The sequence below is a fragment of the Bradyrhizobium lablabi genome, from assembly GCF_001440475.1.
In the GTDB taxonomy this organism is placed as follows: Bacteria; Pseudomonadota; Alphaproteobacteria; order Rhizobiales; family Xanthobacteraceae; genus Bradyrhizobium; species Bradyrhizobium lablabi.
In genome coordinates this window covers 209318-265472 of sequence record NZ_LLYB01000057.1, presented here as the reverse complement: position 1 = coordinate 265472, position 56155 = coordinate 209318, and the positions used below count along the sequence as shown (strand labels likewise).

Annotated in this window: 52 protein-coding genes and 4 pseudogenes (1 of these 56 only partly in view); 26 read left to right on the top strand and 30 right to left on the bottom strand. The window is 62.4% G+C overall.

Going from position 1 to position 56155, the window contains the following annotated elements:
• From CQ14_RS12025 to CQ14_RS11990, 6 genes and pseudogenes are all read right to left on the bottom strand, one after another.
• On the bottom strand, positions 1-228 hold the 5' portion of the coding sequence (locus tag CQ14_RS12025; protein WP_245320307.1) for a hypothetical protein. Its footprint begins 111 nt before the window's first position; 228 of the gene's 339 nt are visible here — the first part of the coding sequence; the start codon lies at positions 226-228; its stop codon lies beyond the left edge, outside the window.
• Positions 229-241: 13 nt separating this feature from the next.
• Positions 242-757, bottom strand: a complete 516-nt coding sequence (locus CQ14_RS12020; RefSeq protein WP_057858074.1) for a DUF4262 domain-containing protein — start codon at positions 755-757, stop codon at positions 242-244.
• A 2039-nt stretch (positions 758-2796) separates the two neighbouring features.
• Positions 2797-3069 (bottom strand): annotated as a pseudogene (locus CQ14_RS45255) (hypothetical protein); the annotation flags it as partial.
• Between the two features lie 331 nt (positions 3070-3400).
• A complete protein-coding gene (locus CQ14_RS12000) occupies positions 3401-4384 on the bottom strand; it encodes a transporter (protein ID WP_057858071.1) in 984 nt (327 codons plus the stop codon).
• Positions 4385-4528: 144 nt separating this feature from the next.
• Positions 4529-5218 carry a cyclase family protein gene (locus CQ14_RS11995; protein WP_057838693.1) on the bottom strand — a complete coding sequence of 230 codons (690 nt, stop codon included), beginning with the start codon at positions 5216-5218 and terminating at the stop codon, positions 4529-4531.
• A gap of 297 nt (positions 5219-5515) precedes the next feature.
• Positions 5516-9007: an indolepyruvate ferredoxin oxidoreductase family protein gene (locus CQ14_RS11990; protein ID WP_057858070.1), complete on the bottom strand. Its 3492-nt coding sequence runs from the start codon at positions 9005-9007 to the stop codon at positions 5516-5518.
• Positions 9008-9297: 290 nt separating this feature from the next.
• Here CQ14_RS11990 and CQ14_RS11985 point away from each other — a divergent pair, with 290 nt between their 5' ends.
• Positions 9298-10518 carry a cytochrome c gene (locus CQ14_RS11985; protein WP_057858069.1) on the top strand — a complete coding sequence of 407 codons (1221 nt, stop codon included), beginning with the start codon at positions 9298-9300 and terminating at the stop codon, positions 10516-10518.
• Between the two features lie 120 nt (positions 10519-10638).
• Here CQ14_RS11985 and CQ14_RS11980 read toward each other — a convergent pair whose 3' ends face one another.
• On the bottom strand, positions 10639-11277 hold the full coding sequence (locus CQ14_RS11980; RefSeq protein ID WP_057858068.1) for a trimeric intracellular cation channel family protein: 639 nt from the start codon (positions 11275-11277) through the stop codon (positions 10639-10641).
• A 130-nt stretch (positions 11278-11407) separates the two neighbouring features.
• On the opposite strand from CQ14_RS11980, the gene CQ14_RS11975 reads away from it, so the two are divergent.
• Complete coding sequence (locus tag CQ14_RS11975) at positions 11408-11836, top strand: superantigen-like protein SSL4 (RefSeq protein WP_063800347.1); 429 nt, start codon at positions 11408-11410, stop codon at positions 11834-11836.
• Positions 11837-11951: 115 nt separating this feature from the next.
• On the opposite strand, the gene CQ14_RS11970 is transcribed toward CQ14_RS11975, so the two are convergent.
• Both CQ14_RS11970 and CQ14_RS46110 read right to left on the bottom strand, forming a co-directional pair.
• A complete protein-coding gene (locus tag CQ14_RS11970) occupies positions 11952-12818 on the bottom strand; it encodes an alpha/beta fold hydrolase (RefSeq protein WP_199805508.1) in 867 nt (288 codons plus the stop codon).
• A 67-nt stretch (positions 12819-12885) separates the two neighbouring features.
• Positions 12886-13074 (bottom strand): annotated as a pseudogene (locus CQ14_RS46110) (IS5/IS1182 family transposase); the annotation flags it as partial.
• A gap of 818 nt (positions 13075-13892) precedes the next feature.
• On the opposite strand from CQ14_RS46110, the gene CQ14_RS11965 reads away from it, so the two are divergent.
• From CQ14_RS11965 to CQ14_RS11950, 4 genes are all read left to right on the top strand, one after another.
• Positions 13893-15209 carry an ABC transporter substrate-binding protein gene (locus CQ14_RS11965; protein WP_057858066.1) on the top strand — a complete coding sequence of 439 codons (1317 nt, stop codon included), beginning with the start codon at positions 13893-13895 and terminating at the stop codon, positions 15207-15209.
• 68 nt (positions 15210-15277) lie between these two features.
• Positions 15278-16213 (top strand): carbohydrate ABC transporter permease, encoded by a 936-nt coding sequence (locus CQ14_RS11960; RefSeq protein WP_057858065.1) that lies wholly within the window; start codon positions 15278-15280, stop codon positions 16211-16213.
• A 3-nt stretch (positions 16214-16216) separates the two neighbouring features.
• Entirely contained in the window at positions 16217-17068 is an 852-nt protein-coding gene (locus CQ14_RS11955) for a carbohydrate ABC transporter permease (protein ID WP_057858064.1), read from the top strand.
• Between the two features lie 76 nt (positions 17069-17144).
• A complete protein-coding gene (locus CQ14_RS11950; RefSeq protein ID WP_057858063.1) occupies positions 17145-18236 on the top strand; it encodes an ABC transporter ATP-binding protein in 1092 nt (363 codons plus the stop codon).
• Between the two features lie 283 nt (positions 18237-18519).
• Here the strand turns inward: CQ14_RS11950 and CQ14_RS11945 are convergent, their stop codons facing one another.
• Together CQ14_RS11945 and CQ14_RS11940 are read right to left on the bottom strand one after the other, a co-directional pair.
• On the bottom strand, positions 18520-19335 hold the full coding sequence (locus CQ14_RS11945) for an isocitrate lyase/PEP mutase family protein (protein ID WP_057858062.1): 816 nt from the start codon (positions 19333-19335) through the stop codon (positions 18520-18522).
• Between the two features lie 67 nt (positions 19336-19402).
• On the bottom strand, positions 19403-19711 hold the full coding sequence (locus CQ14_RS11940) for an NIPSNAP family protein (RefSeq protein ID WP_057858061.1): 309 nt from the start codon (positions 19709-19711) through the stop codon (positions 19403-19405).
• Between the two features lie 199 nt (positions 19712-19910).
• Between CQ14_RS11940 and CQ14_RS11935 the strand changes: the two genes are divergently transcribed.
• From CQ14_RS11935 to CQ14_RS11925, 3 genes are all read left to right on the top strand, one after another.
• Positions 19911-20609: an ArsR/SmtB family transcription factor gene (locus CQ14_RS11935; protein WP_057858060.1), complete on the top strand. Its 699-nt coding sequence runs from the start codon at positions 19911-19913 to the stop codon at positions 20607-20609.
• Positions 20610-20678: 69 nt separating this feature from the next.
• Positions 20679-21188: a hypothetical protein gene (locus CQ14_RS11930; protein ID WP_156434899.1), complete on the top strand. Its 510-nt coding sequence runs from the start codon at positions 20679-20681 to the stop codon at positions 21186-21188.
• A 77-nt stretch (positions 21189-21265) separates the two neighbouring features.
• The gene (locus tag CQ14_RS11925; RefSeq protein ID WP_057858058.1) at positions 21266-22501 is read left to right on the top strand and encodes a class I SAM-dependent methyltransferase; all 1236 of its coding nucleotides are present in this window, start codon (positions 21266-21268) and stop codon (positions 22499-22501) included.
• Between the two features lie 8 nt (positions 22502-22509).
• On the opposite strand, the gene CQ14_RS11920 is transcribed toward CQ14_RS11925, so the two are convergent.
• Positions 22510-22908, bottom strand: coding sequence for a RidA family protein (locus CQ14_RS11920; RefSeq protein WP_057858057.1), 399 nt, complete (start codon positions 22906-22908; stop codon positions 22510-22512).
• Between the two features lie 147 nt (positions 22909-23055).
• Here CQ14_RS11920 and CQ14_RS45250 point away from each other — a divergent pair, with 147 nt between their 5' ends.
• From CQ14_RS45250 to CQ14_RS42155, 3 genes are all read left to right on the top strand, one after another.
• Entirely contained in the window at positions 23056-23430 is a 375-nt protein-coding gene (locus CQ14_RS45250) for a hypothetical protein (RefSeq protein WP_245320306.1), read from the top strand.
• Between the two features lie 146 nt (positions 23431-23576).
• On the top strand, positions 23577-24590 hold the full coding sequence (locus CQ14_RS11910; protein ID WP_057858124.1) for an alpha/beta fold hydrolase: 1014 nt from the start codon (positions 23577-23579) through the stop codon (positions 24588-24590).
• A gap of 83 nt (positions 24591-24673) precedes the next feature.
• Positions 24674-24922 (top strand): GCG_CRPN prefix-to-repeats domain-containing protein, encoded by a 249-nt coding sequence (locus CQ14_RS42155; protein ID WP_082649821.1) that lies wholly within the window; start codon positions 24674-24676, stop codon positions 24920-24922.
• Positions 24923-25105: 183 nt separating this feature from the next.
• On the opposite strand, the gene CQ14_RS11905 is transcribed toward CQ14_RS42155, so the two are convergent.
• Together CQ14_RS11905 and CQ14_RS11900 are read right to left on the bottom strand one after the other, a co-directional pair.
• Positions 25106-25480, bottom strand: coding sequence for a twin-arginine translocation signal domain-containing protein (locus CQ14_RS11905; protein WP_057858055.1), 375 nt, complete (start codon positions 25478-25480; stop codon positions 25106-25108).
• A 218-nt stretch (positions 25481-25698) separates the two neighbouring features.
• Positions 25699-26013, bottom strand: a complete 315-nt coding sequence (locus tag CQ14_RS11900; RefSeq protein ID WP_057858054.1) for an EthD domain-containing protein — start codon at positions 26011-26013, stop codon at positions 25699-25701.
• 176 nt (positions 26014-26189) lie between these two features.
• Here CQ14_RS11900 and CQ14_RS11895 point away from each other — a divergent pair, with 176 nt between their 5' ends.
• Positions 26190-27437 (top strand): glycerophosphodiester phosphodiesterase family protein, encoded by a 1248-nt coding sequence (locus CQ14_RS11895; RefSeq protein WP_082649825.1) that lies wholly within the window; start codon positions 26190-26192, stop codon positions 27435-27437.
• Between the two features lie 124 nt (positions 27438-27561).
• Here the strand turns inward: CQ14_RS11895 and CQ14_RS11890 are convergent, their stop codons facing one another.
• From CQ14_RS11890 to CQ14_RS11865, 6 genes are all read right to left on the bottom strand, one after another.
• A complete protein-coding gene (locus CQ14_RS11890) occupies positions 27562-28281 on the bottom strand; it encodes a DUF899 family protein (protein ID WP_057858052.1) in 720 nt (239 codons plus the stop codon).
• 120 nt (positions 28282-28401) lie between these two features.
• Positions 28402-30000 (bottom strand): FAD-binding oxidoreductase, encoded by a 1599-nt coding sequence (locus tag CQ14_RS11885; protein WP_057858051.1) that lies wholly within the window; start codon positions 29998-30000, stop codon positions 28402-28404.
• A gap of 44 nt (positions 30001-30044) precedes the next feature.
• A complete protein-coding gene (locus tag CQ14_RS11880) occupies positions 30045-30860 on the bottom strand; it encodes a protein-L-isoaspartate(D-aspartate) O-methyltransferase (RefSeq protein WP_245320304.1) in 816 nt (271 codons plus the stop codon).
• 40 nt (positions 30861-30900) lie between these two features.
• On the bottom strand, positions 30901-31713 hold the full coding sequence (locus CQ14_RS11875; RefSeq protein WP_057858049.1) for a hypothetical protein: 813 nt from the start codon (positions 31711-31713) through the stop codon (positions 30901-30903).
• Positions 31714-31916: 203 nt separating this feature from the next.
• On the bottom strand, positions 31917-33155 hold the full coding sequence (gene ftsZ, locus CQ14_RS11870) for a cell division protein FtsZ (RefSeq protein ID WP_057858048.1): 1239 nt from the start codon (positions 33153-33155) through the stop codon (positions 31917-31919).
• Between the two features lie 51 nt (positions 33156-33206).
• Positions 33207-33713 (bottom strand): hypothetical protein, encoded by a 507-nt coding sequence (locus CQ14_RS11865; RefSeq protein WP_057858047.1) that lies wholly within the window; start codon positions 33711-33713, stop codon positions 33207-33209.
• Positions 33714-33967: 254 nt separating this feature from the next.
• Here CQ14_RS11865 and CQ14_RS11860 point away from each other — a divergent pair, with 254 nt between their 5' ends.
• From CQ14_RS11860 to CQ14_RS11845, 4 genes are all read left to right on the top strand, one after another.
• Positions 33968-34177, top strand: coding sequence for a hypothetical protein (locus CQ14_RS11860; RefSeq protein ID WP_057858046.1), 210 nt, complete (start codon positions 33968-33970; stop codon positions 34175-34177).
• Positions 34178-34293: 116 nt separating this feature from the next.
• On the top strand, positions 34294-34644 hold the full coding sequence (locus CQ14_RS11855) for a cupin domain-containing protein (RefSeq protein ID WP_057858045.1): 351 nt from the start codon (positions 34294-34296) through the stop codon (positions 34642-34644).
• A 136-nt stretch (positions 34645-34780) separates the two neighbouring features.
• Positions 34781-36739: an alpha/beta hydrolase domain-containing protein gene (locus CQ14_RS11850; protein WP_057858044.1), complete on the top strand. Its 1959-nt coding sequence runs from the start codon at positions 34781-34783 to the stop codon at positions 36737-36739.
• 306 nt (positions 36740-37045) lie between these two features.
• A complete protein-coding gene (locus CQ14_RS11845; RefSeq protein WP_057858043.1) occupies positions 37046-37507 on the top strand; it encodes a VOC family protein in 462 nt (153 codons plus the stop codon).
• Positions 37508-37630: 123 nt separating this feature from the next.
• On the opposite strand, the gene CQ14_RS11840 is transcribed toward CQ14_RS11845, so the two are convergent.
• The gene (locus CQ14_RS11840; protein ID WP_057858042.1) at positions 37631-39163 is read right to left on the bottom strand and encodes an acyl-CoA carboxylase subunit beta; all 1533 of its coding nucleotides are present in this window, start codon (positions 39161-39163) and stop codon (positions 37631-37633) included.
• Positions 39164-39301: 138 nt separating this feature from the next.
• Here CQ14_RS11840 and CQ14_RS11835 point away from each other — a divergent pair, with 138 nt between their 5' ends.
• Positions 39302-39715, top strand: a complete 414-nt coding sequence (locus tag CQ14_RS11835; protein WP_057858123.1) for a DUF4260 domain-containing protein — start codon at positions 39302-39304, stop codon at positions 39713-39715.
• A gap of 50 nt (positions 39716-39765) precedes the next feature.
• Here CQ14_RS11835 and CQ14_RS11830 read toward each other — a convergent pair whose 3' ends face one another.
• A complete protein-coding gene (locus CQ14_RS11830) occupies positions 39766-40404 on the bottom strand; it encodes a DUF4919 domain-containing protein (protein ID WP_245320303.1) in 639 nt (212 codons plus the stop codon).
• Positions 40405-40552: 148 nt separating this feature from the next.
• Here CQ14_RS11830 and CQ14_RS11825 point away from each other — a divergent pair, with 148 nt between their 5' ends.
• Both CQ14_RS11825 and CQ14_RS11820 read left to right on the top strand, forming a co-directional pair.
• The gene (locus tag CQ14_RS11825) at positions 40553-41554 is read left to right on the top strand and encodes a dienelactone hydrolase family protein (RefSeq protein WP_057858040.1); all 1002 of its coding nucleotides are present in this window, start codon (positions 40553-40555) and stop codon (positions 41552-41554) included.
• 97 nt (positions 41555-41651) lie between these two features.
• A complete protein-coding gene (locus tag CQ14_RS11820) occupies positions 41652-42140 on the top strand; it encodes a hypothetical protein (RefSeq protein WP_057858122.1) in 489 nt (162 codons plus the stop codon).
• Between the two features lie 128 nt (positions 42141-42268).
• Here the strand turns inward: CQ14_RS11820 and blaOXA are convergent, their stop codons facing one another.
• The 7 genes from blaOXA to CQ14_RS11785 form a co-directional block, all read right to left on the bottom strand.
• Positions 42269-43081, bottom strand: a complete 813-nt coding sequence (blaOXA, locus tag CQ14_RS11815; RefSeq protein WP_057858039.1) for a class D beta-lactamase — start codon at positions 43079-43081, stop codon at positions 42269-42271.
• Positions 43082-43317: 236 nt separating this feature from the next.
• On the bottom strand, positions 43318-43941 hold the full coding sequence (locus tag CQ14_RS44595; RefSeq protein WP_063800342.1) for a hypothetical protein: 624 nt from the start codon (positions 43939-43941) through the stop codon (positions 43318-43320).
• Positions 43942-44203: 262 nt separating this feature from the next.
• Entirely contained in the window at positions 44204-44470 is a 267-nt protein-coding gene (locus CQ14_RS11805; protein WP_057858038.1) for an EscU/YscU/HrcU family type III secretion system export apparatus switch protein, read from the bottom strand.
• Positions 44467-46068 (bottom strand): flagellar hook-length control protein FliK, encoded by a 1602-nt coding sequence (gene fliK, locus CQ14_RS11800; RefSeq protein WP_057858037.1) that lies wholly within the window; start codon positions 46066-46068, stop codon positions 44467-44469. Before fliK ends, CQ14_RS11805 begins: the two co-directional genes overlap by 4 nt.
• Before the next feature lie 70 nt (positions 46069-46138).
• A complete protein-coding gene (locus CQ14_RS11795) occupies positions 46139-46912 on the bottom strand; it encodes an ATP12 family chaperone protein (protein ID WP_057858036.1) in 774 nt (257 codons plus the stop codon).
• A gap of 202 nt (positions 46913-47114) precedes the next feature.
• Positions 47115-48341: an amidohydrolase family protein gene (locus tag CQ14_RS11790; protein ID WP_057858035.1), complete on the bottom strand. Its 1227-nt coding sequence runs from the start codon at positions 48339-48341 to the stop codon at positions 47115-47117.
• Positions 48342-48462: 121 nt separating this feature from the next.
• Positions 48463-49680 carry an RluA family pseudouridine synthase gene (locus CQ14_RS11785; protein ID WP_057858121.1) on the bottom strand — a complete coding sequence of 406 codons (1218 nt, stop codon included), beginning with the start codon at positions 49678-49680 and terminating at the stop codon, positions 48463-48465.
• Positions 49681-49883: 203 nt separating this feature from the next.
• Between CQ14_RS11785 and CQ14_RS11780 the strand changes: the two genes are divergently transcribed.
• Both CQ14_RS11780 and CQ14_RS11775 read left to right on the top strand, forming a co-directional pair.
• Positions 49884-50753: an alpha/beta hydrolase gene (locus CQ14_RS11780; protein WP_245320302.1), complete on the top strand. Its 870-nt coding sequence runs from the start codon at positions 49884-49886 to the stop codon at positions 50751-50753.
• Between the two features lie 214 nt (positions 50754-50967).
• Positions 50968-51768, top strand: a complete 801-nt coding sequence (locus tag CQ14_RS11775) for an LON peptidase substrate-binding domain-containing protein (protein WP_057858033.1) — start codon at positions 50968-50970, stop codon at positions 51766-51768.
• A gap of 345 nt (positions 51769-52113) precedes the next feature.
• On the opposite strand, the gene CQ14_RS43515 is transcribed toward CQ14_RS11775, so the two are convergent.
• On the bottom strand, positions 52114-52353 hold the full coding sequence (locus CQ14_RS43515) for a hypothetical protein (RefSeq protein ID WP_156434897.1): 240 nt from the start codon (positions 52351-52353) through the stop codon (positions 52114-52116).
• Here CQ14_RS43515 and CQ14_RS11770 point away from each other — a divergent pair.
• The 4 genes and pseudogenes from CQ14_RS11770 to CQ14_RS45245 form a co-directional block, all read left to right on the top strand.
• Positions 52352-54043, top strand: coding sequence for an arylsulfatase (locus CQ14_RS11770; protein ID WP_057858120.1), 1692 nt, complete (start codon positions 52352-52354; stop codon positions 54041-54043). The two genes, CQ14_RS43515 and CQ14_RS11770, sit on opposite strands and share 2 nt — an antisense overlap.
• A 340-nt stretch (positions 54044-54383) precedes the next feature.
• Positions 54384-54617: pseudogene (locus CQ14_RS47590) on the top strand (sulfatase-like hydrolase/transferase); the annotation flags it as partial.
• Between the two features lie 113 nt (positions 54618-54730).
• The gene (locus CQ14_RS11765; protein WP_283807220.1) at positions 54731-55894 is read left to right on the top strand and encodes a sulfatase-like hydrolase/transferase; all 1164 of its coding nucleotides are present in this window, start codon (positions 54731-54733) and stop codon (positions 55892-55894) included.
• A 41-nt stretch (positions 55895-55935) separates the two neighbouring features.
• A pseudogene (locus CQ14_RS45245) lies at positions 55936-56155 on the top strand (haloacid dehalogenase-like hydrolase); the annotation flags it as partial.

Genomic DNA, 56155 nt, shown 5'->3' with positions numbered 1-56155 from the left:
TGGAGCTACCAGCCGACACTTCACTTCGGCCTTCCAGAAGGCGAAGCGATCGCCCTCCTCTATCCACCGCAGCGGCTGCCCTGTCTCGGCAACCACGAAACTCGAACCATCCCGCAGAAGCCGCTCTATATCGGTCTCTCCCAGATTCCCAGCGCGACGTGCGTCCAACGGGCCATGTGCGTTCCAGAGCTCTGTGAGTGGCATCTGTGTGACGATCTTCTCGGCCATATCCATGCTTTACTTACTCTGTGCAGGATTGATCGCGCAGGCCTGACCAATTGCCGGGGGTTAGATCAGGTTGAGCAGCTCGGAAATCCGCTGACGATCCCGGCATCCACGGAAACTCCCCGCCTCGATCCGGAAACACAAGCTGGAGACACTCGAAACTGTCATTTCCATAAAACCATCTGCTCCACCCAAGGTGGGCTTCATACTGCTCAAGCGCCACCGGCAGAAGTACGGCCGCTACATTCTCAAATATCTCGCCGGTTGGCTCGCCGACGGGAGGGCGTCGTCCAGCTAGGAGTTCGCGATAGATGTGCCAGAATGTATCGTGAGCTGTCTCTCGCGACATCGAGAACAGTATCACCTCCGGAAACCTGAACTTCAGCCAGAAGCCGGTTGTATAGGAGAAGCTAGGTCCTTCGTCGTCTGCCATGACATGCGTCGCGAACCAGCCATGCTCGCGGATTCGCTGAACGAAGTTTTGTTCGTGCTGATCCAGTCGCTCGGGGGCGGCATCAAGGGCAGTGAACATGAATGCACATCACGTCGCGACGAGCAGGCGGGCGTAACCCAACATGCCACGGAGCCAGCTTGAAAGCGAGAGGTTACGCCTCAATTCCCGGCAAGTGTCTTGTACGCCGTAATGGCACGCTTGAGGTCGTCGTACTCCTCGCAGGGGATCAGGCACAGGTTCTCCAGCGCTGCCAGCAGTTGCTGTGCCCTGTCCGGCTCACCCAGCACCAGATAGGCCTCGCCGAGATGCTCATGCGCGCTGCGGTGGCGGGAATTCAGCATCAGCGCCTTCTGATAATGGCCAATCGCCGGCCCCATCTGGCGCAGCCGCCGATAGGCGTAGCCGATATAGTTCTGGATATCGGCATTGGTCGGGTCGCGCAGCGCCGCGAGTTCGAACGCCGCGATGGCGCCCTTCCAGTTCGCTGCGCCAAGTGCCTTCTTGCCGGCCTTGAAATCGGGATCGAGCTGCGCCCAGTCGGCATCCGACTCAATGGATGCCATGGTGCTGCAGATCGGCCAGGGTTCGGCCGAGGCGGCTGTCTCGNGGCCTTACGGCCGCGCCGAGTGGCGGCGCAGGCGCGGCCCGCCAGCCCGGCGAGCTCATGACATAAGCGGCCGCGCCGCTCACGAGCACGCCGAGCATGACTGCCAATGCGATCGCGCGCATCATCGCTGCCTTCCTGGCCTGGTGGCTGCCAGCCCGCTGGGCCGGGCAGCGAGGGGGCTATTTGCGTACAGCACCTATCGTATCGCCCTGATTCACGTATGCCTGGGCAATACGGATCTCCTGCCGCTCCGTATCGGCGTTACTGGCCAGGTTCGCCAGCTTGCCAAAGTAATCGGAGGCCTTCTGGCGATCACCTGCGCCGTCGGCCGCGCGGGCCGCTCCCCAGAACGCGCGGAAGCGGTTGGGCGTCTGCTTGAGCGCGGTCTCGAACTCGATCAGGGCCGCGGCGGGCTGCCCTGTCTCCAGAAGCAATTCGCCCAGCAATTCGCGGAATGGATAAAGACGATTCTCCATCGCCACATGCTTGACGCTGCCGTCTTCGCCATCGGCCGCGGCTCGCATGAACCTCAGCGCCTGATCGGTCGCACCTTCCTTCAGCGCGATCCAGGCCGAAATGGCAAGCATCTGCTCCTCGGTCCTATCAGCCCAGTAGGTTTGGTCGGCGCGCTGCAGTGTCGTTCGCAACGCCTTCATCGCCTCGATCTCTTCCTTGGCCCCGGCGAGATCGCCGGTGCGCGCCATCCCCAGACCGCGCGTGAAGCGGATCAACGAATCCGCCATCGGATACTGAGTGGCCTTCATCGGCAGCTCGGCAGCGCCGGCCCAATCCGCCCGTTCCAGGACGTAGCGCGCCGGCATCGCCGCCTTGGCGGTGAAGTTGACGAAGGTGATCGGACGATCGCCACGGTCGGCGGTGGCGAGCGACTTCTTGATCATCGCCTCGGCTTTGGCGTCCTGCGCGAGCTGCAGGTGTGCGTAGACGGTAAAATCAGACGCGTGATAGTAGTCCGGCTGGATCTCGAGCGACGACGCGTTGGAGGCGATGGATTCTTCCCAAAGTCCCACCATCGAGTAGATATGCGACGGCATGTGCCGTGCGTGCGGGACGGCGGGCGCAATGCCGGCATAACGTCGCGCCGACGCTATACCCTTCTCGGCAAGCGGTGCGAAGTCGTAGGCGTGAATGAGGTAGTGCGTCACGCCGGGGTGCTGCGGGTTCTGCTCGAAAAGCTTCTCCAATAACGCGGCGGACTTGATCTGATTGGCATAAGTCAGGTCGCTTTTCGGCGCTGCGGCTTGAAGCGCCAGTGCGTAGAAGGCCTGGACCTCGTAGTCGTCAGGATAGCTTTGCGCCATCCTCTCCATCGCGGCTTTGTAGGCTGCCAGCCGGGCATTCACGTCGACCTTGTCGTGGTCGCGGAAGTAGACGCCAAGGGCCTCGATCCAGTCGCGCTCGCGCTGCGTCTTCGGCCCGGCAGCCAGTGCTTTTTCAANTTGCTTCCAAACCCGCCTGCGCCTCGGCTCGCGTCGGTGTAACGGCAAGGGTNGTTGCCGAGGCGATCCATCGCCACGCCCCAATACGCCATGGCGCAATCAGGATCCTGCTGCAGGATCTCTTCGAATTTTCGACGGGCGATCAGGAACCAGTACGAGTGCAGCATGGCGACGCCACGGTCGAACTCGACCTGCACCTTGGGGTCGCAGGAGGTAGCGAAGGTTACCTTGCCGAGCTTGTCGTCTTGCTGGCCGATTGCGCCGCTTGTGAGCGCCGCGCTGATCAGGCCGGCGGCAAATAAGGTTCGTCCCGATTTCGCGTCCATCGTGAGTCTCCTCTAAGCCTTGCAGTGATCGTCCGTGAACCTGAGTAATAGGTTACCGTCCTGTCCTCTCCTCATCCTGCAGTTCGATTTGTTGCACTCTCCCCGTGCAGGCATAGCACCGGCTCCTGCGCGAAACTGCGCCTGCGACCAGTCTTGAATGGATATGCGATGCTTGCTGTCGAAGGCACTGACGTCGCCCTCAATCACGGGATTTCGGCACGTCTATGTGGCACTGAACGAATGAAGCTTAATCCTCTTTCCGTGCTCCCGAAAGAGCCGTCGCAAATGTGCACAAAGGCGAGCTTCCATAGGTTCCGCGACGAGTGATCGGCTACAGCGCCTTGGTCCGCCTGAGCAGCCACCAGGTCAGCGCTCCCGCGGCGATCACCAGCAGGAGCGCGTACCAGGTGCCGCCGTCGCCGCTCTGGAACGGCATGTCCTTGGTGTTCATGCCGAAGAAGCCGGTGACCAGCGTCGAGGGCAGCATGCACGCGGTCAGGACCGACAGGGTGAACAGGCGGCGGTTGGTGATCGCCGTCATGCGGCCGGCGATCTCGTCCTGCAGCAGCCGCGCGCGCTCGTAGATTGCGCTGAACTCGTAGTCGAGCGCGTCGAACTTCTGCGCCAGCTTGCGCATCGCCGACAGCAGGTGTTCGGATTCGACGTCCTCGCGCGCCTCCAGGCGATGAAACAGCGCCCGGATCTGCGACAGCTGCCGCCGCGTGCGGATCGCCTGCAAGCGCACGCGGCCGAGCCGCAACCGCTCATCGTCGATCTCATCGTGCAGGACATGATTCTCGACGATGTCGAGTTCATCCCCGAGGCCCGCCGAATAGCGCCCGATCACGTCGGCGAACTGGTCGACGATCGCATCGAACAGCGACACCGGGGTAGGAAACTTGCGGCCGCTATCGAGCGCGCGCCGTGTCAGCTCGATCGCGCGCAGCGGCTTGCGCCGGGCGGTGATCATCAGCCTTGACGAGATCGCAAAGTGCACCCGCAGGAGATCGTCGCCCTCCTGCATGAACTCCTGATGCAGATCGGGCAACACGCCGGCGATCTCCTCGTCGAAAATATCGAGGCGGATATGCTCGTCGGCATCGAGCAGGGTCTCGCGCGCGACATCGGACAGACGCGCATTCCCGGCAAGCCAGTCGTGGCAGCGACGGTTGGCCAGATTGAAATGCAACCACAGCCAGCCGTGCGGATTGGCGAGTTCCGCATCGAGGTTGGTGACGTCGAGCTTCGTTGCGGAACCGTCGCTCGCGAAACGATAGGCGGAGATGATGCCGATGTCGGCGAGAGGCTGGTCCATCTGCTAACCCGTTGCTGGTGCGAAGCAGGCAATGCGTCAACGCAGTGGCAAGCTGATGGCGACTACACCCCATCGAAGAGCTCGACACAAGCTTTTGATTCAATTGGATAGTTTCACCACAAGCAGGTGTGGTGCCAGGCGGACTCACTCGAAGATCGCGACCGCGCGAATGGGGCTTGCGGTGCCACCGCGGATCTTGAGTGGAAAGCCGATGAAGCGGAATCGACCGCGCCCCACAAGCTTGTCGAGATTGGCAAGGCCTTCCATGTGTGTGATTCCCCGCTCGGCACATGCGAGATGGGCCTGGAAGTTGGGTTCGCCTTCCGGAGCCGGACTCACCGCCTCGACACCAAACATGCCGATGCCCCGGTCCGCCAGCCAATGCACGCTTTCCACCGCGAGGCCGGGGAAATCGTGCTGGTAGCCCGGCTTGCCAAGCAGGCGATCGTTGGTGGCCATGTGCAGTAGCACGGTGTCGCCAGCGCGGATTTCCTGCTCCGAAGCCGCCAGCGCCGCTTCCATTTCCGGGACCGTCACGGCATGGCGCAGCGGTGCATGGGACAGATCGAGACAGATGCCGGGCGTATAGAATTTCTCCAGCGGCATCTGGTCGATTGATAGCGCCCCGGGACGGGGATCGAAGTGCACCGGTGCATCCACGTGTGTTCCCGCATGATCGCTAAAGGCGATGGACAACGCCTTGGAGGAAAACTCTGTGTTTCCCGCACGCTTCTTCTCGGCGTGGTCGTACCACACGGAGATGATCACAGGAGGATGACTAGGATGCGTTTGCGTGCGGTGGAACAGGTCACGACTCAGATCGATCATTTCCATGGAATCCCCCTTTGCTGCTCCTGGTGGAGCTGCGGAGATGGTGCGAAGGAAATCCGCATTTCTACGGCCTTTCGCAAGGTGGAAACGATTTCTGAACTTTCAATCCTGCTGAAAGGCCCCGCGCGATAAGGCTCTCCGACCGATTCCACAATATTCCGATTTGCTATTTCGTACAAAGCGCGAGAAGGAAACCAATCGACATCAGATCTCCGCGTGCCCACCGTCAAGCGGCGCATACGTCGGCAGACGGTGGGCACGTCGCTTGCGCTCCTTTGCCCACCCTACGGCTCCGCAGATTTACTCCGCCGCCAATTGTCTCGGCGCGGGCGGCGGGTTGGCGAGGTCGGCGGTGAGTTGGGCGTGGCGGGCTTTGGCGTCCACGACTGCCTTCTCCTTGACCGGGCCGTAGCCTCTGACACGGTCGGGCAGGTTCAGGAGTTCGACGGCGGTGTCGTGCGTCACCTGTGACAACAGGCCGAGCGCGGTGTCGACGTCCTTCTCGTAATTCCCGATCAGCTCGCGCTCGAGCTTGCGGTCCGCCGAGTAGCCGAACACGTCCAGCGGCGTGCCGCGCAGGAAGCGCACCTTTGCCATCGTCCGGAACACGGGCAACATCCATGCGCCGAAGGCGCGCTTCTTCGGCCGTCCCAGCGCATCCTTAGCCCCGCCGAGGATCGGGGGCGCGAGATTGAAGTTGAACTTGAAGTCGCCTTCGAACTGGTCGCGGAGCTGTTGTTCGAACTTGCCATCCGTGAACAGCCGCGCCACCTCGTACTCGTCCTTGTAGGCGAGCAGCTTTGCGTAGTTGATTGCCACCGCGCGCGGCAGCGCGTCGCCATAGCCGCCCCTGGTCGCGGCATCGCGCACCCGATCGACCAGCTTGCGGTAACGCTTGGCGAGCCGCGCGCTCTGGTAATCGGTCAGCATGCCCATGCGATGGGTGATGATCTCGTCGAGCGTCATCTCATCCAGCGTCTTTGCCGGAGCGACCGCATCATGATCCTTCATCATCTCCTTGAACCGCGCCGGGTCAGCCGCGGCGAGCCGGCCAAGCTGGAAGGCCTGCGTGTTCATCTTGATGGAGACGCCGTTGACCTCGATCGCCTGCTCGATCGCTTTCGCCGAAAGTGGCAGCAAGCCGCGCTGATAGGCGTAGCCGAGCATCATGACGTTGGTGGCGATGGAGTCGCCGAGCAGCGCTTCTGCCGGCGTGGTGAAATCGAAGAACGAAGAGTCCTTGCGAAGCTCCGTCTCCAGCACTGAATTGAGCTTGCGGCTCTGGAAGTTGAAGTCGCGGTTGAGGATGAAGTCCGCGGTCGGAATGACGTGGCTGTTGATGACGCCGACGGTGCGAGTGGATTCGCACAGCGTAACCATGTCCTTCGACACCGCTACCACCTCGTCGGCGGCCATTACGAGATCGGCGGTGCCGGTGACGATGCGCGAACAGGTGACGTCGGCGGTGTGTTCCGACAGCCGGACGTGGCTGAGCACCGCGCCGCCCTTTTGCGCCAGGCCCGACATGTCGAGGATCATGCTGGCCTTGCCTTCGATATGGGCGGCCATGCCGAGCAGCGCGCCGATCGTAAGTACGCCGGTGCCGCCGACGCCGCCGACGGCGATGTTGTAGGGCCGCTCCAGCGACGGGAACGAGGCCGGCTCCGGCAGATCGCCGATGTCACCGAGGCTGGCCGGCGCGCGGCGGCGCGGCTTGCCGCCGTCGATGGTGACGAAGGACGGGCAAAAGCCCTTGAGGCAGGAATAGTCCTTGTTGCAGGTCGACTGGTTGATGGTGCGCTTGCGGCCCAGCTCGGTTTCCAGGGGCTCGACCGAGATGCAGTTCGACTGCACCGAGCAATCGCCGCAGCCTTCGCAGACGGCCGGATTGATCATGATACGGCGCGCCGGGTCTTCCATCAGGCCGCGCTTGCGGCGGCGGCGCTTTTCGGCGGCGCAGGTCTGCACGAAGACAATCGCCGAGGTGCCTTTCAGCGTGCGGCAGGTCTTCTGGACCGCGTCGAGTTCGTCGCGATGCGCGACCTTGACGCCGGGCGCGATGTCGGAGGCCGGATAGGCGCCGGGATTTTCCGAAACGAGATAGATGTTGCGGATGCCTTCGGCGTGAAGCTGGAAGGTGATCTGCTGCGGCGACAATTCGCCGTCGACATGCTGGCCGCCGGTCATGGCGGTCGCATCGTTGTAGAGCAGTTTGTAGGTGATGTTGGCGCCCGAGGCGATTGCCTGCCGGATCGCGAGGCTGCCGGAGTGGAAGTAGGTGCCGTCGCCGAGATTGGCGAACACGTGCTCTTCCTTGGTGAAGGGGGCGACGCCGACCCACGGCACGCCCTCGCCTCCCATGTGGGTATAGGTCTCGGTGTTGCGGTCCATCCACAGCGCCATGAAGTGGCAGCCGATGCCGGCAAAGGCGCGGCTGCCCTCGGGCACCTTGGTCGACGAGTTGTGCGGGCAGCCCGAGCAGAAATACGGGGTGCGGGTGACGGGGGCGACTGCCTGCATCTGGGTCGCCTGTCGGCCGTTGAACCAGTCGGCCCTGGCGCGGAGCATCGCGGCGATTTCGGGGTTGAGGTTAAGTCGAAGCAGGCGTTCGGTCAGCGAGCTCGCGAGAGAAGCGACGGAAAGCTCGGCGGCGAAGGTAAGAAAACGCTTGTCGTGGTCGTCCATCTTGCCGACGATGCGCGGGCGGACGTCGTCGCGCCAGTTGAACAGCTCCTGCTTGACCTGGTTCTCGACGATCTCGCGGCGTTCCTCGATGATGAAGATTTCCTCGAGGCCGACGGCAAAATTGCGGACGCCTTCCGGCTCCAGCGGCCAGGGCATGCCGATCTTGTAAAGCCGAAGCCCGATCTTGGCGGCGACCTCCTCGGTAATCCCCAGTTCGCGCAGCGCCTGACGGATGTCCTCGTAGCTTTTGCCCGACGCCATGATGCCGTAACGGGCATTCGGCGAATCCATGGTGATGCGGTTGATCTTGTTGGCGCGCGCAAAGGCGATCGCGGCATAGCCCTTGTAGTCCTGCAGGCGCAGGTCCTGCAGATAGCGGTCGTCGGGCCAGCGCAAATTGAGGCCGCCGGGCGGCATCTCGAAATCGGTCGGGATCGCGAACGGCGTCATCTCGTCGGTGAGGTCGATCTCGGCGGTGGTTTCCACCGTCTCGGTGATCACCTTCATGCCGACCCAGCAGCCGGAGTAGCGCGACATCGCGATCCCCAGAAGGCCCATCTCGATCATTTCATGGATGCTGGAGGGATAGAGATAAGGCATCAGCGCGGAGATGAAGGCGTGGTCGGACTGATGCGGCACGGTCGAGGATTTTGCGCCATGGTCGTCGCCGGCAAGTACGAGCACGCCGCCGTTTTTCGCCGAGCCCGCGGTATTGCCGTGCCGGAACACGTCGCCGCAGCGGTCGACGCCGGGGCCCTTGCCGTACCAGATGCCGACCACGCCATCATATTTGGCGCCGGGCGAGAGATTGAGCTGCTGCGAGCCCCAGATCGCGGTGGCCGCGAGGTCCTCGTTCACGCCGGGCTGGAACTTGATGTTGTACTGGTCGAGATGCTTTCGGGCGGCGAAGAGCTGCTGGTCGTAGCCGCCGAGCGGCGAGCCGCGGTAGCCGGAGATGAAGCCCGCGGTGTTGAGGCCCGCGGCACGGTCGCGGCGGATCTGCGCCATCGGCAGGCGGACCAGCGCCTGGATGCCGGTCAGGAAAATGTGGCCGGTGCCTTGCGTATATTTCTGGTCGAGACTGATCGGACCTTGGTTGATTCCCATTGCAGCCCTCTTTGCCAGCCGGTGGAGCTTTGTTCGGAACGACTGTTTTTAGCTAGTCATCTGAACTCATTAGAACCAGTCTATGTCGGATTTTTCCGCCCGCGCAGCACAAATCTCGTTCCCGAAGCCGCCTCTTCAAAGATCGCAATTTCGTGCCGGGAATAACGGCGGCGCATTTCGGTTTGTGTCGTCCGGAAGCCCCGGCGCGAAATGGCATGACGTCCCTCCTCTGTCCGCTTTCGCGCTATAACGCCTGAGGAGGCCAGATGGTGCAGGGACGACGTCGGATCATGCGGGCGATTCTCGCCGGGTTGCTTTTGTGCACTGCGTTCGCCGTCGGCAATCTCCATGCCCAGCCGAAGGTCGAGCCGACGGCCGAAGACATCGCGCGCGGCAAGGCGTTGACGGAGGCCGGCGACTGCGCAAGCTGCCACACCGCCGATCCCGCAAGACCGTTCGCCGGCGGAAAACGGATCGATACGCCGTTCGGCGGCATCTATTCGCCGAACCTGACGCCGGATCACGAGACCGGATTGGGGGCGTGGAGCGATGACGATTTCTACCGCGCCCTGCGGTTCGGCGTGGCCCGCGACGGCTCGCGTTATTACCCGGCCTTCCCCTACCCGAATTTCACCAGGCTGACGCGGCAGGACATTTTTGCAATCCGCGCCTATCTGGCGACATTGGCGCCGGTGGGCAGCGAGCCCCGCGCGCCCGAACTGCGCTTTCCGTTCAACTACCGCTTCGTCATGCGCGGCTGGAACTGGCTGTTCTTCAAGCCCGGCATCCTGATGCCGGACCAGCAGAAAAGCGCGGAATGGAATCGCGGCCGCTATCTGGTCGAGGGTGTCGCGCATTGCGGCGCCTGCCATACGCCGAAGAACATGTTCGGCGCGGACAGGCGTGGCCGGGCCTATGGCGGCGGGCGCGTCGCGGGCATGTTCGCGCCGCGGCTGGATGCTGCCGAGCGCAGCGGTCTGAAATCCTGGAGCGTGGAAGATATCACCGAATATCTGCAGAGCGGCCGTAATGCCAAAAGCCATGCGGGCGAACTGATGTCGGAAGTCGTGGTCAATTCGACCTCGAAGATGAGCGATGCAGATATCCGCGCCATCGCGGTTTACCTGAAAGACCTGCCGGCCGGCGCGCCGGAGCCGAAGGTCACCCCGCCCTCGCCTGTGCGGATGGCTGCGGGCAAAAAGCTCTACAATGGCGCCTGCATCGCCTGCCACGAAGAGGACGGATCGAGCGCGCCGCGGATCTATCCGCCGCTGCCCGGCAACGCCAATCTGCAATCCGAGGACGCTTGGAGCACGCTGCGCATCATCCTCGACGGCGCCGAGACGGTGACGACGCCGCGCGCGCCCAACAAGGGATCGATGCCGGCCTATGCCGCGAAGATGACGGACCAGCAGATTGCCGACGTGACCAACTACATCCGCAATGCCTGGGGCAATGCGGCGCCGCTGGTGACGGCGGATGAAGTCGCGAAAGCGCGGCGGGCGAAGTAGCGCGGCGCTCCCGCCCGCCCCTCATGGTGAGGAGCCGCGCAAGCGGCGTGTCGAACCATGTGGCCACAGACGGGGCCTACATGCTTCGAGACGCCGCTACGCGGCTCCTCAGGATGAGGACTAGCGATCGCCATTAAACACGAATTTCGGCATCTCCCATTTGTAGCGGATCGCCAGCAGGCGCAGCGTCAGGCCGAGCACAAAGGTCAGCACGGTCCAGAGCTGGGCATTGAGGTTGAGCCCGAAGGCGGTGGCGTAGAACAGGCCGGTCACGATGGAGACGCTGGCGTAGAGTTCGGCGCGAAACAACAACGGCACGTCGTTGCAGAGGATGTCGCGCAGCACGCCGCCGGCGCAGCCGGTGATCATGCCCGACACGATCACGATCGGCAGCGAGGCGTTCATCTGCAAGGCGACATCGCAGCCGGCCATGGTGAACACGACCAGCCCGATCGCATCCAGCACCAGAAACGCCGCATTGAGCCGATGCACCTGCCGCGCGATCAGGATGGTCACGAAGGCCGCAATTCCGGTCAGCGCCAGGTAAGACGGGTTCTGCACCCACATGAGCGGATAGTGCCCGAGCAACACGTCGCGGATGGTGCCGCCGCCGAGCGCCGTAATGCAGCCGAGCATGCATACGCCGGCCCAATCCATGCTGCGCCGCCCCGCAGCCAGCGCCGCCGTCATCGCCTGCGCGGTCAGCGCCACATAGGAAAGCAGATGCAGGACGGTATCGGTGGGCGGCAAGTTCCACATGGCGACCTCGCATTCAAAACCTTGGAATCAGCGGTTCCAACATTACGGGGTTGCAACTTTGGCGCGGAACATCCGGTCGCGCCAACAATTGTCTTTCCGCTTAGCTGGGATGCTAACGGAGGAACTATTCATGCAACCCAATCCAAACGATCCCTACCGCGCCGGTCTGAGCGATGAAGAAATCCGCCGTCAGGCCCGCTTCAACAGTCTCGACAATGAGTTGCAGCCCGACCCCGCGCTGGCCGAGGGTTCACCGAGCGGCGCCAAGGTCGCGATGTTTGCGGTCGCGATCGCGGTCGTGCTCGGCGCGCTGTTCTATGGCCTCAACAACACCACCGTAAATCAGGCCGGCACCACGCCGCCCAATCAGACCGCGCAGACGCAGCCGGCCAACCCCGCGGCGCCTCCGGGCATGCGTGACGTAACGCCACGCACCAACACCGAACCCGGCACGACCACGGGCGCCGCGACCAATCGCCCGACGCCGCCGGCCTCGCCCAGCACGGACATGAACAAGACGACACCGCCGGCCGACAACTCGCCGGCCAGCAAGCAGTAACGGCTGATAGCTGTGAGCCAGCCGCGTAGCGAGCAGCAATGCTCGCTACGTTTTTTTTCGGGCCGCGATGAATGAGCCCGATCGAAATTCGACTTTATCTCTTCGCGCTTCGCATTCAGGGCTGCGGCAGCTTTCCAATCCATGTCACGATCGCATCGATGACCGCGGCCGGCTGCTCCGGTATCAGGGCGTGACTGGCGTTCGGGATCACGACGATATCCACACGCGCCCCGAACTCTTCCTTGAGTTCGTTCATCATGCTGCGCGGCTTGAAAGGATCAAGCTCGGCCTGCACATCGAGCATCGGCGCCTTGCCGCCCGGCCACCACTCCGATTGCCGGGTCGCGCGGCCCGCCGCGAACTGAGCCTCATCCACTTCGTGATGCCAGCCGGCCAACCAGACGCGCGCGTCGTGGCCCGGAGCAAAGAACGCCATGCGCAGGGCCTCCAGCCGCTCCGCTTCAGGCAGCGATGGATTGCCGGCCTTCCGGACAGCGTCGGACAATTCCTTCGCTCCGGCAAATCCCGCCGGATAGGCCTTCGCGGCAGCCGCCACGATCACCACCCCGCGCACGAGTTCGGGATAGTCGGTCGCCGTCATGCGCGCGACCCAATTGCCGAAAGCGTGCCCGACGATGACGGCGGGCATGTTGCCATTATGCCTGATGACAGCGGCGATATCGCGCGCGAAATCGTGCAGCGACAGGTTTTGCATCGGACCATGGCTGGCGCCCGCTCCGCGGGGTTGCGGCCGCAGCACCCGAAAGCCTGCCTTGGCTATACCCGCCGCCAGATCGTCGAAATCCTCGGAGTCACGGCCGCGCCCGGGCAAGAGCACCACCGACGGACCGCGCCCCTCGGCGATCACGTCGATGCGCACATCTTGATATGCGATGATTTCCCGCGCACGTTCGGCCTGCGCTACCGGGGCGCTCAGGATCAAAAAGCAGACCGAAATGCCCGTGAGAACCAATTCGCGCAAACTTCATCTTCCTAACCAAGAGGATGCGGCAGGATAGTGCAAACGTCAAATGGGGATACTACGCCTAGCCGGGCGTGAGCGCGAGATGGACAGCAGGCCATTGGTGTCCACGACCGCGTGAATCTTGCTGGTCAGGCCTCTCGCGGGCGACCCATATCCTGATGATTGTTGTCCGCGATAAGGCTCCGTGCTGGTGCGCGCGGACGACGAAGGTATCAATCATCTGTACCGCCGCGTCACGACCGGCAGCAAGCGCATGATCTGGTCCCAGACGCCAGCCAGCCCTGGGAATAGATCTGCACTGCGATCTTGGGAAGGTCGTGGCCTCCGCTCGCGCCACAATCCTTTCGATTGCCTTCGGCCGCAACAGGTGCGCCAGCAGGCTCTGTGCCGCCGGCTTGCGTTTGGAGGAGGACCAGATTCCCCAGAAGAAAGGAATGAAGGGTGCGAAGCGGCCTTCGGCCCCGCCGGCGACCTGGCGCGATTACCCCAAAGGAGACTCGTCAATTGGCCGCGAACCCACAAAGAGAGCTATGGGCGATTCTGTAGTCGCCTCAGACGAAGCGTCTTAGGTAACGGGTTGGATACTTTTGGTGGCCGGCCAGTTCACGACGTGAGACTATGGCCGGTGCCTCAAAGCCAGCACTTGATTTCCTGCTGCGACGGGCGACAATGACGTCGCGCCAGCTTCCGGTGCCGAACTTCAAATAAGACGGGGAAAACCCGCTTGGCCACGGCAATACCGTCGCTGCGCGGGAGGGACCGTTATGACGGTAGGGTGCATGCGCTGGCTGCAACTCCGACCCGATCCAGGCCGCCGGTCGTATCGCCGTTACGATTGGGAACGATGTAATCGCGCCGCTGCTCTGCGCAGAATTCACCCTGTTTTGCGGCGTACTCGCCACCACGGCGCTGAAAGTGAAACACCAACAAATGATCATCGAGCCAACGTATTGCGCGGGCGACAACGTGCGCATGCGTTGAACCACGGAGGCGCGATAGACTGAAAGGGACTCCAAGCCGGCGCAAGACTGGCCGAAGGGCATCAGCTCAGACACACCGAGGGAGGAATGCATGACGACGGTAACCCGACGTAACGTCCTCAAGGGCGGCACCGCGCTTGTGGGCGGCATGGCCGGCATCCTGGCGGCCGGCAGGGCGCCTGCCTATGCGCAAGCCACCACGGTGCACTGGCTGCGCTGGACCGACTTCGTTCCGGCGTCGGATCAGCTTCTGCGCAACGAAATCGCCAAGGAGTGCGAGAAGGCGCTCGGCATCAAGCTCAATATCGAGACCATCAACGCCAACGATATCCAGGCCCGCGTCACCTCGGCGATCCAGTCGGGGTCAGGCCCCGACATCGTCTGTGTCCTCAACAATTGGGGGCAACTTTACGGCGAGAGCGTCATAGATGTCAGCGACCTCGCTGAGGCGCTCGGCAAGAGCCAGGGCGGCTTCTACGAAACATCCCGCGCTGTTGCCAATGACGGCAAGAAATGGATCGCAGTGCCGTGGTGCATCGTCGGCCTGCAGATCGCATACCGAAAGTCCTGGTTTGCCGAGATCGGCTACACGGATGGAAAATTTCCCCAGACGTGGGAAGAGTATCGCGAGGCCGGCAAGAAGCTGAAAGCAAAGGGACGGCCTATCGGCCAAACGCTAGGTCACACCTTCGGCGATGCGCCCGCCTTCGCTTACCCCTATTTGTGGTCCTGGGGCGGCAAGGAGGTCGAAGCAGACGGCAAGACGGTTGTGCTGAATAGCCCGGCAACGGTCGAGTCGGTGAAATTCATGGTGGCCTTTTGGAAGGACGCCCACGATGAAGGCGGGCTCGCCTGGGACGATTCCAACAACAACCGCGCTTTTCTGTCCGGGACGTGCAGCGCCACGCTCAATGGCGCCTCGATCTACATCGAGTCTCTGCGCAAGCCGGATACCTACAAGACGGAGACGGGCGGGCAACTGAAGGACGACATCCTGCACGCCGCGCTGCCCAAGGGCCCCGGCGGGCAGTTCAGCTATCACGTCCCGTTCTCGAACCTCCTGATGGGTTATTCGAGGAACCAGGATGCGGCGAAGAAATTCCTTGGCTGGATCCACTCCAAGGACGTCTACGACAAGTGGTTCGTCTCCCAGAAGGGCTTCTCGGTCGGCCCGACCACGGATTGGGAAAAGCACAAGCTGTGGGGCGACGACCCGATCATGCTGCCCTACAAGCAAGCGGCGCGCACAGGGCGCTTCGCTGGCTACCAAGGGCCCTCTACGCGCAAGGCAGCCGAGGTCGTAACCAAGTACATCATCATTGATATGTACGCAAAGGCCGTCCAAGGCATGCCCGCCGAGGATGCCGTGAAGTGGGCAGAGGCTGAGCTCAAGAAGGTCTACGTCTGAGGTTAAGCCGTCCCCCTCCCCATTTTTCGTGGGGAGCAAGGGAATCTTCCGGCCGACGAGGATCGAACATGGCAATAAGCGCGGTTTCCGACACCACGCTCCGCGAGGCGCCCCCTCCCCGGCGACGGCGCTTGCTCGAGGACGAGCGCTGGTTGGCGTTCGTGCTGCTGGTGCCGACCATCGTGCTGCTCGGCATGTTCATCGCCTATCCCTTCATTCGAGGGATATTGCTGTCGGTCACCAGCTCGCGCGTCGGTATGCCCGGCGACTTCGTCGGCCTCGCCAACTTCCACAAGATCTTCAATGACGGGATCTTTCGCACCGCTGTTTACAACACCTTCCTTTATACGGGCGTGACTACCGTCTTCAAGCTGGCGCTCGGACTGTGGCTGGCCATGCTGCTCAACCGTAATTTCCGCGGCAAGGCTTTTACCCGTGCTTTCATCCTGCTGCCGTTCATTATTCCGACGGTGCTCTCGACTTTCGCCTGGAAGTGGATGTTCGACCCGACGTTCAGCGTTCTCAATTGGCTCCTCTACCATCTCGGTTTGATCACCGGTCGGATCAATTGGTTGGGCGATCCGGACCTCGCCATGATCTCGATTATCATCGTCAACATCTGGCGCGGGGTGCCGTTCTTTGCCATCAGCCTGCTCGCCGGCTTGCAGACCATCAGTCCCGAACTCAGCGAGGCCGCCGCCATCGACGGCGCCAAGCCGTGGCAGCGGTTCTGGCACATCACCTGGCCGCTGCTGCTGCCCGTGACCATGGTCGTGGTGCTGTTCTCGGTAATTCAGACGTTCGCCGACTTCCAGATCGTCTATGTGATGACGGGCGGCGGGCCGGCCAACGCAACGCACCTGTTCGCCACCTACGCCTATCAGATCGGCATCGGCACCGGACTCTTGAGCGAGGGCGCCGCCATCTCGCTCGCAATGTTTCCGGTCCTGTTTCTGGTCGTCATCATCCAACTTCTCTACATCCGCCGGGTGGAGGTCCGCTGAGCCATGATCGAAGGCGCAAGGTGGCGAAAGTGGATGTTCTTCTACGTCCCCATGGCGTTGTTCCTGCTTTTCCTGCTGTTCCCGTTCTACTGGATGGTGATCACCTCGGTGCGGCCGGACGGCGAGCTTTACCGGCCCTGGAATTCGAGCAACTACAATCCGTTCTGGACCTGGAAACCGACGTGGGACCATGTCAGGTACCTGTTCGAGGAGACGCTGTTCGCATCGTGGCTGTGGAACACGACGTTCATCGCGCTCGCGTCAACCGCTATCTCGCTCGTGTGCGGCGTGTTCGCCGGCTATGCTCTGTCGCGGCTGAACTTTCCATTTGCCGGGAGCCTGGGCACCGGCATCTTCATTACCTATCTGGTGCCCCAAACGCTGCTGTTCATTCCGCTGGCAGAGATCATACGCAACTATCGGCTGGGTGATACGCCTTGGTCACTGATTCTGACCTATCCGACCTTTCTTATTCCGTTCTGCACCTGGCTCATGATGGGCTACTTCAAGGCGGTACCCAAGGAGCTCGAGGAATGCGCGCGCATTGACGGCGCCTCGCGCTGGCAGGCTATGCTCTACATCGTCATCCCGGTGGCGATCCCGGGCATCCTCTCGGCCGGCATTTTCGCTTTCACGCTGTCGTGGAACGAGTTCATCTATGCGCTTGTCTTCCTGTCCTCGCCTGAGCAGAAAACCGTGCCGGTCGGCGTCACATCGGAGCTGATCCGCGGCGATGTATTCTACTGGGGACCGCTGATGGCTGGGGCCCTGCTTGGATCAATACCGGTTGCGATCGCCTATTCGTTTTTCGTCGAGCACTACGTCGCAGGATTGACCGGATCGGTGAAGGGCTGACAGCACCACGGATCAAGGGGATTCGAAAGCGCGCATGCAGACTGCGCATAGGCCGTTGGGAGGCAGGTGGAAGCGAATGGGCCAAGTCGTCCTCAAGGGGATCAACAAGTTCTTTGACAGCGTGCACGCTGTCAAAGACGTCAATCTGCAGATCCGCGACAAGGAGTTCGTGGTGTTCGTAGGCCCCTCCGGCTGTGGCAAGACGACGACGCTCAGGATGATCGCCGGGCTTGAAGCGATCAGTTCCGGCGACATTTCCATCGACGGCAACGTGGTCAATGAATTGGCGCCTATGGACCGCGACATTGCCATGGTGTTCCAGAACTACGCGCTGTACCCGCACATGAGCGTGTACGACAACATGGCGTTCGGCCTGAAGATGCGCAAATTCGAAAAGCTCGAGATTGACAAGCGCGTGCTGGAGGCGGCTGACATCCTCGGCATCGGCGAATTGCTGAAGCGCAGGCCACGCCAGCTCTCAGGCGGCCAGCGCCAGCGCGTGGCGTTAGGCCGTGCTATCGTGCGCCACCCCCGCGTGTTCCTGTTCGACGAGCCGCTGTCGAACCTCGATGCCAAGCTGCGGGTGCAGATGCGTGTTGAGCTGAAGAAGCTGCATCTGCGTCTCGGCACTACAGCCATTTATGTTACCCACGATCAGGTCGAAGCCATGACGCTGGGGGACCGGGTCGTCGTCATGAAAGACGGCGTGGTGCAGCAGGTGGGAGAGCCACTCGAACTGTACAATCAGCCCGCCAACAAGTTCGTCGCCGGCTTCATCGGCTCCCCGGCCATGAATTTCGCCGCCGTTACGGTGACTGAGGCGAACGGATCGCTGATCGCCGAGAACTCCGGCCTGCGCATCAAGCTGCCGGACGAGACCGCGCAGCGCCTGCGCGGCCATATCGGACGCGAGGTGTTGCTCGGCGTGCGGCCGGAGGACCTCACCGTGGCGGATAGCGCTGATCTCGACCACCCGTGCTTCGATGCCGTGATTGAGGTGGTCGAGCAACTCGGCTCGGAAATCCTGCTCGATATGAAGGTCGGCGAGAGTATCATGGTGGCGAGCGTCGAGCCGACCGCGAGGGTGAGGGTGGGCGACAAGCTGCGCGTTGCCATGCGGCCTTCCAGGCTTCACGTTTTTGACGCGCAGACCGAGGCGGCCATCTAACGCCGGAAGTTGGCCAATCTTCTACTGGTGAGGGGAATTCGCTCAAAACCGGTGACCTCCCTGTCACCAGCTTCGACGACGCCCGGAGAGCGCGAGGGCACTTGGCCTAACCATTCCCGAGCCCTTCTTGCTGCGCGTACTGACGAGGTGATAGACGATGCCATTTGCTGCGGTACCGGAGTTCGTTATTGGCACATAGCGTCGTTTCGCTGCGATACGGAATTTGGTCCGCTATCATCGCATAGCGGACCTGACAAGCTCGGTAGATTTATCGCTTCACGGCCTAGCCGGAAAACATCTTGTTGAGTTCGCCGCCGGGATAGCCGTGGGCGAATTCGGTGAACGTGCCCTGCTCGGCCATCTCCTTTGACGCCTTCATGAAGCCGGCCCACGCCATCCGCGCCAGCGCGCCGCCGACGCTGATGCGGCGGACGCCGAGAGCGCCGGCGTCCTTCAGCGACGGGCCGGCCGCGCCGACCAGAAGATTGACGGGTTTTGGATGCACCGCCTTCACCACGGCCGAAATCTCTTCCGCGGTCGCGATGCCCGGCGCATAGAGGCAATCGGCGCCGGCATCGGCATAGGCGGTGAGCCGATCGATCACGAGATTCAGGTCCTTCTGCCCGCGCAAAAACGCCTCGCAGCGCCCGGTGAGCAGGACGCCGCTGTTGTCGGCATCGATCGCCTGCCGCGCCGCCTTGATGCGGTCGACGGCAAGCGCGCGATCGAACAGCGGCTTGGCGTTGTCGCCGGTATAATCCTCGATCGACAGGCCGGCGACGCCGGTCTTCACCGCGCGCGCGACATTGACGCCGACCTTGTCCGGCTCGTGCGCAAAGCCATCCTCGAAGTCGGCATTGACAGGGATTTCGACCGCCGCGCAGATCGCCGCAAGATGATCGCAGACGTCGTCGACGGTGACGCGGTTGTCGGCCTTAGCCAACGTCCAGGCAAAGCCGGCGCTGGTGGAAGCCAGCGCCTTGAAGCCGAGATGCTGCAAGGCCTTCGCGCTACCGACATCGAAGGGATTGGGGATGATGAAGCATCCGCTCTCGTGCAATTTTTTGAATGCGGCGCGTTTGTCAGCAGATGTCAGCATGGTCACTCCCCTCAATATTTGTTGGCGCCGCGTAGATAGGAACGCGACGCCCATTCCGCCAGACGTCTCACGCCACGACCTGGCGCAGGAATGTCCGTTCCTCCGCGAGAATGAACCTGTTCTCCTCGGCGAAATTGAAATTGGCCATGCCTTCGCTGTCCGCGCGCAGCCGCGCCCGGTAGCTCTCATAGGCTGCGAGACTCTCGAACGAGATCAGCGCAAAGGCGATGTTGTTGGTGCCCTCGTGCGGCATCCAGTAGCCGAGGAGATCGCCGCCGCATTTCGGGATGATGGTGAGCCAGTTTTTCGAGTACTGCTCGAACAGAGCGCGCTTGAAGGGGTCGAGCTGGTAGCGGATGAAGACGGTGATAGTCATCTAGGGCTCCAATGCCTGTTGCCGTCATTGCGAGCGCAGCGAAGCAATCCATTCCTCCGCTTGCGGCGCGATGGATTGCTTCGTCGCTTCGCTCCCTAGCGCAAACGCTTCGCGTTTGTCGCAGGCAATGACGGGAGGAAACTTCGAGCGCTCACAATACCCGCTTGCCCTACCACAATGCTTCGGCTATCATCGAACTATGAAAGCAGGTCCCGACATCGCCATGGTCGCCTCGCTGGTCGGCGATCCCGCGCGCGCCAACATGCTGACCGCGCTGATGGACGGCCGTGCGCTGACCGCGAGCGAACTGGCGCATCAAGCCGGCATCACGCCGCAAACCGCGAGTTCGCATCTCTCCAAGCTCGAGGCCGGCGGGCTGATCGAGCCGGAGAAACAGGGCCGTCACCGCTATTACCGCCTCACCGGGTCCGACGTCGCTCACGTGCTCGAGGGACTGGCGGGCCTCGCCGAGCGCGCCGGCCATACCCGCGTGCGCACCGGACCGAAGGAGCCGGCGCTGCGCCGTGCGCGGATCTGCTACGATCATCTCGCCGGCGATCTCGGCGTGCAGATGCTCGACAGCCTGCGCAAGCAAAGGCTGGTCCGGCAAACCAAGCAGGCCATCGAGCTCACCGGCGACGGCAAGCGCTTCATGGCGGAGGCGCTGCAGATCGATACCGAAGCGCTGGCGCATCCGCGCCGCCCGGTGTGCAAGGCCTGTCTCGACTGGAGCGAACGCCGCCATCACCTCGCCGGCACGCTGGGCGCCGCGGTGATGAACCGCTTTACCGAACTGAACTGGGCGGCGCGCGATCCCGCGCCGGGCAGCCGTGTCGTCAATTTCACCCGCACCGGTGAAAAGCGGTTTGCCGCGTTGTTCGGAAGCGAGCAGGCCTAGCCGGGCCGCTTGAACTTTTCCTGCGGAAACGCCGACCAAACGGCAACGAGCGTTTCCGACGAGATTTTCATGCCCCCCTTGCTTCGAACTATTGCCGCCGCGATGCTGCTCGCGTGCTACGCCCTGCCCGCATTAGCAGAAGAGCTGCCCAAGTTCAGCGATCACAATGTGAAGGTCTATACCGGCAAGCGTGCCAAGCCGCGGCTTGACCATGAATTCTGGCGTGACCGCAGCGAATCCTATCGCTCGGCGATTGAAGACGACAAGATCAACGCCGGTGGGCGCTTCATCGTCGTCATCCTACCCTGCGGCACCGAATGCCAGGCCCCGACCTTCCTCGACGTCCGCACCGGGCGGATCACGCAATTCTTCACCGTAACCGACTGGGGCGACGTGCCTGATGACTTCAAGCCCGTGGTCAGCCGCGCCGACAGCCGTCTGATCGTATTCCGCGGCCTGCGCAACGAGGAAGGCATCAAGGGCAACCACTACTACCTGATCGATGACCGCGGCGAGCTCAAGCACCTGCACTCGACAGACACCGGCGGCAACTTCAAGGCCGCACTAAAGGCCGAGTGAGGCGGATGGAGCTTCCCTTCGACCTTCTCGTGATTTCGGATATTGCTGGCCGGGTCGGTCCGATCTAGAGTCGCGCCATGGAAGACACGGTTACAGAAGACACCATTACGGAAGCGGTCAGGAAGCAGTACGAGGCGTATAGCTATCCGCCGCCAGTCGAAGACGGCGAGAAATTCCTGAAGCAGTGGGGACCGCTGACCTGCGACCCCAAATTTGCAGGCATTCAGCTGTGGCCGGAAGGCCGAACTCGGCAAGACCTGCGCATATTATGCGCCGGCTGCGGTTCATCCCAGGCGGCGCTGATCGCACTCAATAACCCGGACTGTGCTGTCGTCGGCATCGACCTTTCCGAGACCAGCATCGCTCATTCGAAGCGTCTTGGCGACCGACACGGCCTCGCCAACCTTGAACTTCGGCAAATGAGCCTGCTTGATGTCGGCGAGTTGAAGCGCAGCTTTGACCTGATCATCTGCACCGGCGTTCTTCATCACCTCCCCGATCCGGACGCCGGACTAAAGGCTCTCGCAGATGTACTCGATCCATCGGGAAGCATGGCAATCATGCTTTACGGGAAGTCGGGGCGCGCTGGGGTATATCTGGTCCAGGATATCTTGCGCCGACTTGGAGCCGGTCGAAATGCCGAGGGCGTCAGGACTGCCCGTGAACTTCTAAAATTTTTCCCATCGAACCATTATCTGATCTCGGCGACCGGCAAACTGCCCCATGATCTTGCCCACGACGCGGGCATCGTGGACATGCTGCTTCACCCGCAGGATAGAGCGTATTCGGTGCCGGAGATCATGGAGTTTGTTGAAGCGGCCGGGTTGGCTTTCTTCGGTTGGAGCGATAACGCCCTCTACTGTGCCGATCGGTTTCTCGGCGGAGAGATGCTGGAAAGGGTGTTGGCGCTCCCACCCGCGGAGCAGTGGGCCGTCGTCGACAATCTTACCGTGCTGAACGACAGGCACGATTTTTTCGTCAGGAAGCCGCAAAGCACGCGCTTCCTCACGCGTTTCGATACGGATGATTTTCTGTCATATGTCCCGCACGTTCGAGCCGGCGTCCGATTAGCAGGTGACGTCAACTCATTGATCCTGACGCGCCGTGCGCTTCAAGGGGAAGTCGTTACCCCGATATCGAGATCGGAAGCGCTCATGCTGGAGCAGATAGACGGAAAAAGGCGGATATCGGACATTCTTTCCCACCCCATGTTCACGGGGTCTGAGCCCGAAAAAAGAACGGATTTTGCGCGCGTCGTCTGCGAGCGCATGTGGCGATCGGGGCATGTGCTGTTTGGCCGATCCGGCTCTTAAGCTCCAGTTCAGCTCTTACCGAGATAGGCGACGGCTTCGATTTCCACCAGGACTTCCGGTTTCGCAAGAGATCGCACTTCGACAAGCGTGGAGGCAGGAAAGTCCCCGGTGAAGAACTCGCGGCGCGCGCGCCAGACCTCGGTGTTTTTCCGGATATCGACGACGTAGATCGTCATCTTTACCAGGTCGTCCATCGTTCCCCCGGCCGCTTTGATGATGCGATCGATACGTGAAAATATTTGCTTGGCTTGTTCGTACTCGTCTTTTCCAACTATCTCGGTGCCGCCCTCAAAGGGCCGTGCGACCTGGCCGGAGATGAACAGCATGTCGCCGGCGCGTATGGCGTTTGACCAGAGACCGGGGCCAGCCTCAGCTACGTCGGGGACGGAGAGTTTTGTCCTAGGCATTGCATTCTCCCTATGAATTGTCTCGGATGCGTCTTGCTATTGGTCTATCACGAGTACAGACAAGCGCGTCGCGCCTTCTGGCGACCTGCTATCAATAACAGGCGAGAAGACGAACGTGCCAGTATTGATGGCGAATGACCCGCGGCCATGATTGATGTTGCGAGGCGGCGAACGCAGGATTCAGCGTCTTCAACGTTCGACTATCTTGGCTTGGGACCAGGAATGATGGCCGATCAAACCAACCGCGTAACGCTTGTGCTAATAGCGCGACTGCCCACAGAGGGAATCGAGGACTTTCGGGCCTACGAGGATGCCGTCTTGCCACTATTGTCCGAGTTCAACGGGCGTTTGGAACGTCGTCTTCGAAATCCGAATGGCACCGTAGAGGTACATATCGTCAGCTTCGCATCCGATGCGGACTTCCAGAATTATCGGAATGATCCCCGGCGCATAGCTCGAGCCTGGTTACTGGAAAAATCGTCTGCGAAACTGGAATTGCTTCCGATGATGAACGTCCCCTAGTGGCCCATCATGGCAAAGCGGACGTTGCTTTCGTCGCGATGGCCCGGCTCATGCTCTCGCCAAAACGTGAAACGGAACGTCTTTACATCGCGTGAGCTCAGCATCAATACGCCTCCTGTCTTACAGGAGTGCTTGAGATGCGAAAGATGTGCGTCAGTGCGGCAGCGGCCGCTTTGGCCTTGATTGCGTTACCGCCTGCGGCATCAGCAGAAACCGAACGACCCGCGGCCCGCGAGCCCTACGGCATCGCACTTGAAGGTTTTGCCTATCCCTACCCCGTCCATCTGCTGCCGCTGGTGAACGACGGCGAGCAGGTGCGGATGGCGTATATGGATGTTGCGCCGACGCAACCGAACGGGCGCAGCGTGGTGCTGCTGCACGGCCGCAATTTTCCATCGAGCTATTGGGCGCCGGTCATCAGGACCTTGAGCGATGCCGGCTATCGCGTGATCGTGCCGGACCAGATCGGTTTCGGAAAATCCTCAAAGCCGCAAGGCGATCTGCATTTCGATACGCTGGCGCGGAACACGATCGCGTTGCTCGATCATCTCGCAATCGCCAAGGCCGACATCGTCGCCCATTCGCTCGGCGGCATGCTCGGCGTCCGCATCGCGCGCGCCTATCCTGACAGGATCGTGCATCTGGTGCTGACCGCGCCGATTGGGCTGGAGGATTACCGGCTCTACGTGCCGCCGACGCCGACCGAGAAGATTCTGGAGAACGAAGACAAGCTCACGGCCGAAGGCTATCGCAAGCAGCTCGAGAGCAATTATGCGCTAAAGCTGCCGCCCGAACAGGTCACGCCTTTCATCGACGCGCGCTTCAACATCAAGGGCAGCGCCGAATATCAGCGATGGCTGCGCGCGTTCGTCAGCTCGGCGCAGATGATCTATCGCGAGCCGGTCGTGCACGAGATTCCCCTGATCACGCAGCCGACGCTGTTCGTGATGGGCGCCGACGATCACAACGCGCCGGGCCGAGCCAATGCGCCGGAGGCGCTGCGCGCGAAGATGGGGCAGAACGCCGAGCTTGCCAAAGCGCTCGCCGCCGGCATGGCGAAGGGTCGGGCCGAGGTGATCCCGAACACGGGACATCTGGTCTTTCTGGAAGCCCCTGGCAAATATAACGAACTGGTGCTCGGATTCCTGGCCGCCCCGTAGCGTCAGGGAACATTCATGTTCCATTCAGGTCTCGGGACTAATTTCCGTTCCGTGCCGCCTTGCGGCCGAAAACGGGAGAAAACATGAAATACCTCTTCGCAGCAGTTTTGGCCCTGGGCACCGTTGCCAGCTTTAGCGCCGCAGAGGCGGCTGGCGGTTGTGGCCCCGGCTGGCATCGTGGCCCCTATGGCGGCTGCCAACCCAATCGCCGGGCCGTCATCGTGGCGCCGGCTCCGGTCGTCGTCGCGCCGGCCCCGGTCGTCGTGGTACGGCCCGGCCGCGTGTGTCCTTACGGCACCGTATGGCGCTATGGCCGCTGCCGCGCTTATTGATATTTTCAACGACAACAACAAAGCCCCGCTCGCGCGGGGCTTTTTTATTGTTGCTCCAGATCCCATTCGGTCCTGATTGGATCAGAACCGAATGGGCTCTGGATTCTTGTTTTGACGCGTTGTCTTAACGCGAACCGGTGTCCACTTCGCTCGACAACGCTTTAGATGATCCCTTGCGTCGGCTTACCAGTAGTAACGCCGGCGCCAATAGTGACGGCGCCAGTAGCGGCGACGCCAACGACGGCGGCGGCGATGCCAGCCCCAATACCGGCGACGCCAACGACGTCTGCGCCAGCCCCAGTGACGACGGCGCCAGCCCCAATGCCTTCGGCCCCAGCCGCGATGACGGCCGCGGCCCCAGCGCACTTCCTCGGGCGAGAGGTTATCGACCTCCTCGCCTGACGTGACGGCGGGTTGCGCATCCTTGTTGTCGGGCAGCTTGTTGGCGTCGTCGGCGAGCGGCGTCGGCATCAGCGGCGCGGCCTGCGCGCTCGCTGCGAGCGCGATGCCGCCCGCGGCAAATCCAAAGGCGAGTTTCAGAAAGTGGCGGCGCTCCATCACATCTCCTCCTCCGTAATGCTGTGTGCGAGAAAGAGAGTTTCGAGGCGCCGAGATGAACGCGCGGTGAACTGCGCGTTCAGCTTAGTCGTAATCGCAGTCAACCCCGGCTTATTTTCGATCGGTGTTGCGCGCAGCGGAACCTTTGTCGTTGCTGCGGCATTTCCGTGTCGCGCGCGGGTGTGGCGATCCGCCTGCGTGGCGAACAACTCACCGCCTCACGCCACCAGCTCTTCCGCCAGCACCAGCACCTCGCGCGTCCGCGTCACGTCGGGCCAATCGCGGTTGAAATCGGCGACCAGCCGCTTCATTTCCGGCCCATCGGTCGCGCGCTCGAGCGCGGCCTGGTCCGGAAACTGATACATCGCGTGGTGCAGCGCCGGATCGGTCGCGCTCCAGTAGCGCCACGCCTTCACCGCACCGAAGGATTTCATGGCGTCCGGCAGATGCTCGCACGAATACCAGGCGTCGAACGCCCTGCGTTTGGCGGGATCGGCGACGGTGGCGCGGACGACGAAGAAGGCTGCGGGCATTTTTGTTCTCCCTATTTATTGGCAAAGCGCACAGCGTGCCCACCATCCATCAACAGCAGTGCAAGAAATGGTGGGCACGCTTCGCTTTGCCCACCCTACGACACCTCTTAACATGCAACTGTCATATGCTCCGTGATATCAAGGCCGCGCGCAACGCGTTATCCGAGGTGCCACTCATGCCTGCCCGCCATCGCTCCGCCCTGCTCGCCGCACTCTGGCTCTTGACCGCGGCCCTCCCCGCCGCGGCCGACAACATCCTGCTGCCGCGCGAGCCGCAGATCGGGCCGCGGCCGTTCTATCTCGTCGACAAGATGAAGGACGGGCCGCTGAAGACGCAGTTGGCCCAGTGCACCGGACCGTTCCGCAAGACCGATTTTTCGATCGGCCATCGCGGCGCGGCGCTGGAATTCCCCGAGCACACCCGCGAGTCCTATGTAGCCGCCGCCCGGATGGGCGCCGGCATCATCGAATGCGACGTGACGTTCACGAAAGACCGCGAACTGGTGTGCCGGCATTCGCAGTGCGACCTGCACACCACGACCAACATCCTGACCGTGCCGGCGTTGGCGGCCAAATGTACGCAAGCCTTCAGCCCGGTCGATCCCGCCACCGGCAAGAAGGCGTCCGCCAAATGCTGCACCAGCGACATCACGCTCGCCGAATTCCGGATGCTGAGCGCGAAGATGGACGGCTTCAATCCGGATGCCAAGACGCCAGAGGAATACCAGAACGGCACGCCGCGCTGGCGCACCGATCTCTATGCCAATTCCGGCACGCTGATGACGCACGACGAGAGCATCGCGCTGATCAGGAGTCTCGGCGCCAAATTCACGCCGGAGCTGAAGGCGCCCGAGGTGCCGATGCCGTTCGACGGCGACTACACCCAGGAGAAATATGCCAGCCAGATGCTGGAGGCCTACAAGAAGGCCGGCATTCCCCCGAGCGACGTGTTTGCGCAAAGCTTCAATCTCGCCGATGTGCTCTATTGGGTGAAGACCGAGCCGGAATTTGCCAAACAGGCGGTCTATCTCGAAGAGCGCTATGAGAAGCAGGGTCTCGATCCCAATAAGCCCGAGACCTGGAAGCCCTCGATGGCGGAATTGAAGGCGCAGGGCGTTGCCATCCTCGGCCCGCCGATCTGGACCATGCTGACGCTCAACGACAACAAGGAAATCGTCGCTTCCGAATACGCCAAGGCGGCCAAGGCTGCCGGCCTCGACCTGATCGGCTGGTCGCTGGAACGCGACGGCCCGCTGCACAAGGGTGGTGGCTTCTATCACCGCTCGATCAGGTCAGCAGTCGACCGCGACGGCGACACGCTGACGGTGCTGGACGTCCTGGCAAAACAGGTCGGCGTCCGCGGCATGTTTTCGGACTGGCCGGCGACGACGACGTTTTATGCGAGTTGCACGGGGATGAAGTGAGCGTCGTAGATGGGTTAGCGAAGCGTAACCCACCAAAGTCTCGACGCGCCGGTGCTCCGGCCGGTGGGTTACGCTTTCGGCTGGCCCACCCTATGCCGACTCTCCATTTTTTTGAACGCGTGGGTCAGTCGTAATTTACCTTGGGAAAAAAGTCTCCACGCCCTTCGGGTGTCATATCGAGGAGACCCCATAAGGGGTCGGCCTGATCCCCGGCGCGATGGTGCTGATTGGGTTCGGTTGGTGCGAAGCTCATCTCCGAACCCCAGAAGTGACGGATTGCTCCGCCACTTTTCTTGAACACGTTGAATATTGTTTCGTCCCAGTTCTCCCCATCCGGGACGCGATGCTGGGCACGCAAGCCCTTGGGAAATCTTGATGTGTCACCAAAATAGTCCGCGTCGTAACTGTTGCCCGCCGTAGATACCAGCGAGAGATGGTTCCAGCCGCGCTCGTGAACCCACGCGGTGAGACGAGCGATTGGGGATTTCGCGACGATGTGAAGTGCGGCTCGCTGGCCGATGTGCCGTGCCGCGCCATCGATCCCATCGAGCAGGTGCGTGCAGCCGGGACATGGCAGCTCCCGCTCGGGTCCATACATGAAGCTATACAATATGAGCGTGTCGTGCGGTCCGAACAGCTCGGACATTTTGACCTTCTCAGGCGTTGCATTCTTGCCTATTCGCTCGAATACATAGTCCTCCTTTACCTCGCCACCGAGCGGCAGGGCACGGCGCTTGGCTGCGACAGCTTCAATCTGGGCACGAAGCGCGATCTCGTCGTTCAGAAGCGCGTTTCTGGCGGCGCGATACTCGGTAGTTTCGTTCGGGTAGCGGAGATGCTCCATGGCTTCCCTCCGGATTGAAGTGTGAACCCCACGAACAAACCCAGCCGTGAGTAGCAAGTTCCCTATTGCACGCGCTTGCCGCATACCCTTGCACCAACCCTGCTTGTGCGTCGATCAGCGTTACGGATCGATGAGTACTCCCGGGTTGAGCATGCCCTGCGGATCGAGCTCTCTTTTTGCTGCCCGAAGCGCGGCCGCGAAAAGCTCCGGGCGCTGGCGATCGTACCAAGGCCGATGGTCACGGCCAACGGCGTGATGATGCGTGATCGTCCCGCCCGCCTCAATCAGCGCATCGCTGGCCGCATTCTTGATCGCCTGCCACTGTTCCAGAAGGGCACCGTGGCGGCCGAGTGCATGGAAAGAAAAATACGGTGCGGGCCCGTCCGGATAGACATGGGTGAAGCGGCAGGTGACCTCGCCTTTTACGCCAGTCGCCTCAAGGATCGCTTGCTCCGTCGCCGCCTTCACCTTGTCGTGGAAGCTTTCGAACCGATCCCAGGTGATGGCGGTCTCAAAGGTGTCGTTGATGAGGCCGGCCGGCGTCAGAAACTCGCGCGCATAGGGCATGCGAATAAATGCGTTGCGCCAGATTCCTGCCGCGCCTTCGAGATGTGCGTCGCCGGCCTTCGCGGCCTCTTGTGTCCCGCCATGGTCGGCGCAGCATTCGAGCGCACGTGCCATCCAGGCATCCGGCGAATGGTCGCCGGATTCAAAGCCAAGCACCATAATCGCGACGCTCCCGTCGGCTGCGCCGGTGTTGAATGCCTCTTGTGCGTCGAGGATGCGACAATTCGATGGGTAGAGACCGGCTTGTGCGATGGCGCGCAGCGCGCGGGCCGCACCGAAGAACGAGTGGAAACGAACCGATGCGCCGGCACGGAATTTCGGACGCGGCTGCAATCGCATCCAGGCACGCGAAATCACGCCGAGCGTCCCTTCGGAACCTATGAACATGCGGTCGGGGCTCGGTCCGGCGCCCGATCCCGGCAAGCGACGTGTTTCCACTATGCCGCGCGGCGTCACGACCCGCAGGCTTTCAACGAAATCGTCTATGTGCGTGTAGAGACTGGCGAAATGACCGCCCGATCGCGTCGCGATCCAGCCGCCAAGGGTTGAATACTCGAAACTCTGCGGAAAATGACGCAACGTGACGCCATGCGGCTTGAGCTGGTTCTCCAGAGATGGACCAAAGGCACCCCCTTCGATCAGCGCGGCGCGCGATGTCTGATCCACCTCGACGACGTTGCCGAGATTGCGCAAGTCGAGTGTGACGGCCGCTTTATAGCGAACACCATCGACGCACGGCTCGACACCACCGCAGACGCTCGACCCGCCTCCGAACGGCGTAAGCGACGCGCTGACACCACCGGCCCAGTCCATCACGGCAGAAATCTCTGCTTCGCTACGTGGATAGGCGACCACGTCGGGTGCGTTGCCGTATTCGCCGAGCATGGCTCGCACGTAGTCCGGATAGGATTTACCGTAGGCGTGCGCGACGCGATCGTATCGTTCGCTCGTGCAAAAAGCGGCAAGTGAGGCCGGTGGCACGACGCGCGGCGCACGCAATGCCAGGTCCTCGAGACGGGGGACGGGTTTCGTCTCAAATGCATCGCGCGCAAATTTTGCGCGATAACGGCCGAGCACAAAGGCCTGCTCCTCGCCAGTCATGCCTTCGTCTTCGCGGCCCCAGCCGTAATGCTTCAGTCTTGCACCGCTCATGGCCTTCTCCCTGTCTTTTTCTATCTGAGCCGCCGTACCGGCTCTTAATTTTTTGAACGCGTGAAGGGCACGAAGCGCACGAGGGCGACGGCGCGTGCCGTCGTCTTGTCGGGGGCGGTTTTTTCGACGACCGTGAGCTGCTGAATGGAGTACGCGGCGCCCACCGGCATGACGAGGCGGCCGCCCACCTTGAGCTGCTCGATCAGCGGCGGCGGCACCTCGCCAAGCGCGGCGGTCACCACGATGGCGTCGAAAGGACCGCATTCGGGCCAGCCGGCAAAACCGTCGCCGAGGCGGACGCTCACATTGTCATAGGCGAGGTTCCGGAGTGTTTTCGTGGCAAGCTCGGCCAATGGCGCAAGGATCTCGATGGTGCAGACCTTCCGCGCGAGGTGCGCAAGGATGGCGGCCTGATAGCCCGAACCCGTGCCGATTTCGAGCACGACATGATCGGGCGCGACCTCGGCCAACTCCGTCATCAAGGCCACGATATACGGCTGCGATATGGTCTGGCCGTGACCGATCGAAACCGGCATGTCCGCGTATGCGATGGAGCAGGACCGTTCAGGGATGAACAAATGGCGTTTGGTTTGCCGCATGGCCTCAAGGACTCTCTCCGAAAGGCCCTGCCGTCCCAGACCACGGGCGTCGGAACGGCCGTAGGCACGGACGGTTTCGACCATGTCCGCGCGTTCGCGGGCGCATTCGGCGTCCTGTGCCGTCGCTTCCCGCGCGCCGGCAACCATGGAAAGCACGAGTGGCAACAGGATCTTCATGATCGTGCGCTCGGCCCAACAATCGAAAGCCCGTCCGCTGTCGCGGAACGAAGCGAACGATGCTGTCGTGCCTTTCAGCAACAAATCGGACGCCGTCCTCGACGGACGGCGGCGCCGATGAAAACTACTGTTGTGCGGACGGCAACCGCACCGGTGGCCGCGCCTGCGCTCTCGCCTCCCGTGCCGGAAGCGTCGACACCGGCTTCGGCTTGCGCGCGGGGTTGGCAACCGGCACCGGCGGTGCAGCCGACGTAGCCGACGTTTTGGGCCGCAGGTTCTGCTCGGAGACGTTGGCGATCGTGCGCGCCATTTGCTCCTGGTTCGCCTTGAGTTGCTCGGCGGTCTTGGCACTTTCGCGGGCCAATTCTGCCTGGCTGGCCTTGAGCTGCTCGATCTCCTGCTGCACGCTTGCGAGATCGCGCGCCATCGTCTGCAGCAACTGCGCCTGCTCGGCAGCGGTCGAAGCGGCTGCCGCATCTTGCGGTGCGGCTTGCGGCGAAGCCGGCAATTGCGAAACCGTGGCATCCGCCGCAGCCAGCCGAACGACAGGCGGGCTCTGCTGGTCGGCAGGAGCAGGCGCTTCCGACGGTGACGACGAAGCCGCGGCCAGTTGCGGGGCCCACCGGGCGACCATCGGCCTGACCGTCTCGCCATAGGACTGCCAGGCGAAAGCGGCGGTACAGACGCCTACCGTCAACAACAGGCCAACCAGGCCGCGTAGCGCCGGCCTGCCGCGCGATGGCTGACGAGACTTTTTCGCCTTCTCCAGCCTGGAAATCTGCTCATTGAAGCGTGCGAGCTCTTCATCCGCGCGGGCAATCTGCGCATAGGCATGCGCGAGCCGTTCATCGGCGCGCGCGACCAGCTCTTTCTCTTGTGCGGATAGTGCCGGATTGACGTTTGGATCGTTTTGCGTGGTGCTCGCCGGGGAATCCATGGGGCGCCTCCTGCCAGTTTTGCCGTCAACTGAACGGGCGATCGTCGGATTGTAGACACTCCCTACCGCTGTTTTGACCAAAGCATGGCTGGAGGATGGAAAGTCTGGGGCGATTTGGGCAACCGCCTTTCAAGCATCCAGGATGCCTTGAAGGAGGATCTCTCCAAATCGCGGCGCATCGATCCTTTGGTTGCTACGACGGCTCAGTTCGCCTTTCGGCCCAGGAAGGCCGGAATATCCAGAACCTTTTCCTCGATCGGATTGTGCACGAGAGCCGCGCGGCCGTATGAATCAAGGCGCTGCGGCGCCGCAGCATGCCGCGCGTGTTCAGCGGCCACCGGACGTGCTTCGCGGCGGAGCGGCGGCGGGCTAGCGAATTGCGGCTGTGGCGCGCCGCGCTGATCGGCGATGCGGCGCCGGTCGTTGGAGAGCCTGCCGGCGAGATCCGTCAGCAGGTTTTCCGCGACCTGGGTCTGGCCCGTCGCCTCGACATTGTCGATGCCGGTCGCCACGACCGAGACGCGGACAATGCCTTCGAGGCTGGCATCGAAGGTCGCGCCAACGATGATGTTGGCATCCTGATCGGCCTCGTCGCGGATGCGGGTCGCGGCTTCGTCGACCTCGAACAGCGTGAGGTCCCGGCCGCCGGTGATGGAGACGATGAGGCCGCTGGCGCGCTTGATCGAGGGGTTCTCGATCAGCGGGTTGGAAATCGCGGCTACCGCGGCGTTGAGCACGCGCTTGGGGCCGGAGGCCTCGCCCCTACCCATCATCGCCTTGCCCTTCTCGCGCATGACCGAGAGCACGTCGGCGAAATCGAGATTGATCAGGCCTTCCTTGACGATGAGGTCGCTGATGCAGGCGACGCCCGAATAGAGCACCTGGTCGGCCATCGCAAAAGCGTCCGCGAAAGTGGTCTTCTCGTTGGCGACCCGGAACAGGTTCTGGTTCGGGATGATCAGGAGCGTGTCGACCGCTTTCAGAAGTTCCGCAATGCCGGCTTCGGCATAGCGCATACGGCGCCCACCCTCGAACTGGAACGGCTTGGTGACGACGCCGATGGTGAGAATGCCGAGTTCGCGCGCGATCCTGGCGATGATGGGCGCCGCGCCCGTGCCGGTGCCGCCGCCCATGCCGGCGGTGATGAACACCATGTGCGCGCCGGTCAGGTGGTCGCGGATCTCGTCGGTGGTCTCTTCCGCCGCGGCCCGCCCGACGTCGGGCTGGGCGCCGGCGCCAAGGCCTCCGGTCACCTGCGTGCCCATCTGGATGACGCGGCTGGCCTTGGAACTGGTGAGCGCCTGGGCGTCGGTATTGGCGACGATGAATTCGACGCCCTCAAGCCCGGCGTCGATCATGTTGTTGACCGCATTGCCGCCGGCCCCGCCGACCCCGAACACGATAATGCGTGCCCTCAGCTCGCGAATGTCGGTGCCAGTCATTGTTGCCCCACGGTTGCTCCGCTCAACCGCGGAATGAAGGAAAAGGGATCGCTATCCACGAGAAGCCCTGCGGTCTGCTTCCACCAGGCTCGCTGCCACATGCCCAAGCCGGCGCGCCGAATTTCCGTGATTCTCGTTAGAACTACCAGCTTGGAGGGCGGTCCGCAGGGCCGTCACCTCGCCCTCAAGCCGCGCCGCCGCCTGTTTGGTGGCGGTGGTCTCTGCGGTCGCCTGCAGCAGTTCCGCCATCAGGCGATCGGCGCGCTCGCGTTCGTACTCGAAATCGGCGCGATTGCCCGCCGCCCTGGCCTCGAGCTGGACGATCTCCGCCTGCAGGGTCGCGATGAGTGCCCTCAACTGAAAGGCCTCCCCCGCCCGGTGACCGGCCGGAGGGTGTGGCGTATGCCTGATTTCAGCGAGATCGACGCTCACCAGGGCCTTCCCGTCATCGGAAAGCGAGCGCGGCAAGTGGAGCCGCCTGGCAAGCGAACGGGCGGCCGCTGCCGAGATGTTCAGGCGGGCGCCCAGAGCTGCGTAGGTCAGAATCTCAACGGACATCGGCTGTTCTCCCCGAACGAACCGCGCTGGAATCGTCTGATGATGACCGGATAGTGCCCAAGAGGCTAAGGCCACCATGGTTAACAGATAGTTAACCGGCCGGCCGCGCCGTAACGATTTAGCCACCCGCGCGACCGCCCCACCCGGCTGCGGGCCGGCCGGCGAAACCACCGGGATCGGGAACCCTGTTGCTAGCTGGCGCGGGATCGACAGGTCGCGGTATATTCGGCCATCGCGGCTGAGGCGCGATTGAGATGGACGACGAAGAGCTCGCTGACCTGCACCGATTCCTGGCCGAGTACCACCGCCGGCTCGCCAAGGAAGCCGTGCTCGACGTCGTGCAGCAATATCACGCCGACCTTGCCCAGCGGCTCGCCGACGAGGCCGCGTTGATCCCGAGGCGAACCGCGATCGCGCAGCGGCTGCGCGAGGGCGAGCAGCAGAAGCGGAACGAGATGGAGTGAACGGCTCCAGCGGCGCGGCTGACCCGCCCTACTCCCTGCCCGTTTCGTGAACGGCAAAGCAAGGCTATCATCACGCCGCACCACGCGATGGGGGCGGATGATCCGAGGGAGCCGTCATGAACCAGCCGCAGCCAGTCAAGGACGCCAGTCATCTCTACGAAGTCGAGCGCCGCGCCGAGCACGCCACGCGCCCCGGCTTTCGCATTGTGGAGTTGCAGCTCTCCGCAACCCAGAAGGTGCCATGGCACACCCATAGCAATGTGTCAGACACTTTCTACGTGCTGGAAGGCCAGATGCGGCTGTTCCTGCAGGATCCGAAAGAGGAAGTGAATTTGAAGCCCGGCGAAGTCTATGCCGTCAGGCCCAAGCGGCCGCATCTGGTGACCAATGGCGGCGCGACGTCGCTCACCTTCCTGGTGCTGCAAGGCGTCGGCGAATACGATTTTGTTCCGCTTCTGAAGGGTTAGGTTGCGGTCCCGCCCATGGCACCGAACGCGTTGAGATTTTTCGGCGCGCCCTCAGCCGCGATGCTATAGACGGCCGCGATAAAAACGAGCGCGGAGAGGATTTCAACCTCTCGCGCCAGACAGGGAAGGAACGGCCATGCGCAAGATGGTGGCGGGCGTGATTGCGGTGGTTTGCCTCTCACCGGTCGCGCTACGTGCGGAGGTCGTTCGCTTCGACATCGTGGAACGCGGGCCTGCCTTCGCTGGCCGAAGCTTTGGTGACGTCGGCCCCTACGAGCGGATTACCGCGCGCGCCACCATCGCCCTCAACCCGTCCGACGATCGCAACGCCGTCATCACCGATCTCGCGCAGGCGCCGCGCAGCCCGGATGGGAGAGTGGAAGCGACCGCCGACGTCGTGATCCTGCGCCCCGCCGATCCCACACATGGCAACGGCACGCTGCTGCTGGACGTGCCCAATCGCGGCCGAAAGCTTGCGCCGCAACTGTTCGACGATTCATCGCAGCCCGGCGCGAACAACGCGCAAGGTCCCGACGACGCCGGCATCGGCTTCCTCCAGCGCCAGGGCTACACGATGGTCTGGGTCGGTTGGCAGGGCGACATCCCCTCCAAACCAGGACAGATGGCACTGACGGCGCCGGTGCTAAAGAGTGTGACCGGACCTGCGCGCGAGGAATTCCTCTTCGACAACACGAGAAGTCCCGAGCGGGCAGCACTGACCTGGCCCGCTGCCGATCCCGCCAACCTCAACATCACCGTTCGCGCCGCCTGGGCCGACGCCCGCCAGACGCCATCAGGCCTCTCGGCCCGGCTCGTCGATCCCGTAACCGTCGAGGTCACGCGGCCCGACGGTTTTGATGCCGGCGCGCTCTATGAGGTCACCTACACGGCGCGCGATCCGGTGCCGCTCGGCATGGGCTTTGCCGCGGTGCGCGATGTCGTCAGCTTCCTGCGCCGCGATACGACATCGGCCAATCCGCTGCTGAACGGCCTGCATTCGTCGGCCAACCGCGCGATCGGCTTCGGCGTCTCGCAATCCGGCCGCTTCCTACGCGACTTCCTCCATCTCGGCTTCAACGAGGATCTGCAGGGCCGCGTGGTGTTCGACGGGCTGATGCCGCATGTCGCGGGCACACGGCGGATGGCGACCAATGTTCGCTTCGGCCTGCCCGGCCGCAACCCGCGCCATCCGCAGGACCCGGCCTGGCAGGCCGACCTGTTCCCGTTCACCTACGCGACGCTGAGCGATCCGATTTCCGGCAAGACCGACGGCCTGTTGCGCCGGTGCGCGCTGTCCGTGACCTGCCCCAAGGTGATGCAGACCGACAGCGAGCATGAATGGTGGGCCTCGCGCGCCTCGCTGCTGGTGACCGACCTCGCGGGCAATCACCTTGACCTGCCGGACAATGTCCGCGCCTACATGATCGCGGGCACGCCGCATTTTGCCGACCCCACCGACGTGATGCGCAAGGGCGTGGCGGCGATGTCGCTGCCGCTAAACCCTGTTCATGCCGGCGCGCCGATGCGGGCGCTGCTGACCGATCTCAATGCCTGGATCAGCGATGGTGTACCGCCGCCCTCAAGCCGCGTGCCGATGCGCGCCCACGGCACGCTGGTTGCAGCCGAAGGCGCGGTGCGGCCGGATATCCCCGGCCTGTCCTACAAGGGCATCCATACCCTCGCCGCCTTCTCCGACCAGAGCGTGCTGCCGCCCAAGGAGATCGGCCGCTATCCCGTGTTCGTGCCGAAGGCGGATGACGACGGCATGGCGATATCAGGCATTCGCCAGCTCGCACTGGCCGTGCCGCGCGCAACCTACACGGCGTGGAATCCACGGGCGCAAGGTTTTGGGCCGACCGCACTGTATCCCTTGCAGGGCGCCGTGGTGCCGTTCGCGCCGACCGAAGCGGCGCGAAAGGAAATACACGACCCACGCCCGTCACTCGCGGAACGTTACGCTGATAACGACGCCTATGTCGCTGCGGTGCGCCGAGAGGCTGCGCGGCAGATCAGCGAGCGGCTGCTGTTGCCCGAGGATGCGGAGCGTGCGATCGAGGCCGCGAAGCAAGGGAAGCTGGCGAAACTGGCGCGGTGAGCAGTGAAGCCGTCGTAGGATGGGTAGAGCGATGCGATACCCATCGCCACACGCATCACCGGCGTTGATGGATATCGCTTCGCTCCACCCTGCAACGCGTCGGCGAATACGATTTTGTTCCGCTGCTGAAGGGTTAGTTCCGCCGGGAGGGGGAACCTGGCAGCGGTACACATTGACGCGACCACCGGTGCGCGAACCGCCGCTGCCACACTATGTTCAAACCCCGGATCGAGAATCACGGGCAAAGCAATAAGCGGGCTGGGCCGTCCTGCATGGATCAAATCCATCAAACCCAAGGAGACAGCCATGGCAACCAAGGTAAAGCCGGTTCCCGAAGGATTTCACACCGTCACGCCCTACCTCGTGGTCGACGGGGCGGACAAGGTCATCAGCTTCATGAAAGAGGCATTCGGCGCCCAACCGGTATTCGAGCCGATGATGCGGCCCGACGGCAAGGTCATGCACGCGGAGTACAAAATCGGAAATTCCATCGTGATGATTTCCGACTCCTCGGAGCGTGCACAAGCAACATCGACCATGCTGTATCTCTACGTACCCAACGTCGATGCCGTTTATCAGAAGGCGCTCAAGGCCGGCGCGACATCGCTGATGGAGCCCACGGATCAATTCTATGGCGACCGCAGCGGCGGCGTGAAGGACGCGGCCGGCAACCACTGGCACATCGGCACGCATATCGAGGACGTGTCGCCGGCTGACCTCAAGAAGCGCGCGGCGGAGGTCATGAAGCAGCAGCACAAGGCGGCGTAGGCGAAGTTGTGAGCTTGGTAGCTTCGTAGGGTGGGTTAGCCGAAGGCGTAACCCACCGAAGTCTCGATGCGCGGTCGGTTCGGCCGGTGGGTTACGCTGCGCTAACCCACCCTACGACACCTTCTACAACGGCAAGTTATCGTGCTTCTTCGCCGGCATTTCGACCTTCTTGTCTTTCAGCATCGCCAGCGCGCGGGCGATCCGCCGCCGTGTCGAATGCGGCATGATCACGTCGTCGATGTAGCCGCGCTCCGCCGCAATGAACGGTGACAGGAAGCGGTCTTCATATTCTTTGGTGCGCTTGGCGATCGCGTCGGGATCGTTCATGTCGGCGCGGAAGATGATCTCGACGGCGCCCTTGGCGCCCATCACGGCGATCTGGGCGGTCGGCCAGGCGTAGTTCATGTCGGCGCCGATTTCCTTTGAGGCCATGACGTCGAAGGCGCCGCCATAGGCTTTTCGCGTGATGACGGTGACGAGCGGCACCGTGCATTGCGAATAGGCGAACAGCAGCTTTGCGCCGTGCTTGATCAGGCCGCCATATTCTTGAGCCGTGCCCGGCAGGAAGCCCGGCACGTCGACGAACGTCACGATCGGGATGTTGAAGGCGTCGCAGAAACGGACGAAGCGCGCCGCTTTCCGCGAGGCGTCAGAGTCGAGCACGCCTGCCAGCACCATCGGCTGGTTGGCGACAAAGCCGACCGTGCGGCCGGCGATGCGGCCGAAGCCGGTGACGATGTTGCGGGCAAACGTCTCCGAGAGCTCGAAGAAGTCGCCCTCGTCCACGACCTTCTGGATCAGTTCCTTCATGTCGTAGGGCTTGTTCGGATTGTCGGGGATCAGCGTGTCCAGCGACATGTCCACGCGCTCGATGTCGTCAAAGCTCGGCCATTCCGGCACGCCGTCGGTGTTGTTGGACGGCAGGAAGTCGATCAGGCGGCGCATCTGCAGCAGCGTCTCGACGTCGTTCTCGAAGGCGCCGTCCGCGATCGAGGAGCGCGTGGCGTGCACCGAGGCGCCGCCGAGTTCTTCGGCCGTCACCACCTCGTTGGTGACGGTCTTCACTACGTCGGGGCCGGTGACGAACATGTAAGAGGTGTTCTTCACCATGAAGATGAAGTCGGTCATCGCCGGCGAATAGACGTCGCCGCCGGCGCAGGGGCCCATGATGACCGAGATCTGCGGGATCACGCCTGATGCAATGACGTTGCGGCGGAACACGTAGGAATAGCCCGCGAGCGCGGCCACGCCCTCCTGGATGCGGGCGCCGCCGGCGTCATAGAGGCCGATGATCGGCGCCCTCGCCTTCATCGCCATGTCCTGCAGTTTTGTAATTTTCAGCGCATGGGTTTCCGACAGCGAGCCGCCGAACACCGTAAAGTCCTTGGCGAACACAAAGGTCTTGCGGCCGTTCACCGTGCCCCAGCCGGTGACGACGCCGTCGCCCGGAATCTTGTTCTTCTCCATGCCGAATTCGATCGAGCGGTGCTCGACGAACATGTCGAATTCCTCGAACGAGCCCTTGTCGAGCAGCAATTCGATGCGCTCCCGCGCGGTCAGCTTGCCGCGGGCGTGCTGCGCCTCGATGCGCTTTTCGCCTCCACCGAGCTTGGCGCCGGCGCGCCGTTCTTCGAGGGTCTCCAGGATGTCCTTCATGCTGCTTCCGCCCGCCTTTTTGGGTAACGATTTGAAGGCCTTCTAACACGGCCTTTTCGGAAGCGGAAACACCCGATCCGGCATCTGGTACCGCCGCCTTGCAGCCCCTATATGCCGATCCTGACTATGGGGACCGGAATGACCGATATCGCTGGCGCCGACCGCTCGGGCGCCGTCTCAGGGGGCGTGCGCGCGGTGCTTCGGCTGGAAGGATTAGCGTTATTTATCGGAATGACGCTGCTTTACTACATCTGGGACGGCGACTGGTGGGTTTACGGCCTGCTGTTTTTCGTCCCCGATCTCAGCTTTGCCGCCTACCTGTCGGGACCGCGGTTCGGCGCCATGATCTACAACGCCGCGCATAGCTACCTGGCGCCGATGGCGATCATGACGACCGGCTTTGCCACCGCCTCCCCGCTCATCCTCTCGATCGCCATGATCTGGCTGGCCCATATCGGCTTCGACCGCGCGCTCGGCTACGGGCTGAAATACGAGACCGGTTTCTCGTTCACCCATCTGGGGCGGATCGGGAAGCCGCAGGCGCCGATGTAGGCAGGCGTTGCGCTACGCAAGCGAACAAAACGCCACGGTCGCGTGATCGTCTACTGCTGTTTCTGTAACGTTCGCGCCAATTGCGCGTGCGGGCGGTCGACGTTGAAAAAGAGCGTTACCGTTCGCTCTGAATCCGGCAATTTGACCTCGAACCGGTCGAAGGCGGATCCTCCATGGTTCACCAGTGCCTGCTTGACCGGCGTCAACGACGCGGTCTCCAACACACTGTACTCTTCGTCGACTGCGATGACGACGAAGGCGGTTTCCGGGCTCTTTCCGTCGCCCGACTTGAGCACGGAACTGAACAGCCCCAGGGACATCGCATACTCCCGCCGCGCCTCCTCCTCGTTACCCGCCTTCTTCAGGCAGACGGCGGCGATCTTGTGGGCTTCCATCTGAACGAAGTTGATCTCAAACACCTCCTTCGCGTGCGCCATCGCTGATGGGCAATCGCCGGCGGCGTAGGCCTTCTTCAGCTTGCTCACGATCTCGATGGTGCCGTAAGGCGCGTATTTCGGGCTGGCGGCATAAGCTAGACGAAACGCCGTGTAGTCGATCTCGATCTTGCCGGCTTTCACCTGCGCAACATAATCGTCGTAAGACGGCTCGGCAGCACGCGCGTTTCCCCACAGCAGCGCTTGTCCGACCAGGAGCAAAGCGACGCCCGCTCCCCTTGAAATGATCGCCATGTGTCCCTCGAACTGCATCGGATATTCCCCGGTTTCCAACGCTCCCGCAAGGCGCACGCACAGAGGCATTGGCCGGGCAAATTGACAGTCTGCCGCTTGCTTGATCTAGTTACGGCCATAAAGAAAACACTTGGGGGGGGACTGACCGATGCTGACGGATTGGCGCGTCGCCGTGACCGGCGCAATTCTTTGCACCGCTGTTCTATTCACCTGCATCGAAACATCCGCGCAATCGATGCCGAAGGACGTCGCCGCCCGCACTGAAATCTACGCTATTCCGTCGCTGACGATTTCCGACCAGCAATTTTTGAACGGCGATGCCAATGGCAAGCAGGTCACCGTCGCCGGCGAATTGCGCATCGCGCAAGGCACCGGCAAGCTTCCCGTCGTGGTGCTGATGCACGGATCGAGCGGCGTCGGCGCCGGCATGGACCCCTGGGTGCGCCACTTCAATGCGATGGGGATTTCGACCTTCGTGATCGACGGGTTCAGCGGCCGCGGGCTCACCGCGGTCGGCCCCAACCAGGCCCTGCTCGGCCGATTGAATTTCATCGTCGACACCTATCGTTCGCTCGAAATCCTCGCCAAGCATCCGCGCGTCGATCCTGACCGGATCGTGCTGATGGGATTTTCGCGTGGCGGACAGGCGGCGCTCTACGCCAGCCTCGATCGCTTCCACAAGCTCTGGAACAAGTCCGGCGCGCAGTTTGCCGCCTACATTCCGTTCTATCCGGATTGCTCGACGACCTACGCCACCGACACCGAGGTCGCGGCGCGTCCGATCCGGATCTTTCACGGCACGCCTGACGACTACAACCCCGTCGCCACCTGCAAGGCCTATCTCGCCCGCCTGCAGGACGCCAAGCGCGACGCGACGCTGACGGAATATCCGGATTCCGCACACGGCTTCGATGCCGGCCTGCTCGGCCTCAGCACGATCGCCGTTTCAGCCAATGCGCAGTCCGCCCGCAATTGCCGCCTTAGGGAGGGCGAAGGCGGAGTTCTCATGAACGACGACACCAAGGAGCCCTTCACCTACAAGGATGCCTGCATCGCGCTCAATCCGCATGTCGGTGGCAATCCGGCAACGGCGAAGGACGCGCAGAAGGCGGTGAGCGATTTTCTGCAGGCGTTGCTGAAGCTCGGATAACGACTTGGTGAAACCCGGCCGAGCCGGACAGCCGCGGAACCGATGAACCCGTTTGCGGTTTTGGCGTTGAATGCCAAACCGAACGGAGATCATCAAGATGTCTGGATCCAATCTCACGCGAACGGCGATGCTGCTCGCATCGCTGTCGCTGGCCGGCAGCGCGGCGCTGGCCGCGCCTGCCTCGCCCTTCGTGGCCATGGCCGGCACTTGGTCCGGCGGCGGCGTGCTCAGCACCAGCGACGGTCAGCAGGAGCAATTGCGCTGCCGTGCGGCGTATGACGTCGCCGGAAGTGGCGAACAGCTTAGGCTCAATCTGACTTGCGCCAGCGCGAGCTATAAATTCGACCTCGCAAGCGAGGTGGAATATCATGGCGGCGCGATCAGGGGTTCATGGACTGAAGCAAGCCGCAACGCATCCGGCACCCTTTCCGGACGCGCCGCCGGCGATCATGTCGAGGCTGCCGCGCGAGGCGACAGTTTTTCGGCCAACCTGTCGTTGACGACGCGTGGCGGTCGGCAGACGGTATCCATCCAGCCTCAGGGCACCAACATCACGTCCGTCTCGCTCGCGTTGAACCGGCGCTAGCGCACTATCGGTTCTGATTGAATCAGAACCGATAGCTCCGGATTTTATTTTGAGGCGTTTTCTTCACGCGAACCGGTATCCACCCCGGATCAAGTCCGGGGCAGGCTTTCGCTCGAAAACGCTATGGCTTAAATCGCGACGATATCGGCGAGGCATTGCTGCACCACAGTCATGCGCGCGTCGATGTGGCTCTGCTCCTTGCAGTCCATGTTCATGGCGAACACGGTCTGCTGGCTGCCCTTCTCGGCCCAGCCGACCATCCAGCCCAGTGAGCCCTGCTCGGCGCCGAGCAGGCCGCTCTTGGCGCGGATGGTGGCGTCGCCGACCTTGGTCACCGGCAGGATGTCGCGCGTCAATTCCTGGCTGCGCTTTCCGACCGGCAGCACGCCGCGCCGCAAGCGGTCGACGAAATCGATCTGCTGGATCGGATCGATGCGCAGCTTCCCGCTCAGCCAGAACTGGTCGATGCCGCCGCCGATGTCATGGTTGCCGTAGTCGAGCAGGTCGAGATATTTCTGCATGCGCTCAGCCCCGATGCGCCGCGCGATCTCCTGATAGACTGGCACCGCGGAGACCGCGATCGCCGAACGCAGCGTGTGGTCCTTGTTCCAGGCCTCGATGCTGCGCGTCACGCCGTCCCACTTGAACACATCCTTGTCGGGGTCCTCGACCACGCCGGTCTCGAGCGCGATGAGCGAATTCGGAATCTTGAAGGTCGAAGCCGGCAGCCTGCCCTCGCCCGAGCGCACCTTGTCGCTGGCGATGATCAGGTAGTCATCGATCTTGTAGGCAACGAAGGTGCCGACGGTGCCGAGATCGAAAAAGCGCTTGGAGAGGTCGTCGCGAAACTCGCTGCGCTGGTAGGAGACGTTGGCAAAGCTGCGCGCGGGAAACAGGCTTGTGGCGGCAAGGACGCCGAGCGCATGGCGACGATTGATCACGGAAACATCCGAATAATGAACGGGTGCAGAAACGATGCTGACCGCATCGTGGAGAAACTATGACAATAGCTGGAACCGATCCAGGACGAATACTCATAAATCAGGCGTTTGGTTTTGGTCGCGCCTGTTGTCGGCTCATCGCTCAACAGCAGCACTAAAGCGGACATCGCCGGAGGTCGCCGAAGGGCCAACAGGCGACATTCGCCAAATGAAAGAGGCCACCAACCGAGGTAGCCTCATTTTCGGGCTATGCGGCTTTGTTCGCGCAGGACCACGTTATATCGGTCGATCTGGCCCGCAAGTCTTGACCAGGTTTGAGCAATATTCCTCAGAACCTGAGCCTCTTCTTCGTTGTTCGTCCTATTGATCAAGCGAAGGCATTCTGCCGCCTGATCTTGGCAGTGCTGCGCGCTATCCATGGTCGTTTGTCGCACCGGATTCTGCCCTTGGTTGCCGGCCATTTCTGGCAAATGCTGTACTGAGATAGGGATATTCTGGCCTTCGTCGCTGCGCTGCTTCAGCTCGGCAGCGATTTCAGTCGTGATATTGCGCGACCATCCCTCGGCGGTGTTGAAGGCGACGATGCGCACCGGATGGCTGAACACTCCATGCAAGAGGTCGCGGATCAGCATCTCGCGATACGTACCCCCATCATCATCGGTCTCGCGCCAGGCGCGGCCTACCCACGCCCCGAAAGCGTCCAGTAGTACGAGGTAGACGTCATGGTCCGCATCTTGGAGCACGATCGATGATGGCGAACGCTGCGGCGAAGCCACTTCGAAGCGGGCTTTCTCCGCGTTCAGAGTCTCTTTAAATGTGTGGGGCTGTTTAAATGTATTGGGCTGCGAGCGTCGTCTCATGACGCACTCCTTTCCTGCTAGAGTGAGGCGGGAGCGCGTGATGGGCGATCTCATCACCGCTACTGCCAAGGGACCGGGCGGTGATGACCCCGTAACGTCTGTCCGGATTGCAGGTTGCTATTCGATTCGGGAAAATTCACCGGGCCAATGTCCATTGAGGGGCATAAGGCGACATCGGCGGGTGATTAGACGAAGTCGGCTCAATCCCTAGCAACGGATATTTTCAGGACGTCCGGCTACATCGCTTTTATGAGTACTCGCCCTACCGAATCCGGCCCGACAGCCGCAGCACGAAGATTAGCACTTCGGCGACGGCCTTGTAGAGCTCCGGCGGAATCTCGTCGCCGATCTCGACATGGGACAAGGCGCCCGCCAGCAATTCGTTCTCCTCGATCGGAATGTCATGCTCTTTGGCGAGTTCGACGATTTTGGCGCCGATGGTGCCCTTGCCCTTGGCGACGACGCGCGGGGCACCGGTCTTGTCGTAATGCAGCGCGACCGCAAGCTTGTTCCTGGTATCGACGCTCATAGCGCGCGATCCAGGAAATGCCCGGCACGGGCAGCAGGCGCGGCCTGCGGCGGCGCGCCGTCGCGGATCACGATGTCGCCGGGCTGCAGTTCGGCCCGGCTGAGCGCTTCGGTCAGTTGCGGCGTCCCGGCGCGCAGTTGCTCCGCGGTCGCCGGCCGTTCCGCCCAGATCCGCACCGAGGTCTTGTCGCCGGTGAGCGATATCAGCGCGTGAACCGGGCCGGCCGGCTCGACGTCGAGCGAAAACCGCGCGCGCCACACCCGCTTGGCCGCCTCGACGCCCTCGTTGGCGCCATCGCGGGAAATCTCGAACTGCGCCATCGCCGTGCCCTGCGGCGTCACGAAGGGAATTTCGAAATGCCAGCGCGGCAGCGTCGTGTCGACTTTCGGCGCGGCGTTGTCGATGCGGTCCGGCAGGGAGGCCACCTGCAGCAGGGTTTGCCGTGCAATCGCGCCATCGGTGTCGTCGAGCAGATGATGCACGGTCGACTCGAGCGGCGCATGCGGCGCGATGGTGGGAGACGCGACCGGTTGCGCCGCCGGCGGCGCGCCACGGATCGGTGGCGGCGGAGTGTTGGTTTGGAAGGTGACGTCGCCGCTGCGAGCATCTTTCATGGCGGCCGTGGCCGCAACGCGCGCGGGGACGCCGAGTTCCTGCAGCGCCTCCTGCAAGAGGTTCAGCGTTGCGCCGGCCGATGGGCCGGCGTCGAGCGCGGCTGCAAGCGGGTTTCGGGCGAGCTGGCCCGGCAGCGCGAGATTCTCGGCTGTAGGCAATCGCGCCTGCGGCAGCAGGATTTCCTGCACATGGACATTGGGCAGCAAGGCCGGCGCAAGGCTCGCGTTGGAAGCCGATGGCGGCGCGGCGGGTTGTTGTGGCGCGGCCGGTGTTGCCGGCGGCGCGGCCGTCGAATTGATCCCGAGCGCCGATTGCAGCGTCTGGCGCAGCACGATCAATGCGGCCTTGAGATCGGGCACGCCGCCTTGCGGGAGCGAGCCCGATGCCAGCGACGCCTCGAGGAAGATTCCGGATTTCTGGAATGCGGTCTTGATGTCGGCGCCGTCGAGATTCTGATCGAGGCTAGTCTGTTGCGCCAGCACCTGCGCGATCGCCTCGCGCAATTTCGGCGGCAGGTTGCTGGAGGAAACCGCGGCACCCAGATTGGCAAACAACGGCGCCAGGCTGTCCTGTTCGGTCACCGCCGCCTGCGCCGCCACGGAGACGGCAGCGCGCTCCACCGGCGTCAGCACGTTCTTCGACGAAACGATGGCCGGCCGATTGGCGGCGGCATCGACGAGCGCGTCCGGCGACAATGTGACGGCGTCGGCGACATCACCACCCTGCCCGACCATGGCCAGGCGGATGCCCCCGTCCTTGGTCTGCGTGACCGCAAGCTGCAGGTTCTGGCCCGGCTGCAACGGAATTTCCGTGGCGACGTCGATCGAAAGGCTGTCGATCGCGATCCGCACCAGATCGGCCGAGAGCACTTTCAGGACCTGGGCGTTGACCACGCTGCCCTGCTGCAGCACGAACTCAGGCGCAATGCTGCCGACCTCTTGGGCGGCAAGCACGGGAGAGACGGAATTGATCGTAATCGCCATAGCGGAGGTCTCGGCCAGGCTCGAAGGCTAACCCGGCGTCGTAAACCTCTGCTTAACCGATGGCGGGCGTTCAGGCCTTCAGGGCGTCCAAAATGGTCACGGCGGCCCGGAAATCGATGAATCTGGCCGCGCGGCGGGCCGCGACCTCTTCGTCGACGCCCCATTTCTCGACATTCCAGTCATCATCGACATGGGCGGCGGCCCAAACCTCGTCGGAATCCATGGCTCCGCGCACCAACGCCAACGCCAGCAGCGCCGAGCCGGTCAGCGTCGTCACCACATGCAGCGCCGCCACCGACCATGGATCGCTGGGAAAGACCGCGCGGGCCGCCGTGATCGCCTGCTCCGGCTGGGCGACATGCACGATGCCCTCGGACAGGATGAAATGCGCGCCGAGGCTGTTCGCCGCCCAGGCCAGCACCGGGTCCCAATACGCGGCTTCGCGGGCAACCAGCGCCTCGGGATGGCCGGCGCGATAAAACAGCAAATCCGTGCCGAGGTATTTTGCGACATCGTCGGCCACGGCATCGACGCGATCGGAGACCTCGCCGACAGAGTTGGCAAAGCGCGTCAGCGGCATGGTCAGGGGATCGATGGTCTCACCCTGCGCATTCCATTCCGCGGCGATCTGCTCGGCAATGGCGCTGCTGGGCGCGACGACCTGGCGGCCGGAAGGCGTGCGGATCGGCTTGCCGTCGAGCGTGACGGCAAACCCGCCCTCGACCTCGGCAATGCCGGCTTCCTTGTAGAACCGCTTGCGCTGGGGCGCGCGCGTGGCGCGACGCACCGACTCCTGCGGATCGAGCGGCGAATGTCCGGCGACGTCATCGAATAGTTCACGCATGTCGTGATTTCAGCTTGCCGAGATGGGGTAATAGTTCAGCTCTGACAATACGATAACGGCCAGTGCAAATAAAGCTGATGAGGCTGTTGCGGCGATCAATTGTGATGTTGGTTTACGCGCAGGCGCGGCCGTTTTTGGCCTGCGCAGGCCCGGTTCCCGTTACCGAACCCTCCTGCGCGAAAAGTTTGCCCCCGGGGGCGCTTCACGGCTTCTGATAGATCACCTTCCCCGCGCGGATCGTGTACGCAACCTTGGCGAGGTTGGTGACGTCGGCGAGCGGATCGCCGTCGAGCACCACGAGGTCGGCATCAAAATCCTTATCGACTCGCCCCTTCTTCGCCGCCTTGAAATAGCCCGCGGGATTGGTGGTCAGCGAGGCCAGGATCTGGCGTTCCGACAGCGCGCGGTGCATCAGCTCATATTCGAGCGTGGTGTCGTAATAGTTGGTGAAACCGATATCGGTGCCGAACAGGACCGGGCCGCCATTGTCGGCAAACGCCTTGACCTGGGCAACGGTCGTGGCGACGAGGCGCGCGGATATGTCCGGTCCGACCGGAAGCTTTGCAAACAGCGACAGCGTCGGAATCAGCGCGACACCCTGCTGCTTGAAGCGCGCGAGTTGCTCGGGGAAGTAAGGCGGTTCGCCCGCAACCGTGTGCGCCATGACATCGACGCCGGCCGCGATCACGGCCTCGACGCCCGCCATGTTTTGCGGGTGGGCGAACGCCGGCTTGCCTGCAGCATGGGCCACGTCGACCGCCGCCCTGGCAATTGCCGGGTCCATATTCACGACCGGCTTGCCTTGGCCCTTGTAGGAGCCGGTGAACAGCTTGAGGCCGTCGAGCCCAAAACCAAGATAGGTTCGCATCAACTGCGCAGCGTCCTCGGGCGTCGCAGCCTCGGGCAGCTTCATCTCGGCCGGGAGATAGGCTGGATGGCCGTCCCGGGGAAAGATGCTGCCTACCGTATGGATGTCCGGGCCCGGTATCTCGCCAGCGTTGACCCGGCGGCGCAGCGCCACCGTATCTCTGCCGTCCGAACCGAGATCCCAGACGCTCGTAAACCCCCACCGTGTCAGCATCGCCTGCATGTGTTCGGCCATTGGCGCTGATGGAGCCGAGCCGGCGCTCCTCCATACCGCTTCCGTAAAATGGACGTGGCTGTTCCAGAAACCGGCTACCACCGTCTTGCCCGAGCAATCGATCACACGCGCGTCGGCGGGAAGCTGAACCTCGCTGCGGCTGCCGACCGCCGTGATGACGCCGTTCGACGTGACGATGACGCCGTCCGCAAGCGGGGCGGCGTCGGGCGATGCGTAGACACTGCCGCCGACGAGAGCGACGCTCTGCGCATGGGCGAGACCGCCTGCGCCGAGCGCTCCGATCAACGCAAAACAACAAAACGCGAGCCGGACCAGATTTCCGTTCATGCGCGATACCCCTGCATTTGAACTTGCCGGCCTGATGTTAGAGACCGTCGGGAACGCGCAATATCAAATCGCCGTGTGTTGCATTTGACAGTTGTTGCGCTCGCTGGCGCGGCTGCCGGCCCTACTCCTCCGGCGCGTTCTCGATCGGATCGAACCGATCGGCCTCCAATCCCAGCAGATTCCAGGATTGCAGCATGTGCGGCGGCAGCGGCGCGCTGACATCGATCACGCCGCCGCGCGGATGCGGGATGACGAGCCGCCGCGCGAGCAAATGCAGGCGGTTCTGCAGGCCGCCCGGCAGGTCCCAGTTCTCCTTGTTGAAATATTTGGGATCGCCGACGATGGCGTGGTCGATATGCGCCATGTGGGCGCGCAACTGGTGGGTTCGCCCGGTAACCGGCTTCAGCGACACCCAGGCGAGCTTCTGCGCCGAGGTCTCGACCACGGCGTAATACGTCACCGCGTGGCTCGCACCCTCGTCACCGTGCTTGGCGACGCGCATGATGCTGTCCTCCTCGCTCTCCTCCTTGGCGAGATAGGTCGAGATGCGGCCCTGCTTCGGCTTCGGCACGCCCGCCACCAGCGCCCAGTAGATCTTGCGCGCCGAGCGGTGGCGGAACGAGCCGGTCAAGGCGGTGGCGGCGAAGCGGGTCTTTGCGATCAACAGGCAGCCGGAGGTTTCCCGGTCCAGCCGGTGCACCAGCCGCGGCTTCTGTCCCTTGGCGTCGCGCATCACCTCCAGCATCTGGTCGACGTTGCGCGTGATGCCGGAGCCGCCCTGCACCGCAAGCCCCGCGGGCTTGTTGATCACCAGGACATCGGCATCCTCGAAGATGGTCATCTCCTTCAGCGCCTGCAGCGTCTTCGCAGCGGCCTCCGAAAGCGGACCAGCCCCCTTCGGCGCATCGAGCCGGAGCGGCGGGATGCGCACGCTCTGGCCTTCTTCCAGCCGGTCCTTGCTGTCGGCCCGCTTGCCGTTAACACGCAGCTCGCCCTTCCGGACGATGCGCTGGATGTGGGAGAACGACAGGCCCGGAAAGCGCGCCTCGAGGAAGCGGTCGACGCGCATGTTGTTTTCGTCTGATGTGACGACGACCGTCTGGACCTTGGTCGGGAGCGGCGCTTCAGCGACGGGTTTTGCCGGCTCGGCAGCTACGGCAGCCGGCCTTTCCCTGCGGGACTCGGAAAAGCGTGCGGGCTTGGCGTGCGGGCGATTCCCGGATGGCCGATCGCTCTGTGCCCGGTCGCCTGGCTTCCCACCGCGAAACGGGGTCGCCCCCTTGGGGCGGTCGCCTGATTTGCGCGACTTGGCTAGCGGTTTACGGTCGCGGCGGCTCATCTGATTCAAGCTCCAAAGGTGAGCTTTTCGGTAGCGCAATTGCAGCGGATCGTCACGGTGAAATCGGTACAAATCGGCCGCGGGATCGGCCATCTTGAGCCAACAGCGTAGAAACGGGGGAAGACCAGATGGCCCTAACGAGATCGGCTTTGACCATTGTTGCGGCAATGTTCGCGAGCACGGCATCCGCGCAGCAGTCCCCGATGTCCGAGGATCTGGCCTGGAAGCTCCTGGAACTCGGCCGCGTCATCGACCCGCCGAAGACCGTGGAGCTCTACGCGCCGTTGCAGGAAAAAGAGCCCTACCAGGGCGTCAGGGTCGAGCGGGACGTCAAATACGGTCCGGCCGACCGCAACCTGCTCGATATCTTCTTGCCGGAGACGGCTACGCCTTCCCGGCCGGTGCTGATCTTCGTCCATGGCGGCGCGTTCGTGGGCGGCAACAAGCGGACCACACCGACCAGCCCGTTCTATGACAACATCATGCTGTGGGCGGCAAAGAACGGTTTTGTCGGCGTCAACGTCACCTACCGCCTCGCGCCCCAGGCGCCCTGGCCGGCCGGCGCTGAGGATATGGCCACCGCAGTTCAGTGGGTCACAGACAAGATCGGCGAGCGCGGCGGCAATCCCGCGCGCATCTATCTGATGGGGCACTCCGCAGGCGCGGTTCACGTCGCAAACTATGTATCGCATCCCGAATTTCACAAGGTGAAAGGCGGAGGGCTCGCCGGTGCAATCATGGTCTCCGGCATTTACGACCTGACCGCGACGCCGCTCGCCAATACCCAGCGCGCCTATTTTGGCGACGATCCCGCGCGCTACGCCGAACGATCCTCGCTGTCCGGTTTGGCAACCACCGGCATCCCGCTGATGATGGCCGCCGCCGAACTGGACCCCGAGGGCTTCGTGCTGCAATTCGACCGCGCGAAGCAAGTGAGTTGCAAACGCGCCAACGGATGCGCACGCACTCTCCTGCTGCCGCAGCACAGTCACATGTCGGAAGTGTATTCGATCAACACTGCCGATACCCGGCTGACCGATGAAATCCTTGATTTCGTTAAAGCGGGCAAATAGCCGATAGCTCTCGAACGCGTGTGAAGACCGACGACACACGTTGACAGCGTTATAGACACCGTGCATATTTTTATCGGGTAGATACGACCCGCTGCTTGCACCCTTTGGGTTTGGCGAACGTATCGAGCCGCTCCCGGCCTCCTTTGCCCGGCGAACGAGTCAGTAACGCAAGCATCTGACCCAATTCTCGTTCGCCTGAAGCAGAGGTTATCCCATGCGTGATTTCCGCGATGCCAAGGCCATGGCGCAGACGCTGCGCGAGGCGCTGAAAGTCAAATCGATCTCCGTCAGCCATAGCGAAAGCCTCGAACTGGTCGCGAGGACCTTGGGCTTTCACGATTGGAACGTGCTGTCGGCGGCCATTCAGTCGAGCCAACCCGTTTCCGTTCAAGCCGCGAAATTGCGGGCCCGGTCGCGCAGCGCCGGAACCGTGATTCCGGTAGCGCCGATGCGGGACGTCGTGTTCTTTCCGCAACTGATTACGCCGATCTTTGTCGGGCGCGAGAAGACGCGACGGGCGATCGAGAGCGCTGCCGCCAATGGCGGACGAATTCTGGTCGTCACCCAGAAGCGGCCGGAGAACGATGACCCGGACTTCGCCGCGCTTCATTCGGTCGGCGTCCTCGCCGAGATCATCCATCGCACGGAGATGCCGCACGGAGACCTTCGCGTGAAGGTTTCCTGTTCCGAACGAACCGCCATCGTGCGACCGGTCGACGGCGATTTTCTGGCGGCCGAAGTTGCGCCGATCGAAGAGACGCGCGGTCTGGACGCAGAAGCGTTCATGCTCACGCGCGAAATCTTTGAGGCGTTTCAGGGCTTCACCAATACCGCGCCGCCGCAGTCGCTGTACCGCTACGCCGGCGAACCGGCGGCGCTCGCCGATGTCGTGGTTCAGCTGATGGAAGTCGGAATCGACAAGATGCAGCAAGTCCTGGAAACCAGCGATGTGGTCACAAGGCTCCAAACCATCCTCGGCTGGATGCGCGAGGGCTCACCGGCCAAAGCGAACTGATGGCTCAGAGCGGGGCCGCCCTGCGCAGCGCCCCGCTCGCATCACCAACACCTACTTGCACTGCGCGGCCTTCCTGACCGTCATCAGATTATCGCCGGAATTGTTGGACGGACGCTTCTTGCCGGCCTCCTCCGCCGCCTCGCAAGCCGCCGTCGCGTCGCCATTAATCCTCTGAATTTACTTCCGCTTTCGGCGGCATGGCGGCTTGGACCGGTCGCGGATGACCGGCCGTCCCGGTCGCCGCGTGATACGTGCGCTTTGGCCAGCAGGGATGGTCGATTTTCCGCTTCGACCTGATTGGAACTGCTTTGATCTAGATCAAGAATCCCATTGACCAACCGTCGCTCAACTTTGGCGGTAGCGAACGGCCAGCCTATCAAGCGCTGCCTCGTGAATGCTCGCAAGAACATGCCGCTGCATGCCGACCTGAATTCCGAATTCGCGACCCGGAAATAACACGTCATTCGCGCCCCCGAAGTAGCACGCCGACAGCCTAGAAATCGGGAATTGATCCGAACCGACAGGAAACTCTTTGGGATCGCTCGCCACGCGAGCGATCCAAAACCAATCGGAGAAGATTGCCATGAGTATGCGTAACCTTATCTGGACAAGCGCAGTCGCACTATCCACCACCTTTACGCTCGCAAATTTTCCGGCGGCAGCTCAGCAACAACAACGGCCGCCCAACATACTCGTCATCATGGGCGACGACGTCGGCTGGTTCAACATCGGCGCCTATCATCGCGGCATGATGTCGGGGAAAACGCCGAACCTCGACAAGCTGGCGTCTGAAGGCATGACGTTCACCGACTATTATGCAGAGGCAAGTTGCACGGCGGGCCGCGCGAACTTCATTACTGGTCAGTTGCCGATCCGCACCGGGCTGACGACCGTCGGCCAGGCGGGCGCTGATGTCGGCATTCCGGCCGAGGCGGTGACGCTCGCCACCGCGCTGAAGGCACAAGGCTATGCCACCGGGCAGTTTGGCAAGAACCATCTCGGCGACCTGAACAAGTACCTGCCGACCTTGCACGGCTTCGACGAGTTTTTCGGATATCTGTACCATCTCGACGCGATGTCCGATCCCTACTGGTACTCGTTCCCGGTCAACCAGGACTACTACAACAAATACGGTCCGCGCAGCCTGATCCACAGCTATGCGACCGACACCGATGATCAGACCGAGATGCCCCGCTGGGGCAAGGTCGGCAAGCAGAGGATCGTCGATGAAGGCCCACTGCCGCCGTTCCCCGACATGTCGAACGTGCAGAACATGCATGACCTGCCGTTCCTGAAGGCGAAGTACGACATGACCACTTTCGATGAGGTGCTGGTGAAGGCTTCCGGCGACTTCATGGACAAGGCCAAACGGGAGGGCAAGCCGTTCTTCGTCTGGCACAACACCACGCGCATGCATGTGTGGACGTTCCTCTCGAAGAAATATAGCGCAATGCAGAATAGCGAGACCAACTACGGTCTTGAGGAGGCCGGCATGGCGCAACTCGATGACAGCGTCGGCGCCCTGATGAAGAAGCTCGACGACATGGGCGAGGTCAACAACACCATCGTCATCTTCACCACAGACAATGGCGCCGAGGTGTTCACCTGGCCGGATGGCGGCATGACGCCCTTCAAGAACACCAAGGGTACCGTCGGCGAAGGCGGTTTCCGGGTGCCGTGCATCATCCGCTGGCCTGGCAGGATCAGGCCGGCGACGGTCCAGAATGAAATCTTCTCCGGGCTGGACTGGTTGCCCACGCTGGTGGCGGCGGCGGGAAACTCCAATATTACCGAGCAGTTGCTGAAGGGCGTCAAGCTTGGTGACCGCACCTACAAGAACCACCTTGATGGCTACAACCAGATGGATCTGCTCACCGGCAAGGGCCCATCCAAGCGCCAGGAAATATTCTACTTCGGTGGCGCAACCCTGGGCGCGGTTCGCATCGACAACTTCAAGTTCCAGTTCTACCAGCAGCCCTGGGGCTGGCCAGGCGAGAAGACCACCACGGACATGCCGTCGATGGTCAATATTCGTCAGGATCCGTTCGAGCGCACGCCTAATCTTCGTGGTGAGTCCTGGAATACCAGCGCCCCTGGCTACACCAATGACTTCTTTGCGCGTGAGTTCTGGCGCTTCGTCCTGGTCCAGCAGTACGTCGGGAAGCTGGCGTTGACTGCCATCGACTACCCGCCGATGCAGGATCCGGCCTCCTTCAATCTCGAGTCGGTGAAGAGGAAGGTCGAAGAGATGATCAAGAATCGCCCGGGCCAGTAGAGAAGTTCCCGTGCAACAAAGGGAGCGCAGGTGACGCTGCGCTCCCGCCTTCCTCCTGCATTCCGCATGCCCTGCGCGATGACACGAAGGACGAGCATCTTCCGCCGCTGGCCACTTCACAATGGGGTGGACGATGGGAATGAGAACCAATTTATCGACCGCCCTGCTGGCCCCGCTTCTCGCTCTCATAGCGGTGGAGTTTTGATGCTCCCGAATGTGCATAGCATGTCTGGTCGATCGTGACGCAGTCTGCACCGGAGTGCCCTTCGCCAAATCGCTGCCGCACAAAATCGGGCCACGCACCTCTCGTTAGCCGAAGCTTTGACGAAAGAGGTTGGAAATGAGCAGAGACCTATCCATTAGTTTGCTGGCATTGTTCTTGGCAATAACCGGGACTGCTTCGACATCCGCACAGCAGCCCCAAAAGCCGAACGTCGTTTTCATCCTCGCCGATAACGTTGGCTACGGTGACTTGGGTCCCTATGGCGGGGGCAAGTTGCGCGGCGCCCCGACGCCGCGGATTGATCAGCTGGCGCGCGAAGGATTGCGTCTAACCCAGTTCTTGGTCGAACCGGCTTGCACGCCGTCGCGAGCGGCCCTGCTGACGGGACGTTACTCGATCCGCGAGGGCTATCGCTCATTCTCGTTCCAGACGGGCCAAACACGCTCTCGGCGCGCTCAGTCACGATGGGCGAGCTGTTCAAGAGCGCAGGTTATGCCACGGCCATCTTCGGCAAGTGGCATCTGGGCAAGGACCCGCAAAGTCTGCCGACGGCGCATGGGTTCGACGAGTACTACGGCATTCCTCCCGACATGACGTGGGACTCGGCGACCTACGTTGAAAAGATCGAACTCACCCATTCCTTGCCCGCGCCGCCCAACGTGTTACTGGCCCGCGGGCCGCAGATTGTCGAGGCGACGGCCGGCGGCGCGCTGCGCGACGTCAAGCCCTTCACACCGGAGGTGCGCGCCAATATCGATAACGAGCTCGTCCAGAAATCGATTGACTTCATGCGGCGACAGAAAGCCGCCGGGATACCCTTCTTCCTCTATTTGCCGTTCTCGATGGGGCATATACCCAACCTGCCCTCCAGTGAATTCAAGGGCAAGTCTCGCATCGGCAATTATGGCGACAAGCTGATGGAAGGCGACCATCACGTCGGCCAGGTCCTCGACGCGCTAAAGGAGCTCGGCGTGGATGACAACACACTGCTCGTGTTCGCGTCCGACAACGGCCCGTCTGGCGAAGCCTTTCGCGAATATGGCAATTTGGGAACGCCAGACATGGGCAGCCCGGGGCCGTTTCGCGGCGAGCTTGGCGAAGTTACCGAGGGTTCGATCCGGACCTTCTGTTTCATGCGTTGGCCAGGCACCATCAAGCCGGACACGACTTCCTACGCAATATTCTCGATTATGGATTTCTTCCCAACCTTCGCCGGCATCATCGGGGCCAAGCTGCCCAGCGACCGTCCCATTGACGGCGTTGATCAGATTGACGTGCTGCGCGGCCAGTCTGAGACAGGCAAGCGTGAGAGCCTATTGAGCTTCATCGGCGGCGACCTGGTCGCCGCGCGCTGGAAGCAATGGCGCGTCTACTTCACCGACGTGCACCCGACAGGCATCGGCCCACAGCGTCAGCCTGGACCCGGGTCAGCCAGCGCTCCCTTGGCCGGCTACCCGAAGATCTTCAACATCGAGATGGACCCACACGAAGATCTCAACGTCTTTGGGTTGTTTCCCTTTGCCAGTGAACCGGCGCTTAAAAACGTCGAGGAGTATTTATCATCGGTCAAGAAATATCCCAATCCGCCCGCGCCCAACGTTACGCAGTTCCAAACCACTGGCCGCTAAAAAGCGGCTGCTTGCCCTGGACCAGCGGAAGGAGATTCAAGATGAAAGCCAATGGTTCGCTATCCGGAATCAACCGCCGCGTGGTGCTTTCAAGTCTTGCGTTGCTTCCAGCCTTGTCTGGCGCCTCCGCTCCGGCGATAGCCCAGACTCAGACCGCACAAGGCAGTTCGTTGGACTCGTGGAACGACGGGCCAGCCAAGCGAGCCATATTGGACTTCGTCCGGGCTACCACCGACCAAGCCAGTTCAAACTTCGTTCCAC

Bases quoted from the DNA above. Each gene is read 5' to 3' on its own strand.
- CQ14_RS11925 (WP_057858058.1), top strand. From the start codon at position 21,266: ATGGAAGACACGGTTACAGAAGACACCATTACGGAAGCGGTCAGGAAG.
- CQ14_RS12000 (WP_057858071.1), bottom strand. From the start codon at position 4,384: ATGGACCAGCCTCTCGCCGACATCGGCATCATCTCCGCCTATCGTTTC.
- CQ14_RS11875 (WP_057858049.1), bottom strand. From the start codon at position 31,713: ATGGATTCCCCGGCGAGCACCACGCAAAACGATCCAAACGTCAATCCG.
- CQ14_RS11960 (WP_057858065.1), top strand. From the start codon at position 15,278: ATGGCAATAAGCGCGGTTTCCGACACCACGCTCCGCGAGGCGCCCCCT.
- CQ14_RS11855 (WP_057858045.1), top strand. From the start codon at position 34,294: ATGAACCAGCCGCAGCCAGTCAAGGACGCCAGTCATCTCTACGAAGTC.
- CQ14_RS11850 (WP_057858044.1), top strand. From the start codon at position 34,781: ATGCGCAAGATGGTGGCGGGCGTGATTGCGGTGGTTTGCCTCTCACCG.
- CQ14_RS11840 (WP_057858042.1), bottom strand. From the start codon at position 39,163: ATGAAGGACATCCTGGAGACCCTCGAAGAACGGCGCGCCGGCGCCAAG.
- CQ14_RS11865 (WP_057858047.1), bottom strand. From the start codon at position 33,713: ATGTCCGTTGAGATTCTGACCTACGCAGCTCTGGGCGCCCGCCTGAAC.
- CQ14_RS11790 (WP_057858035.1), bottom strand. From the start codon at position 48,341: ATGAACGGAAATCTGGTCCGGCTCGCGTTTTGTTGTTTTGCGTTGATC.
- CQ14_RS11785 (WP_057858121.1), bottom strand. From the start codon at position 49,680: ATGAGCCGCCGCGACCGTAAACCGCTAGCCAAGTCGCGCAAATCAGGC.
- CQ14_RS11835 (WP_057858123.1), top strand. From the start codon at position 39,302: ATGACCGATATCGCTGGCGCCGACCGCTCGGGCGCCGTCTCAGGGGGC.
- CQ14_RS11825 (WP_057858040.1), top strand. From the start codon at position 40,553: ATGCTGACGGATTGGCGCGTCGCCGTGACCGGCGCAATTCTTTGCACC.
- CQ14_RS11945 (WP_057858062.1), bottom strand. From the start codon at position 19,335: ATGCTGACATCTGCTGACAAACGCGCCGCATTCAAAAAATTGCACGAG.
- CQ14_RS11765 (WP_283807220.1), top strand. From the start codon at position 54,731: ATGGGCGAGCTGTTCAAGAGCGCAGGTTATGCCACGGCCATCTTCGGC.
- CQ14_RS11885 (WP_057858051.1), bottom strand. From the start codon at position 30,000: ATGAGCGGTGCAAGACTGAAGCATTACGGCTGGGGCCGCGAAGACGAA.
- CQ14_RS11910 (WP_057858124.1), top strand. From the start codon at position 23,577: ATGTGCGTCAGTGCGGCAGCGGCCGCTTTGGCCTTGATTGCGTTACCG.
- CQ14_RS11905 (WP_057858055.1), bottom strand. From the start codon at position 25,480: ATGGAGCGCCGCCACTTTCTGAAACTCGCCTTTGGATTTGCCGCGGGC.
- CQ14_RS11995 (WP_057838693.1), bottom strand. From the start codon at position 5,218: ATGGAAATGATCGATCTGAGTCGTGACCTGTTCCACCGCACGCAAACG.
- CQ14_RS45250 (WP_245320306.1), top strand. From the start codon at position 23,056: ATGATTGATGTTGCGAGGCGGCGAACGCAGGATTCAGCGTCTTCAACG.
- CQ14_RS11780 (WP_245320302.1), top strand. From the start codon at position 49,884: ATGTCCGAGGATCTGGCCTGGAAGCTCCTGGAACTCGGCCGCGTCATC.
- CQ14_RS11820 (WP_057858122.1), top strand. From the start codon at position 41,652: ATGTCTGGATCCAATCTCACGCGAACGGCGATGCTGCTCGCATCGCTG.
- CQ14_RS11985 (WP_057858069.1), top strand. From the start codon at position 9,298: ATGCGGGCGATTCTCGCCGGGTTGCTTTTGTGCACTGCGTTCGCCGTC.
- CQ14_RS11965 (WP_057858066.1), top strand. From the start codon at position 13,893: ATGACGACGGTAACCCGACGTAACGTCCTCAAGGGCGGCACCGCGCTT.
- CQ14_RS11900 (WP_057858054.1), bottom strand. From the start codon at position 26,013: ATGCCCGCAGCCTTCTTCGTCGTCCGCGCCACCGTCGCCGATCCCGCC.
- CQ14_RS11845 (WP_057858043.1), top strand. From the start codon at position 37,046: ATGGCAACCAAGGTAAAGCCGGTTCCCGAAGGATTTCACACCGTCACG.
- CQ14_RS11920 (WP_057858057.1), bottom strand. From the start codon at position 22,908: ATGCCTAGGACAAAACTCTCCGTCCCCGACGTAGCTGAGGCTGGCCCC.
- ftsZ (WP_057858048.1), bottom strand. From the start codon at position 33,155: ATGACTGGCACCGACATTCGCGAGCTGAGGGCACGCATTATCGTGTTC.
- CQ14_RS12020 (WP_057858074.1), bottom strand. From the start codon at position 757: ATGTTCACTGCCCTTGATGCCGCCCCCGAGCGACTGGATCAGCACGAA.
- CQ14_RS11940 (WP_057858061.1), bottom strand. From the start codon at position 19,711: ATGACTATCACCGTCTTCATCCGCTACCAGCTCGACCCCTTCAAGCGC.
- CQ14_RS11795 (WP_057858036.1), bottom strand. From the start codon at position 46,912: ATGCGTGAACTATTCGATGACGTCGCCGGACATTCGCCGCTCGATCCG.
- CQ14_RS11860 (WP_057858046.1), top strand. From the start codon at position 33,968: ATGGACGACGAAGAGCTCGCTGACCTGCACCGATTCCTGGCCGAGTAC.
- CQ14_RS11955 (WP_057858064.1), top strand. From the start codon at position 16,217: ATGATCGAAGGCGCAAGGTGGCGAAAGTGGATGTTCTTCTACGTCCCC.
- CQ14_RS11980 (WP_057858068.1), bottom strand. From the start codon at position 11,277: ATGTGGAACTTGCCGCCCACCGATACCGTCCTGCATCTGCTTTCCTAT.
- CQ14_RS11770 (WP_057858120.1), top strand. From the start codon at position 52,352: ATGAGTATGCGTAACCTTATCTGGACAAGCGCAGTCGCACTATCCACC.
- CQ14_RS11975 (WP_063800347.1), top strand. From the start codon at position 11,408: ATGCAACCCAATCCAAACGATCCCTACCGCGCCGGTCTGAGCGATGAA.
- CQ14_RS11930 (WP_156434899.1), top strand. From the start codon at position 20,679: ATGCCCCCCTTGCTTCGAACTATTGCCGCCGCGATGCTGCTCGCGTGC.
- CQ14_RS11775 (WP_057858033.1), top strand. From the start codon at position 50,968: ATGCGTGATTTCCGCGATGCCAAGGCCATGGCGCAGACGCTGCGCGAG.
- CQ14_RS42155 (WP_082649821.1), top strand. From the start codon at position 24,674: ATGAAATACCTCTTCGCAGCAGTTTTGGCCCTGGGCACCGTTGCCAGC.
- CQ14_RS11830 (WP_245320303.1), bottom strand. From the start codon at position 40,404: ATGGCGATCATTTCAAGGGGAGCGGGCGTCGCTTTGCTCCTGGTCGGA.
- CQ14_RS11890 (WP_057858052.1), bottom strand. From the start codon at position 28,281: ATGGAGCATCTCCGCTACCCGAACGAAACTACCGAGTATCGCGCCGCC.
- CQ14_RS11950 (WP_057858063.1), top strand. From the start codon at position 17,145: ATGGGCCAAGTCGTCCTCAAGGGGATCAACAAGTTCTTTGACAGCGTG.
- CQ14_RS11935 (WP_057858060.1), top strand. From the start codon at position 19,911: ATGAAAGCAGGTCCCGACATCGCCATGGTCGCCTCGCTGGTCGGCGAT.
- CQ14_RS11805 (WP_057858038.1), bottom strand. From the start codon at position 44,470: ATGAGCGTCGATACCAGGAACAAGCTTGCGGTCGCGCTGCATTACGAC.
- fliK (WP_057858037.1), bottom strand. From the start codon at position 46,068: ATGGCGATTACGATCAATTCCGTCTCTCCCGTGCTTGCCGCCCAAGAG.
- CQ14_RS44595 (WP_063800342.1), bottom strand. From the start codon at position 43,941: ATGAGACGACGCTCGCAGCCCAATACATTTAAACAGCCCCACACATTT.
- CQ14_RS11895 (WP_082649825.1), top strand. From the start codon at position 26,190: ATGCCTGCCCGCCATCGCTCCGCCCTGCTCGCCGCACTCTGGCTCTTG.
- CQ14_RS11990 (WP_057858070.1), bottom strand. From the start codon at position 9,007: ATGGGAATCAACCAAGGTCCGATCAGTCTCGACCAGAAATATACGCAA.
- CQ14_RS43515 (WP_156434897.1), bottom strand. From the start codon at position 52,353: ATGGCAATCTTCTCCGATTGGTTTTGGATCGCTCGCGTGGCGAGCGAT.